At 43.2% G+C, this 57,671-nt stretch carries 40 protein-coding genes, 1 tRNA gene and 2 pseudogenes; 16 read left to right on the top strand and 27 right to left on the bottom strand.

Going from position 1 to position 57,671, the window contains the following annotated elements:
* Nucleotides 1-304: 304 nt before the first annotated feature.
* On the top strand, nucleotides 305-754 hold the full coding sequence (locus KUV50_RS14570; protein ID WP_222580903.1) for a DoxX family protein: 450 nt from the start codon (nucleotides 305-307) through the stop codon (nucleotides 752-754).
* A gap of 410 nt (nucleotides 755-1,164) precedes the next feature.
* Here KUV50_RS14570 and KUV50_RS14565 read toward each other — a convergent pair whose 3' ends face one another.
* The 4 genes from KUV50_RS14565 to rpsA all read right to left on the bottom strand — a co-directional run bounded on the left by KUV50_RS14565 (nucleotide 1,165) and on the right by rpsA (nucleotide 6,138).
* Nucleotides 1,165-2,547, bottom strand: a complete 1,383-nt coding sequence (locus KUV50_RS14565; protein ID WP_261395263.1) for an NAD(P)(+) transhydrogenase (Re/Si-specific) subunit beta — start codon at nucleotides 2,545-2,547, stop codon at nucleotides 1,165-1,167.
* 3 nt (nucleotides 2,548-2,550) lie between these two features.
* Entirely contained in the window at nucleotides 2,551-2,862 is a 312-nt protein-coding gene (locus KUV50_RS14560; protein ID WP_222580902.1) for an NAD(P) transhydrogenase subunit alpha, read from the bottom strand.
* A gap of 5 nt (nucleotides 2,863-2,867) precedes the next feature.
* Nucleotides 2,868-3,926, bottom strand: coding sequence for an NAD(P) transhydrogenase subunit alpha (locus KUV50_RS14555; protein ID WP_222580901.1), 1,059 nt, complete (start codon nucleotides 3,924-3,926; stop codon nucleotides 2,868-2,870).
* 229 nt (nucleotides 3,927-4,155) lie between these two features.
* Nucleotides 4,156-6,138, bottom strand: a complete 1,983-nt coding sequence (gene rpsA / locus KUV50_RS14550) for a 30S ribosomal protein S1 (RefSeq protein WP_222580900.1) — start codon at nucleotides 6,136-6,138, stop codon at nucleotides 4,156-4,158.
* A 221-nt stretch (nucleotides 6,139-6,359) separates the two neighbouring features.
* On the opposite strand from rpsA, the gene KUV50_RS14545 reads away from it, so the two are divergent.
* Nucleotides 6,360-7,475, top strand: a complete 1,116-nt coding sequence (locus KUV50_RS14545) for a hemolysin family protein (RefSeq protein ID WP_222580899.1) — start codon at nucleotides 6,360-6,362, stop codon at nucleotides 7,473-7,475.
* A gap of 467 nt (nucleotides 7,476-7,942) precedes the next feature.
* Here the strand turns inward: KUV50_RS14545 and rpoN are convergent, their stop codons facing one another.
* Together rpoN and KUV50_RS14535 are read right to left on the bottom strand one after the other, a co-directional pair.
* Nucleotides 7,943-9,421 (bottom strand): RNA polymerase factor sigma-54, encoded by a 1,479-nt coding sequence (rpoN, locus tag KUV50_RS14540; protein WP_222580898.1) that lies wholly within the window; start codon nucleotides 9,419-9,421, stop codon nucleotides 7,943-7,945.
* A 328-nt stretch (nucleotides 9,422-9,749) separates the two neighbouring features.
* Nucleotides 9,750-10,205 carry a hypothetical protein gene (locus KUV50_RS14535; protein WP_222580897.1) on the bottom strand — a complete coding sequence of 152 codons (456 nt, stop codon included), beginning with the start codon at nucleotides 10,203-10,205 and terminating at the stop codon, nucleotides 9,750-9,752.
* A gap of 259 nt (nucleotides 10,206-10,464) precedes the next feature.
* On the opposite strand from KUV50_RS14535, the gene KUV50_RS14530 reads away from it, so the two are divergent.
* The 4 genes from KUV50_RS14530 (at nucleotide 10,465) to KUV50_RS14515 (ending at nucleotide 18,319) form a co-directional block, all read left to right on the top strand.
* Nucleotides 10,465-12,795, top strand: a complete 2,331-nt coding sequence (locus KUV50_RS14530; RefSeq protein WP_222580896.1) for a TonB-dependent receptor — start codon at nucleotides 10,465-10,467, stop codon at nucleotides 12,793-12,795.
* A gap of 3 nt (nucleotides 12,796-12,798) precedes the next feature.
* The gene (locus KUV50_RS14525; RefSeq protein WP_222580895.1) at nucleotides 12,799-13,653 is read left to right on the top strand and encodes a DUF4249 family protein; all 855 of its coding nucleotides are present in this window, start codon (nucleotides 12,799-12,801) and stop codon (nucleotides 13,651-13,653) included.
* A 422-nt stretch (nucleotides 13,654-14,075) separates the two neighbouring features.
* The gene (gene galE, locus KUV50_RS14520) at nucleotides 14,076-15,110 is read left to right on the top strand and encodes a UDP-glucose 4-epimerase GalE (RefSeq protein ID WP_222580894.1); all 1,035 of its coding nucleotides are present in this window, start codon (nucleotides 14,076-14,078) and stop codon (nucleotides 15,108-15,110) included.
* A 155-nt stretch (nucleotides 15,111-15,265) separates the two neighbouring features.
* Nucleotides 15,266-18,319 (top strand): M1 family metallopeptidase, encoded by a 3,054-nt coding sequence (locus KUV50_RS14515; protein WP_222580893.1) that lies wholly within the window; start codon nucleotides 15,266-15,268, stop codon nucleotides 18,317-18,319.
* Between the two features lie 311 nt (nucleotides 18,320-18,630).
* On the opposite strand, the gene KUV50_RS14510 is transcribed toward KUV50_RS14515, so the two are convergent.
* The 3 genes from KUV50_RS14510 to KUV50_RS19460 all read right to left on the bottom strand — a co-directional run bounded on the left by KUV50_RS14510 (nucleotide 18,631) and on the right by KUV50_RS19460 (nucleotide 24,854).
* Entirely contained in the window at nucleotides 18,631-19,257 is a 627-nt protein-coding gene (locus KUV50_RS14510; RefSeq protein WP_222580892.1) for a YceI family protein, read from the bottom strand.
* A 381-nt stretch (nucleotides 19,258-19,638) separates the two neighbouring features.
* Nucleotides 19,639-20,715, bottom strand: a complete 1,077-nt coding sequence (locus tag KUV50_RS14505) for a T9SS type A sorting domain-containing protein (protein WP_222580891.1) — start codon at nucleotides 20,713-20,715, stop codon at nucleotides 19,639-19,641.
* A 641-nt stretch (nucleotides 20,716-21,356) separates the two neighbouring features.
* Nucleotides 21,357-24,854 (bottom strand): T9SS type A sorting domain-containing protein, encoded by a 3,498-nt coding sequence (locus tag KUV50_RS19460; RefSeq protein ID WP_261395255.1) that lies wholly within the window; start codon nucleotides 24,852-24,854, stop codon nucleotides 21,357-21,359.
* Between the two features lie 649 nt (nucleotides 24,855-25,503).
* Here KUV50_RS19460 and KUV50_RS14495 point away from each other — a divergent pair.
* Nucleotides 25,504-25,644, top strand: a complete 141-nt coding sequence (locus tag KUV50_RS14495; RefSeq protein ID WP_222580890.1) for a hypothetical protein — start codon at nucleotides 25,504-25,506, stop codon at nucleotides 25,642-25,644.
* Nucleotides 25,645-25,870: 226 nt separating this feature from the next.
* Nucleotides 25,871-27,040, top strand: a complete 1,170-nt coding sequence (locus KUV50_RS14490) for an alpha/beta hydrolase family protein (protein ID WP_222580889.1) — start codon at nucleotides 25,871-25,873, stop codon at nucleotides 27,038-27,040.
* Between the two features lie 135 nt (nucleotides 27,041-27,175).
* On the opposite strand, the gene KUV50_RS14485 is transcribed toward KUV50_RS14490, so the two are convergent.
* From KUV50_RS14485 to KUV50_RS14455, 7 genes and pseudogenes are all read right to left on the bottom strand, one after another.
* Nucleotides 27,176-28,321: an ATP-binding protein gene (locus tag KUV50_RS14485; RefSeq protein ID WP_222580888.1), complete on the bottom strand. Its 1,146-nt coding sequence runs from the start codon at nucleotides 28,319-28,321 to the stop codon at nucleotides 27,176-27,178.
* A gap of 106 nt (nucleotides 28,322-28,427) precedes the next feature.
* Nucleotides 28,428-28,568, bottom strand: coding sequence for a hypothetical protein (locus tag KUV50_RS14480; protein ID WP_222580887.1), 141 nt, complete (start codon nucleotides 28,566-28,568; stop codon nucleotides 28,428-28,430).
* A gap of 65 nt (nucleotides 28,569-28,633) precedes the next feature.
* Nucleotides 28,634-29,650, bottom strand: coding sequence for a Gfo/Idh/MocA family protein (locus KUV50_RS14475; RefSeq protein ID WP_222580886.1), 1,017 nt, complete (start codon nucleotides 29,648-29,650; stop codon nucleotides 28,634-28,636).
* A 236-nt stretch (nucleotides 29,651-29,886) separates the two neighbouring features.
* Nucleotides 29,887-30,660: a glucose 1-dehydrogenase gene (locus KUV50_RS14470; RefSeq protein ID WP_222580885.1), complete on the bottom strand. Its 774-nt coding sequence runs from the start codon at nucleotides 30,658-30,660 to the stop codon at nucleotides 29,887-29,889.
* 187 nt (nucleotides 30,661-30,847) lie between these two features.
* Nucleotides 30,848-31,075, bottom strand: a pseudogene (locus KUV50_RS14465) (amidohydrolase family protein); the annotation flags it as partial.
* Nucleotides 31,072-31,260, bottom strand: a complete 189-nt coding sequence (locus KUV50_RS14460; RefSeq protein ID WP_222580884.1) for a hypothetical protein — start codon at nucleotides 31,258-31,260, stop codon at nucleotides 31,072-31,074. The gene KUV50_RS14460 and the pseudogene KUV50_RS14465, both read right to left, overlap by 4 nt.
* Nucleotides 31,261-31,345: 85 nt before the next feature.
* Nucleotides 31,346-33,295 (bottom strand): UvrD-helicase domain-containing protein, encoded by a 1,950-nt coding sequence (locus KUV50_RS14455; RefSeq protein WP_222580883.1) that lies wholly within the window; start codon nucleotides 33,293-33,295, stop codon nucleotides 31,346-31,348.
* A gap of 351 nt (nucleotides 33,296-33,646) precedes the next feature.
* On the opposite strand from KUV50_RS14455, the gene hflK reads away from it, so the two are divergent.
* Nucleotides 33,647-34,654: an FtsH protease activity modulator HflK gene (gene hflK / locus KUV50_RS14450; protein WP_222580882.1), complete on the top strand. Its 1,008-nt coding sequence runs from the start codon at nucleotides 33,647-33,649 to the stop codon at nucleotides 34,652-34,654.
* 2 nt (nucleotides 34,655-34,656) lie between these two features.
* On the top strand, nucleotides 34,657-35,601 hold the full coding sequence (gene hflC, locus KUV50_RS14445; RefSeq protein ID WP_222580881.1) for a protease modulator HflC: 945 nt from the start codon (nucleotides 34,657-34,659) through the stop codon (nucleotides 35,599-35,601).
* 349 nt (nucleotides 35,602-35,950) lie between these two features.
* Here the strand turns inward: hflC and KUV50_RS14440 are convergent, their stop codons facing one another.
* The 6 genes from KUV50_RS14440 to KUV50_RS14415 all read right to left on the bottom strand — a co-directional run bounded on the left by KUV50_RS14440 (nucleotide 35,951) and on the right by KUV50_RS14415 (nucleotide 44,350).
* Nucleotides 35,951-36,865: an NADP-dependent oxidoreductase gene (locus tag KUV50_RS14440; RefSeq protein ID WP_222580880.1), complete on the bottom strand. Its 915-nt coding sequence runs from the start codon at nucleotides 36,863-36,865 to the stop codon at nucleotides 35,951-35,953.
* Between the two features lie 546 nt (nucleotides 36,866-37,411).
* Complete coding sequence (locus KUV50_RS14435) at nucleotides 37,412-38,704, bottom strand: acetylxylan esterase (protein WP_222580879.1); 1,293 nt, start codon at nucleotides 38,702-38,704, stop codon at nucleotides 37,412-37,414.
* 589 nt (nucleotides 38,705-39,293) lie between these two features.
* Complete coding sequence (gene leuA, locus KUV50_RS14430; protein ID WP_222580878.1) at nucleotides 39,294-40,982, bottom strand: 2-isopropylmalate synthase; 1,689 nt, start codon at nucleotides 40,980-40,982, stop codon at nucleotides 39,294-39,296.
* 365 nt (nucleotides 40,983-41,347) lie between these two features.
* Nucleotides 41,348-42,301 carry an alpha/beta hydrolase gene (locus tag KUV50_RS14425; protein ID WP_222580877.1) on the bottom strand — a complete coding sequence of 318 codons (954 nt, stop codon included), beginning with the start codon at nucleotides 42,299-42,301 and terminating at the stop codon, nucleotides 41,348-41,350.
* 167 nt (nucleotides 42,302-42,468) lie between these two features.
* Entirely contained in the window at nucleotides 42,469-43,515 is a 1,047-nt protein-coding gene (locus tag KUV50_RS14420; protein ID WP_222580876.1) for a nucleoid-associated protein, read from the bottom strand.
* A gap of 760 nt (nucleotides 43,516-44,275) precedes the next feature.
* A tRNA-Pro gene (locus KUV50_RS14415) sits at nucleotides 44,276-44,350 on the bottom strand.
* A 487-nt stretch (nucleotides 44,351-44,837) separates the two neighbouring features.
* Here KUV50_RS14415 and KUV50_RS14410 point away from each other — a divergent pair.
* A pseudogene (locus KUV50_RS14410) lies at nucleotides 44,838-46,389 on the top strand (carbon-nitrogen hydrolase family protein).
* 8 nt (nucleotides 46,390-46,397) lie between these two features.
* On the opposite strand, the gene KUV50_RS14405 reads toward KUV50_RS14410, so the two are convergent.
* Complete coding sequence (locus KUV50_RS14405) at nucleotides 46,398-46,838, bottom strand: YtoQ family protein (RefSeq protein ID WP_222580875.1); 441 nt, start codon at nucleotides 46,836-46,838, stop codon at nucleotides 46,398-46,400.
* Between the two features lie 767 nt (nucleotides 46,839-47,605).
* Here KUV50_RS14405 and KUV50_RS14400 point away from each other — a divergent pair.
* Both KUV50_RS14400 and KUV50_RS14395 read left to right on the top strand, forming a co-directional pair.
* Nucleotides 47,606-48,262 carry a TetR/AcrR family transcriptional regulator gene (locus KUV50_RS14400; protein WP_222580874.1) on the top strand — a complete coding sequence of 219 codons (657 nt, stop codon included), beginning with the start codon at nucleotides 47,606-47,608 and terminating at the stop codon, nucleotides 48,260-48,262.
* Between the two features lie 52 nt (nucleotides 48,263-48,314).
* The gene (locus KUV50_RS14395; protein ID WP_222580873.1) at nucleotides 48,315-49,631 is read left to right on the top strand and encodes an ABC1 kinase family protein; all 1,317 of its coding nucleotides are present in this window, start codon (nucleotides 48,315-48,317) and stop codon (nucleotides 49,629-49,631) included.
* Nucleotides 49,632-49,930: 299 nt separating this feature from the next.
* Here the strand turns inward: KUV50_RS14395 and KUV50_RS14390 are convergent, their stop codons facing one another.
* Nucleotides 49,931-51,439 carry an exo-beta-N-acetylmuramidase NamZ domain-containing protein gene (locus KUV50_RS14390; RefSeq protein WP_222580872.1) on the bottom strand — a complete coding sequence of 503 codons (1,509 nt, stop codon included), beginning with the start codon at nucleotides 51,437-51,439 and terminating at the stop codon, nucleotides 49,931-49,933.
* A gap of 144 nt (nucleotides 51,440-51,583) precedes the next feature.
* Between KUV50_RS14390 and KUV50_RS14385 the strand changes: the two genes are divergently transcribed.
* Nucleotides 51,584-53,107, top strand: a complete 1,524-nt coding sequence (locus tag KUV50_RS14385) for a hypothetical protein (protein WP_222580871.1) — start codon at nucleotides 51,584-51,586, stop codon at nucleotides 53,105-53,107.
* A gap of 211 nt (nucleotides 53,108-53,318) precedes the next feature.
* Complete coding sequence (locus KUV50_RS14380) at nucleotides 53,319-53,663, top strand: hypothetical protein (protein ID WP_222580870.1); 345 nt, start codon at nucleotides 53,319-53,321, stop codon at nucleotides 53,661-53,663.
* Nucleotides 53,664-53,728: 65 nt separating this feature from the next.
* On the opposite strand, the gene KUV50_RS14375 is transcribed toward KUV50_RS14380, so the two are convergent.
* Nucleotides 53,729-54,271, bottom strand: a complete 543-nt coding sequence (locus tag KUV50_RS14375) for a DUF3575 domain-containing protein (protein WP_222580869.1) — start codon at nucleotides 54,269-54,271, stop codon at nucleotides 53,729-53,731.
* Between the two features lie 506 nt (nucleotides 54,272-54,777).
* Here KUV50_RS14375 and KUV50_RS14370 point away from each other — a divergent pair.
* Nucleotides 54,778-55,668: a sterol desaturase family protein gene (locus tag KUV50_RS14370; RefSeq protein WP_222580868.1), complete on the top strand. Its 891-nt coding sequence runs from the start codon at nucleotides 54,778-54,780 to the stop codon at nucleotides 55,666-55,668.
* Between the two features lie 754 nt (nucleotides 55,669-56,422).
* Here the strand turns inward: KUV50_RS14370 and sucD are convergent.
* Together sucD and KUV50_RS14360 are read right to left on the bottom strand one after the other, a co-directional pair.
* Nucleotides 56,423-57,292: a succinate--CoA ligase subunit alpha gene (gene sucD / locus KUV50_RS14365; RefSeq protein WP_222580867.1), complete on the bottom strand. Its 870-nt coding sequence runs from the start codon at nucleotides 57,290-57,292 to the stop codon at nucleotides 56,423-56,425.
* Between the two features lie 7 nt (nucleotides 57,293-57,299).
* On the bottom strand, nucleotides 57,300-57,611 hold the full coding sequence (locus KUV50_RS14360) for an FtsB family cell division protein (RefSeq protein WP_222580866.1): 312 nt from the start codon (nucleotides 57,609-57,611) through the stop codon (nucleotides 57,300-57,302).
* Between the last annotated feature and the right edge of the window lie 60 nt (nucleotides 57,612-57,671).

Here is a 57,671-nt window from a genome sequence, read left to right as displayed (position 1 = left end):
TCTCTACACCACGTCAATCTATTATATTACATAAAATACTATTCATCAATAGCTTTCAATGTAAAATTTGGACATATTACTTAGCCCGATTTTGGGTGACGTTTGAATTTTTAGGGCTAAACCATTCCTTATTCCTCGATCGACTTTGACCAGGCTCAGCATCACTGTGATAATATCTTGCGCATTGGGTATCGATGCAAGAACATTGTTGACGCAAAAATAGGAAATTTAAATAATTTTTAGTAAACTCAGGGTTTCAGTCACCGGTGTAATCATTTATTAATCCATCTATATCCAAAGAACTATGAAAAACTTGATTTTTGCACGTCGATCACTTTTAAGTCCGTCTACTGTGGTTTTGTTACTTCGTCTTGTCCTCGGTCTCGTCTTCTTTATGCATGGTGCGCAAAAAGTACTGGGCTGGTACGGTGGGGGTGGATTGGATGGTACGGTTAACTTTATGGGCTCTATGGGCGTCCCTCCGATTCTGGCATACGTCTCTTCATTTTGGGAGTTTTTAGGGGGTATAGGTTTAATACTGGGATTTCTGACACGAATTTGGTCAGCTGGACTGGCCATCAATATGCTGGTCGCTATTATCCTCGTCCATTCCGGTTTTTTTGTTTCCGAAGGTGGAATTGAATTTGCATTGACTTTGATGGTTATTGCAATAGCGGTCTTTCTTATGGGCCCGGGAAGATACAGCGTAGATCATGCAATCGGGACCAATGCACGTCCATCAGACCACTATTAAACAGATGCGGTAAAGTTTCATCTATCTAAAGTCAAACCCATAAGAAGTCAACTCCATGGAGAAAAGCGAACATCGGAACCGAACTAAACCGTAATATCTTGTGATTCAAAGTTGAGCTTGCCTGACCTCAATCCGCTCCAATGATTAAACAACGACAGACCAAGGTTCTACATAATATAACACTAGTGCTCCAAGACACAACTACCGTACACTATTGACGGATTCTTTTTTCACATATTTTCATCATCAAAAGCCGTATGGAGCTAAGGCTATACTCAGTTTTGCTTCTTCAATCTATAAAAAAACAACCTCGTCAATACCGTACTACATTTGTTAATCGAAGCACTAGTACTCTTCGCGTATTACTAGGCCTCCTAATACCTAGTTACGTCCAGGTATTCTACTACCACCTAGGCATTTTCTTTGAGTTCTTCTGTGATTTCCTGCAAAGATGCTTTAGCGTCTCCGAAATACAGCTGGGTCTTATCATGGAAAAACAGCGGGTTCTCGATACCACTGTACCCGGTTCCACGACCACGTTTCATCACGATAATGTGTTTCGCATCCGTGGCATTTAGAATCGGCATTCCATAAATAGGACTGGACGGATCATCGTTGGCAGAAGGGTTGACCACATCGTTGGCACCGATAATCAGAACGACATCCGTGTCTTTGAGCGCTGCATTAGCATCATCCAAATCCAATAATTTTTCATACGGTACATCTGCTTCTGCTAATAATACATTCATGTGCCCTGGCATACGACCAGCCACAGGGTGTATAGCGTACTTTACTTCCACATCCATACTATTCAGCAAATCGTCCAGTTCTTTAACCGTTTTTTGTGCCTGAGACACCGCCAGACCGTAACCAGGAATGACAATCACATTCTTAGAGTACTGCAGTAATATTGCCGCATCGGGTTTGGTGATCTCTTTCATCACCTGGTCCGTACCGCCCCCTGCTCCGGATCCGGCCTTAAATTTACCGGCCAGGATCACATTCCACAAGGAACGATTCATCGCCTGACACATCAATAGGGTCAATATGGTACCGGACGCACCAACCAGGATTCCCCCAATCAACATGGTTTTATTATCATAAATCGCACCAGCGGCTGCGGCACTCAACCCTGTTAATGAATTGAGTAAAGAAATCACCACCGGCATATCAGCCCCGCCAATGGGAAATACGAAGAATACGCCGTAAAATAAAGCCAGTACAACTAAGCCAAGCAACAACGGAATATTGACACTTCCTTGCACGACCATGATCGCACCGATCACGACCATGCCGACCAGGATAAGCAGATTCCAGAAATTGTGCATGGGAACCACCCACTGTTTTCGAAGGGTTCCTTCCAGTTTCAAATACGCCAGGACACTGCCCGTAAAAGAGATGCCCCCGATAATAAGCGCAAGAATACTTACTGCGATCGAACCACCAGGTGTTTCGGCGGAAACTTTCATCAGCTCCACGATACCCAAAGTTGTGGCACTGGCTCCTCCCAAGCCGTTGAACATGGCGACCAGTTGCGGCATGGCGGTCATTTTCACCTTTTGTGCCAGTGGCCAACCAATCATGGTACCCAGCAACATCGCAGCTGCAATCCAGATGTAGTTGTTGTCCACTTCGCCCAGTGGCTGAATCAAAGCACCGACAATACCAATCAACATTCCGGCGAGTGAAATCAGATTTCCCTGCTTGGCGGATTTGGGCTGTCGCAACATGCGGATGCCTATTGCAAAACAAAATACCGCCACCATATATAGAATAGAAACAATTCCTGTCATGATCTATTTCTTTTCTTTTTTAAACATTTTCAACATTCTGTCTGTCACCGCATATCCTCCTACGACGTTAATCATCCCAAGCACGATGGACAAGGAACCCAGTCCCAGTGCTAAATAATCTGCAGAATCTGCAGAGCGCACCAAAATAACACCACCCAATGTCACCACACCACTGATCGCGTTGGTCCCTGACATCAAAGGGGTGTGCAATACAGTAGGCACACGGGATATCAACTCAAACCCCAAAAATATTGCCAATAACAGGACATATATTTCTATGATATGGTTGGACACAAATAGATTAAAAGCTTCCATAATTCTTATCCGTTTATTTTAGCATTTGAAATAATCTCGTCGTCGAGATCCAGTTGTATTTCCTTTTCTTTTACGATCAGCTCCATAAAGTTAAATGCATTGTTGGCATAAAGTTCACTGGCTGTCTGCGGCATGGAATCAGCCAGATAGGAATCGCCGATAATGGAAATACCTTCTATAGCTACTAATTTGTTATTCTCCGTGTAAATGGTATTTCCGCCTGTCGAAGCGGCCAGGTCAACTATCACAGCTCCCGGAGGCATATTAGAAATCACTTCTTCCGTAATAATTTTTGGCGCTGGTTTGCCACGCAACTGAGCTGTGGTGATAATAACATCCGCGCCTGAAGCACGCTCTGCCAATTTTTCCTGTTGCCTTTTCTTATAATCTTCGGATTGTTCAACCGCATACCCACCACTGTCACTTCGGTCAGTAGCTCCCTCCACTTCAACAAATTTACCACCCAGGCTTTCTACTTCTTCCTTAACCGCTGACCGCGTATCAAATGCTTCCACGACACCCCCCAATCGCCGGGCAGTAGCGATGGCCTGCAATCCGGCTACGCCTGCTCCGATCACTAGAACTCTCGCAGGGCGGATACTCCCTGCAGCGGTAATCATCATAGGAAAGTAACGAGGCAACAGGTCAGCTGCCTGTAGAACAGCTTTATAGCCAGCGATGGATGCCATCGATGACAATACGTCCATGGACTGGGCACGACTGATTCGTGGAATCATGTCCAGACTAAGTCCTGTAATTCCCATCGCGTCCAGTTTTCCGGTAATATCCGGTTGATTAAATGGCTGAAACTCACTGATCCAGTAACGGGCATTGACCGATTCCAGTTCACTATATCCCACACTGAGTAGAATATCCGCAGTCTTCAGTATTTCTTCGCGCGATACGTAGGGTGCACTATTCTGAATCAACGATTCCTCCCAATTCACGGATGATTCGGGTTTTTCTATCACCACCTCAGCGCCTAAATCACTCAGTTTTTTGATTACTTTCTGACTAATGGGCAAGATAGTACGGGCCGGCGTTCTAAGTATTCCTAATTTCATACTTGTTAATGGATATTAAAATCAGATGCAATTATACTATATAATATTTAATCTATTTAACGATTCGAATGATTATCTCCGCAAAGATCAAAAAAACATCACGACCTTCATTCCTCATAAAGTAAAATATTCCTTTTAAATAAAAAAAACCCCGGAGCCATTTGAATCCGGGGTAAGTCATATTTTACAACAGCTATCCTTAGCTGTTCCGAAAATTTAATATAGGATCTTACTCTTCTTCCGAAGCAGCTGAAGCTCCTTCCCCAGAGAGTTGATCACGCAATTGCGCCAAAGAACTGAGGTCTCCTAATGTAGTACGCTCAATTTTTCCTTGTTGTTGTTTCAGTGATCGCTTTGTTTCAGCCTGCTGTTTTTTACGTTCACTTTTCACTTTCTCTACAGACTCACGCTGGATATCCTCCAGGTAGCGCAAGTGAGAAACCAAAATACGTTTGTCGTCCCGGTTAAACTCGAGTACTTTAAATGTCATGGTCTCATCCACTTGTCCCATACTTCCGTCTTCCTTGCGGATGTGCTTAATCGGTGCAAAAGCTTCCAGGCCATAAGGCATCTGTACAATGGCACCGCGATCATGGATCCGGATCAAGGTCGCATCGTGATAAGATCCCACTGGGAATACCTTCTCAAATGTATCCCATGGATTCTCTTCGATCTGCTTGTGTCCCAAAGTCAACTTACGGTCTTCTTTATCAATCTCAAGGATGACAACATCCAGATCATCCCCTACGGATGTAAATTCAGACGGATGAGAATATCGTTTTGTCCAGCTCAGGTCGGATATATGAACCATTCCTCCGATGCCTTCACCCAACTCGACAAATACCCCATACGGGGTCAAATTCTGTACCACACCGGTCTGATGAGATCCAATGGGGAATTTTTGATCGATCTCATTCCACGGATCAGCTGACAACTGTTTGAGACTGAGTGACATCTTCCGGTCTTCCCGGTCGATGGTTACTACGATGGCTTCGTGTTCTTGCCCCAAATCGAAGAATTCTCTTGCGTTGACCGGCTGATTACTCCAGCTCACCTCTGAGACGTGAATCAATCCTTCTACTCCAGGAACGATCTCAAGGAATGCTCCGTAATCTTCAATATTAACGATGGTTCCTTTGACCTTGCTTCCCTCTTTGATCTCTTCATCCAGAACATCCCATGGATGTGGCTGCAACTGCTTCAAGCCAAGCGAAATTCGTTTCTTATTCTCATCAAAATCAAGTACAACGACATTAATTTTCTGATTCAATTCCAGAACTTCACTTGGATGACCGATCCGTCCCCATGAAATATCCGTGATATACAACAAGCCATCGATACCACCAAGATCCATAAAGGCACCAAAATCGGTCAGATTTTTCACTACACCTTCCAGTACCTGTCCTTTTTCAAGGCTCGCAATAATCTGGTCACGCTGTTCGGCCAGATCACTTTCGATTAAGGCTTTGTGTGAAACAACGGCGTTTTTAATAGCTTCATTGATTTTCACAACTTTGAACTCCATCGTTTTCCCGACGTATGAATCGTAATCAATGATTGGTTTGATATCAATCTGTGAACCGGGCAGGAAGGTCTCCAAACCGTTCACATCCGCTATCAGTCCCCCTTTGGTCTTGCTGACAATGGTTCCTTTGACGATGGTATCATTGTGATAACTATCTGTTAATGCTTCCCACGTCTTGAGCAAGCGGGCTTTTCGGCGGGAAAGGACAAGCTGTCCGTTTTCATCTTCTTTTCTTTCTACATATACATCTACCGGATCGCCCACTTTGAGTTCATCCACTTCCCGAAATTCCGAAAGTGAAATAACTCCGTTGGACTTGTAGTTGATATCCAAAATGACGTCTCCGTCACGAATCGTAACGACTTTACCTTGCACCACTTCAAACTCACTGATGTCACTAAAGGTAGAATCATAATCAGACAACATTTCATCATACACTTCCGGTTTGTAAGCGTGCGTCTGTGTTTTTTGAATACTCCAGTCAAAATCATCATGAGCAACTTCCTCCGCCGGTTCACTCTGAGCTGTCTGTTCTGAGGATTCTGTTTGTTTATCTTTTTCTTCCTCAGAAGTAGATTCCTGAGATTGGGTGGTATTTTCAGGATCTTTGGCCTGCGTCTTTTCCACAGCTTTATCAGCCGTTTCCTGCGTGGCTTCTTCCTGAGTATTTTTGTTCTCTTCAGTCATTGAAGATTGGTTTTGTATTCCGGCAGATTTTACCGAAAGTTGTTAAAGAAATTAAATTTTGGAGCGCAAAGGTATGAATATAAACTCAATAATGCAAAAATAATCCACTCTCTGGAGAAATCAATATTTTCTTTTATCTGAAAACCACCGCTTAAAAGATAAAAGCAATATATTTGCAATCCAATTTGTTGGAAAAACATCGCACACAACCATATCAATCAATGGGTTTATTGATTTTCTATTTCGCTTTCTCGATCCTTCTTTCTTTTTTATGTAGCTTATGGGAGGCGACATTACTCAGCGTCAGTCCTTCTTTTGTCGAAATAAAAGCACAGGAAAAGTCCTGGGTAGGCCTTAAGTTGCAGGAGTTTAAGAAAAACATCGACAAGCCCCTTTCAGCCATACTGACCCTTAATACCTTTTCACATACAGTGGGCGCCATTGGCGTGGGATCCCAGTCTGCAAAGATATGGGGCGACAATTACATCAATATTCTGGGCATCAATACCAATGCAGAGGGGATCGTAGCCGCTATCATGACATTAGCAATTTTGATTATTTCAGAGATTATACCCAAAACAATCGGTGCCGGGTACTGGAAAAAACTCTCCGGGTTTACCGTTCGTTCACTACATATTCTTATTTATGCGCTCTACCCGCTGGTTTGGTTGAGTCAGTACATCACTTCCCTCATCAAAAAGGATAAAAGCGAAAGCGTACTTAGCCGGACCGATATCTCAGCCATCGCTGATATGGGTGCCAAAGAAGGGGTCATCGAACAGAATGAACACAAGATTATTAAGAATCTTCTGAAATTTCGGAAGATCCATGCAGAAGACATCATGACCCCCCGTACCGTCGTAAAGGCTGCAGATGAGACGATGACCATCCAGGAGTTCCATGATCAAAATCCCGATCTCCGGTTTTCTCGTATTCCGGTATTTTCAGAAAATGTCGATCAGGTGTCAGGATTTATTCTGAAAGACCAGGTTCTATCACAAATTATAAATGAAAAGGGAGACCAGCTCCTGAGCTCCATCGCTCGTCCATTGCCAAATGTTTCAGAAGAGGTACCCGTACCGGATCTTTTTGAAAATATGATGAACAACCAACAGCAAATTGTCATGGTCCATGATGATTATGGCGGGATGGCTGGGATAGTGACCATGGAAGACATTATGGAAACACTCCTTGGTCTGGAAATTGTAGACGAAATGGACGATACAGAAGACATGCAAATTCTGGCTCGTAAAAAGTGGAAAGAGCGGGCACGACGTCTGGGACTGATCGAGAACAATGACGACCCAGGCAAACCTACTGGCAGTTCCCCAAATTAGGGTTAAAGTGTTCTTCGCAGCTCCAGTGAAGACCGATAAAAAGATTGCGGGGGTGAGAAATTATTAATGTTAAGTTTTAATCTTTTTAAATCAGTCGTTCCCGAGTCCGATCAAAGTGGTGAGCAAACCAAAAAAACAGCCTGAGTACTTATGCAACCCCGAACCGCCGGGCAATATTTGAAGAGAATATCTTTTTATCCATGATTTTTCATTGGGAGTAAGATTACCCAAGTCCATTCACCACCGAACCAAAGACTAAGGTCTACGGTCTATGGTCTACAAACTACGGCCTATGGCATAAATTCATGAATTTAGCTTTATTCAGATCTTAGGTTTGACCGAATAAAATCGGAGTTAAACAAGAAGACCATCAAACTAAGGACTATGAACGATGTTCTACATACTACGGTCGACGTACTACGATCTAAGATCTACGGACTAAGACCTAAGGCCTAATGGGCCTACCACTACAACTCCTTGCGAAGTCGAGCGACCGGAATACTCAGTTGATCCCGGTATTTTGCAATCGTTCGCCGGGCGATCTTATACCCTTTTTCTATTAATGCCTTGCGAAGTTTTTCATCACTCAGGGGTTTTCGCTTATTTTCTGCATCGATAATATCGGAAAGAATTTTCTTTACTTCCAGCGTAGACACCTCCTCTCCTTCACTGTTTTGAATGGATTCCGAAAAGAAATCCCTCAATTTTTTGGTTCCGTATTCGGTTTGCACATATTTACTGTTCGCCACCCGGCTTATGGTAGAAACATCGAGACCGGTCATTTCAGCAATATCTTTTAGGATCATAGGTTTCAGCGTTCTTTGATCATTGGACAGAAAAAAATCATACTGAAACTGAAGGATGGCGTACATGGTCCGGTACATCGTATCCCGGCGTTTGGAAATAGCATCGATAAACCACTTTGCTGAATCAAGCTTTTGTTTGATAAACAACGCCGCCTCCCGATCCTTGGATTTGATACTTCCTTGTTTTTTCCGGGTCTTATATGACTTTAACATGGCTCTGTACTGATCACTAATGCGCAAATCCGGCGCATTTCTGGAATTTAAGGACAGTTCAAGTTCACCATTATTATTTTCGATGATAAAGTCCGGAATGATGTACATGGAATCTCTTTTCCGTTCAGGTGCATAACCACTTGCCGGCTTCGGGTTCAGCTTGAGTATTTCATCAAACGCATCTTTTAGTTCTTCTTCTGAAATATCCAGGCTGGTCAGTAATTTACTGAAATGCTTTTTAGAAAATTTATCAAAATGCTTGGAAACGATTACATATGCCAGATCAAGATCGGGGTTATCTTTCTCCCGTCGTAATTTTTGACTTAATTGCAACTCCAGGCATTCCTGCAAATTCCGAGCACCCGTACCCGGTGGATCAAATTGCTGGATTCGTTTCAACACCCGCAATACATTGTCCTCAGAGGTAATCATGTTTTGTGTAAACATAAGATCATCCACCACCGCTGACGGATCACGACGCAGATAACCATCACCATCAATGCTGCCCAGTATCTGCAATGCTATGGTATAATCTTCAGGAGATTCAAATGACAACATTCCCAGCTGTCTTTCCAGATGATCATGATAACTATTTACCACCTCGATAGGCTTCTTAAATTCATCTTCATCATCCCCGGAACGAGAATAATTGCGATAAATGGTCGGGTCATCTTCTGCGAACTCCTTGAGGTATTCATCGACTTCAAAATCTCCTTCACTCTCTTCTGATTTTTGATCGTAATCCTGATCTTCAAATTCTTTTTCTTCTATGGTAGTCACTCCTTCTTCGAGTGCAGGGTTGCTTTCCAGCTCTTCCTTGATCCGCTGCTCCAATGCCAATGTCGGTATCTGCAACAATTTCATAAGCTGAATCTGCTGAGGAGACAGCTTCTGCGACATTTTTTGGGTGAGGCTCTGTTTTAACATGGGTCTTGTAATTTACTAGTGCAATATTATCAAAAATATCATCATATTACTAATAATTGTAATGTTTATATTTTCAATTTATTCCACCTTCGTCTTGTACATTACATTATAAAGTACTTAATTTGTAAAAAATTGTTCAGACGACTATGGAAGAATTAAGAAATCAAGGCAGCAAGGGAAGATTCGTGATGTGGGTCATCATCGTTTTTATTCTGTTGATCATATTAATGGTTTCAGTCTATCAGATGAACTTCGAGCTCCTTCCCAAATAGATCCTGTCTTGATCGCACCGTAATAGAACGATGGAGATATCAGAAAAGCACGTCGATCACTTCCGTCGAAACCGAAATTCCAATTCACCGCCCCCATCGGACGCATGAAAATGGAACTTTTTATGTGTTAACCTGGATATGTATCCGTAGAACCCAAAAGCATCTTGGTGTACCGGATCATAAAAATTCATTTGAATATAAAAGTTGTATTCCTGGTCTCCCTCGTGGTCATACCCTCTTTCAGCCACAATTTCCCAGTTTCCCTCAAATTCAAAGTTTAAATCATCATCGTAATAATACGCCCGCTGATCGGGTAAAAATTCAAACTCGTCATATTTGTAGTCGCCCGTGATTTTCTTTTTGAACAAAGCACCGTACCGATCATAAATCACTTTATCTATCTTCCATACACCAATCAACTTATCAGCCTTGCGATCCAGCCGATCCTCAATGGTGCATGCATTTATTACAACACCTGTGCATACCAACAACGTCCAATACATCCATTTCATAGCTTTAATATTTGCATTAAAAATACCAAATATTTGGCATATAGAGGGGAATACCACGTCTTTTAGCTTTTGATTAGCAGGTCCGTTAATTTTATATTTTACAGTTCGGATTTTGTAACAAATCAAGGGTACCCGTCGTCTTCTCATGTAGCAATATCGCACACCTGGTATGGCAACGGTTCAGTGCTAAGATCAAGCTTTGATCCAACAATTCTTTTGACACAGCGTTATTTCAGTGCACCAGCGAGACCTCCACCTCATGACCAGACTTATTTTCATCCTGTTGATATTTCTCACTACGACCGTTTTTCTGCACGGACAAAGTGAAAATAAACTGACAGGATCCGTCAGAGACTCGTTGTCCAACGAGCCGATGGAAGCGGTTTCAGTGTATGTGAAGGAGACTGGAACCGGCACATACACCAGGTCCAATGGTCAGTTTTCTATCGATCTGAAAAAAAAGTTCCCACTGACCCTACGCTTTTCCTATGTTGGCTATACAAATAAAACGATCACTCTTCACCATAATGACTCCCTCGGTACAGTACATGTGCTACTATCTCCGAAAAATGAAAAGTTGTCTGAGATCGTGGTCCGATCAAATTCTTTACAGGAAAAATTCAACAGCGCCTACACCAGCACTGAATCGTTGGAAGCTCGCGATGCAGAGGTCCTACCTGCCCTGTTCGGTGAAATAGATATTATCAAGACACTTCAGTTAAAACCAGGGATTTCTTCTGGTACCGAAGGGAGCTCAAACTTATTCGTCCGGGGTGGCAGTGGAGATCAAAACCTGGTATTGTTTGACGGAGTAAATATATACAACCCAAGTCACTTATTCGGTTTCTTTAGTACCTTCAACAATGATGCCCTGAGTTCGGTAGATGTGTTCAAAGGTGGGTTTCCGGCGGCTTATGGCGGCCGATTATCCTCTGTCATCGATGTACAGTCAAAAACACCCGATTCAGGAAAACTAAACGGATCCGGAGGTATAGGACTCATCAGTTCGAGACTCACCCTGGAGGGTCCGGTCATCAAGGATAAAGTCAGCTTTCTGGTATCAGGACGACGAACCTATGCCGATCTTTTTACCGAGATGGTCAATCAATTTAGAGACGGGAAACCAGATATCACACCGATTCCCCGATACCGGTTTTATGATCTCAACGCAAAGCTATCTTTTCAAATTTCCGACAGAGATGAAATAACGCTGAGCGGTTATCAGGGCGCAGATATATTTGGTTTTACCAATGACCTTTTTAAATTTGATTTTGAGTGGGGTAACCGAGCGGTATCCTTACAGTGGACGCACGGATTTTCTGATCGGATTTATATGAATGCTGCACTATTTGGGACCAATTATAAATACAGCATCCTCAATCAAGCCGGAGAGTTCGATTTTAATCTCGGCTCGGACATCAGCGATCGGGGCATACGATGGAACCTGTTTATCGACCATCTTGCGGGCCATTATTTACACGCTGGTGCACAGTGGATTAACCACAAATTTAATGTAGGTCGCTTTAAAGCCGGCAGTACGACGGACAATATAGCATTTTCCGCAGGAAGCAGCCCCAAAGGAAATGAGTTCGCCGCATTCGTCAGTGACCAATTTGCGCTCCTGGACCACATCAAATTGAATCTGGGATTTCGATATTCAGGGTTCACAGGTACGGATAATTTCTACCACAACCTGGAGCCACGATTTGGCATCAATGTTTCGCTCAATGAGCGTATTAATCTAAAGTCATCCTATGCCAGAATGAATCAGTACGTACATCTGATCGCCAACAATGGTATTTCGTTACCAACCGATATCTGGTATCCCACCACTGAACAAATAAAGCCCCAAAAGTCCGATCAATTTGTGATCGGATTAAATTACCTGCTGAGTTCGTCGTACCTGCTCACCCATGAATACTATTACAAAACTTTTCAAAATCAGATCGAACTAAAAAATCATGCTCAAATATTTGCCAATGCAAATCTGGAACAGGAATTCACATTTGGTGACGGATATGCCTACGGGACAGAGGTCGGAATCGAAAAACAAGTTGGCGATTGGAGGGGTTGGCTGGGCTATACTTTGGCCTGGGTACGCCGAGGAAATTTCGCGGACATAGAAGGAGGTGATTATTTTTCTCCGCAGTTTGACCGTCGGCATGATTTTAGTGCTGTATCAACTTATAAACTCAATAATAAATGGACGATATCAGGGACCTTCGTGTATGGTTCCGGCGATAAAGCCTGGCTTCCAGGGGGGCGATTCTCCCTACAGGACATTGATTCGTACAATAGTTTTCCCATGGTCCCCCTGTACGGAAAACGCAACACCATCACCATTCCCGGGTACCATCGTCTGGATGTGTCAGTGATCAGATCCTGGGAAAGCAGCTGGGGAAAACATAACCTCAATATCAGTTTTTACAACCTGTATAATCGCCGAAACCCCTATTTTCTTTATCTGGATTCTGAACTAAAAAGTCTGCTGGAAGGTACGAATGATCTTGAGGTGCCCATAAAGGTGACGGCCAGGCAGGTTTCTTTATTTCCGCTGATACCCAGCCTAAGCTGGAATTTTAAATTTTAACTGATGAAATTTATCCAAAGCATATTTCTGTCGTTCTGTCTGCTTCAACTTATAGGAAGTTGTAATCTTGACAAAGAGATTCAAATTGACATACCTGAATTTGAGAACGGGTATGTGATCGAATCATATTTGTCTCCGGGCCAAAAATTGGGCGTATTAGTCACAAAAAGCTATGGCTTTTTTGAAGTGTTTGATTCCAATCAACTAAGTCAGGATCAATTAATCGATATTTTTGTGCAAGATGCTGACGGGTACGTAGAGATCAATGATCAAAGACATCCATTGATTAACGAGATACAAATCGTTCCGGGAACAACTACAGTATACAATTACGTAGTTCATGACAAACTAAATCTCAAAGAAAAAGATCGGATCAAGTTGTTCCTCAGTTTCCCATCAGGGGACCAGGTCTGGTCTGAGACGAGCATTCCCGAGAAACGCCTCATAGACAGTTTGCGTCTCGAGAAAAATCAGGACATGAAGATGCGTGAAGTATCCTTTATCCATACTGACTCCTCAAAGACCGAATACTTCAGACGTCAACTCCTGCGAATTCGGGACAACAGGATCAAAATCATTCAGGATTTCATGGTTGACAATTCAACACTTCGCAGCGGGAAACTCGCCTTTGGTTCTGGCTACGAATTTAAGATGGGGGACACACTCATCAGTCGGGTGAGCCACATCCGGGAGGAATATTTTGATTTTTATCAAAGTGTTACCGGCAGTATCAATGCCAATTCGAATCCATTTGGCCAACCTGGATCCATCGCAGGAAATATCAGAGGTTCGGATCGGGTTATTGGTATTTTTACAGGAATCAACCAAAGCGAGATCTTCACTAAGATCGCGGAGTGAGGTAACGAATAGAACGCTTCTCATTCCTGCCTACCCACTTTGGAACAGGTAATTTGGGTGTTGATTACTGGTATCATTAAAAATCTCTGGAGGCCTCCACCGGAGGGTGAGTGGGTATCCAGGGCTGTCCAACATTCTTAATATTTTAAACCATCTTTACTGGTAACCGTACGCTGACTCGTGCAGGTGACTATATCACTTTTTACCCTTAGTCGACCTGGGCGGCATGCGCACATTTTCAATAAGTCAATGGACCGTCTTTGGGTTGCATTTCATTCCGTCTTTATTCAGTCATTCTTTACAACTGCACCTGGCTAACTTCCATTAAAAAATTATACAACGCCTGGTAGGTAAATCAAATGCCCTGAATTTTGCAGGATAAGTCTTATATTGTCCCCTTTGAATTACAAAGAATAAAAAAAATGAATCAACTCAAAAGCAAGAAAATAGTAGTTACGGGTGGATGCGGATACATTGGAAGTCATACTATCATCGATCTGATCAATGAGGGGTTCGAGGTCTTTTCCATTGATAATTACAGCAACTCTTCTGCGGACACTATAAATCAAATTGAAGCAGTAACCGGCAAACAAATCATCAATTATGAAGTAGATTTGCGCGATAAAACCGCGCTATTTGAGGTTTTAAAGAAGGAAAGTCCGGTGGATGGATTGATTCATTTTGCAGCGCTCAAAGCGGTCGGAGAATCTGTAGATCAACCTCTTGAATACTACGACAACAATATCAATGGTCTGCTCAATGTCCTCGAGGCACAGACCGTTTTTAAGATCCCGTATCATATATTTTCATCGTCGTGCTCCATCTATGGTAACGCTGAAGACCTGCCTGTCACAGAATCGACACCGATCAAAGAGGCCGAATCCCCTTACGCCCGGACCAAACAAATGAGTGAAGATATTATCCGAGATTTTACTGTCGCCCATCCCGGGTATGAATTTATCCTGCTGCGCTACTTCAATCCCGCGGGGGCACACGAATCTGGCCTTATCGGCGAATCTCCGATCAATCCACCCGCCAATCTGGTTCCTGTCATTACAGAGACGGCCTATGGATTGCGGGATAAAATGACCGTTTTCGGGGATGATTATGATACTCGGGATGGAAGTTGTGTACGAGACTACATCCACGTCATGGATCTCGCCCGGGCACATACGCTTTGTCTTAAATATTTGTTGGAGCAATCCTCAGAAAACCAAGTCGAAGTATTTAACGTAGGTACAGGAAACGGCGTGACCGTTCTGGAAGCCATTAAAGCTTTTGAGGAAAGTACCGGTAAGCAGCTCAATTACACCATTGGCGAACGAAGAGCTGGTGACGTAATCGCCGTATATGCAGACAATAAAAAGGCACAACAATATCTGGGGTGGAAACCATCACGTTCTATTGGAGATATCATGCAAACGGCCTGGGAATGGGAAAAAAAGCGTAGAAAATAAACAATTTTTTCTCCACCGAATTAAAATTAATGTGAGATTTCGGGTCTATCTCCCCTAAAAATTGATCACAATATGGCCGGTAAACGGATTAGGGCATTCCTGGATCGGTCGAAAAGCAGTCCGTATCACTATTTTAATGTAAATTAACACCTTCTATGGAAAACCAGAATGCATTCATCACTGCAAAGACGTTTTTTACCATCCTTCTCTTGACGCTTAGCCTGCTACCCGGACGATCTCAAGAATGGCAACAGCAAGTGGACTATGTGATCGATGTATCGCTCGACACAGCAAAAAAAACCCTTTCCGGGGAGTTAACGATGACCTATCACAATAATTCACCGGAGGCATTAAGTGAAATAAAACTTCATCTTTGGAACAATGCCTATAAGGATAAAGGAAGTTTTTTTGACCGTCAGAATCTGGCCTCCAATGACAGTAAATTTTACTGGGCAGATGAAGAAAAAATGGGCGGATATCAGGAAATCGCATTCACACAAAATGGAGATGAATTGGCATGGACCCACCCTAAGAACAACATCGAATATGTGTCCGTTGTTCTCCCAACTCCCCTGTCGTCTGGCAGTTCGACCAACATTGATATTTCATTTACTTCCAAAATTCCATATATTTTTTCCCGTGGAGGCTGGGCACCTCATTTTTTTGCGCTCACCCAATGGTTCCCCAAGGCAGCCGTATACGACCAGGAAGGCTGGCATCTTTTTCCATATCTCGAAATGGGCGAGTATTTTTCTGAATTTGGTGATTACAAGGTATCTATCGAGGTTCCCAAAAGTTACAAAATCGGTGCTACAGGTGTCAAGACTGATTCATCAGTCGTCGATACCAGTCATGTGCGGCACACATTCATAGCCGAGAACGTGCTTGACTTTGCCTGGTTTGCCGGCGATGACATGATCTCGGTGCACAAATCCATCACGCTGGATAACGGGCATCCGGTAGATCTTCACTATTACGCTCCCAAGAATTACATCCTCAACGATGTAAAAGTAGCCGACTCCCTGGTTCCCCAGATTGAAGGAGTCGTTAACAACAACCTCTCGCCGATTGAAATGCTGGAACGCTCGCTTCGGTTCTATTCGCAGGAGGTGGCGCCCTACCCCTACCCCCAGGTCAGTGTCGTCGTGGGTCCACTGAACACAGGATCAGGCATGGAATATCCGATGATTACTTTAATAGGTCCTACCCCAAACCCAATGAGCCTGGATCGCGTCATTGCTCATGAAGTAGGTCACAACTGGTTTCAGGGTATATTGGGTTTCAATGAACGAAAATCTCCTTACCTCGATGAAGGGATCAATAGTTTTTACGAAAACAAATACATGGATCAGCATTATGGGATCGAGTCACGCAATTTCCAGTTTATGTATGCTCGAACTGACCTGGACTTCAATCAATTGCTTTACCTGGGGTCATATCAACGCGGTGATCTGGTCCCAGTCAACACCCACACCCACGACATGGACTTGATGCAGTATTATTTCAATGGATATATGATTCCCCCCACGCTGTTCCAAAAGCTGGAAGAAGTAACTGGTCCCGCACAGTTTAAGCAAAACATCATCGACTTTTATCAAAATCATCGGTTTTCTCACCCGACCATTGACGACTTAAGGCGTGTTTTTGTAAAAAATGATCCTGAACAAAGGGATTTTAGTTGGTTTTTTGACGATATATTAACCACTATGAAGCCGTATGATGTAGCGATCACGGAGGTAAAACCAGACGGTGACATGTACCGGGTTACTGTCGAGAACCGCGGATCAATTCCTGCGCCGGTCACTCTCAAGGCCTACGATGGTGCTAAAGTGATGGCTACACGCACCACAAAAGATTTTAAAGGAACCACTACGGTGTCTTTTCCTATGGATGATTATGATTATTTTGCCGTGGATCATCGCCTTGTCATCGATCAAACTCCACACAACAACAAATACGAATTCATCCCGGTTCGGAAACAAAAGTTTCTTAACCCTGTAGCAGGTCTGAACAATCCCGGTATTAACAAAATATGGTTTGATCCCTATATTAGTTACAACTACATCGACGGTGCCACCTTTGGCCTCGGTTTGCACAACATCACCTTACCAGGAAATAATTTTGAATTTTACGTACAACCCGGATTTGGTGTGGGGTCCAATGAAATCGTCGGATTGGCTGGCATGGATTATTTTCTGCCGAAAAACAACTCTGCGATGCGCTATATAAACTTTGGGTGGTCAGCCAAACGGTATTCCTACCAGGCCAATGAGGAAGCAGGATACCATTTGAATTACTTCAGAATAAACCCGCACTTCAAAATCGCATTCCAGACTTCAGACAAATTCAATCCCTGGTACAAGACCTTAAAGATTTCTGCACCCATTGTCAATCAACAAACCCCAGCTTTCAATGATATGGGTGAATTTGATCAAAAAGAGAATTTTTGGCGGGTATACCCCCGGGCTCACTTTCAGCTCCGCAAATACTCTCCCGTCAACAATGTAGAAGTAAATCTTAAAGCTGAATTTCTTTCCTATGATGGTTTTCAGAACAGCGCTGAACAATACCTAAAAACATCGGTGGAGCTCAAAACCGACTACGCTTATGCTCCGGAACAGCGAGTCTATGCCCGGTTTTATTTGGGAGGATTTCCCGTGAACAGCGCTCGAAATATAGGTTCTGTTGCCAATTATCTGGTCCCGGGAACATTGGGCATATCGAGCCAAAGTTACCACGATTACGCATTTGACGGCTACTTTTTCGATCGTTCGGAGCAATCCAGCGGAATCTTAAAGCGTCAGATACGAATGGAAGATGGAGGGTTTAAAAACTACCTGGGATCCAGCTATGCTATGGTCACCGGAAATTCCAACTCATTTCTTGGCGCCATCAACCTCAGCCTGGATTTACCCGTTATAGGGAAAAAATTCCCGTTGAAACCATATGTTGATTTGGGAATTTATGATGATGCAACCCCCTCCGGAACCGGTTCAACTTTTCTCTACAGTGGTGGTATTCAACTCGGCCGCGATAAATGGCCAGTCGCCATTTACCTACCCTTGTTCGGTTCTGAGGAAATTATGAATATTCACAAGGAGCAAGGAAATCTGTGGAAGCGTTTGAGTTTCCGAATGTCACTAGAGAATTTTGGGGTATCTGAAAAACTACGCGATACACCTTTAAGCCAGATTGGGATATTTCAATAAGGGAGGTTAAGAAAAACAAGCCGTGGCAGAATTTCCGTGCCATCAGGTATGGTACATGGGTAGAATAACAAGCCGTGGCAAAATTTCCGTGCCGTAAGGTATGGTACATGGGTAGAATAACATGAGTGGAAAGGTGAATCCAGGGCAGATGGTAATGGGTAAGCCCGCTACCCCATCTGCCGGCACCCCATATTTTTTTTCCCACCATTCCCAACCGGTGCAGGTAAAAATGACCCATCATTAATAAGAAAAGCCTTCCGAATGGAAGGCTTTTTTTATCATGCAATTGCAAGAATTTTTTTCAAATATCCTTAATTGGCTGTTTCGGCGTTCCCTACAAGTTTTACCTTAATATCAAACTCATCGTAGATGGTTTTATCACCCAGGTTATCAAAAAACGAACCTGAACCATATCTGACATTATACTCGCTCCGGTCGATTTGGATATCAGCAGTGGCGGTCATCACACCATTCTTATGATCAACCTGTGCTTCAAACTTAATGGGCTTTGTAATTTTTTTTATGGTTAACTGTCCCTCCACTTTGTACAAACCGGTGGTTCCATAAGGAATGGCTTTATCGATCTCAAAAGTTGCTTTCGGATGAGAAGCCACACCAAAGAAATCATCCGATTTTAAATGGTTCTCAAGTTTCGTACGATATTCTCCTTCCAAATCGTGTACCTCGATAGATGGCATATCCATTACAAACCGGCCAGACTTTAATTGTCCCCCATCAAAAATTAACTCTCCAGACTCGATCGCCACACTTCCATGGTGCTGTCCGGTTACCTTATAACCATCCCAACGCAACGTACTCTTCGTCGGATCAATGATCACTTTTGTAGCTTCATCAAAATTGGTTGGCTGCACAGGATCAGGCTGGGAATTGAAAAACATCCCCGAAAGTGCAATAAAAAGTGCTGCAATCTTCAACATAACTAAAATAGGTTTTAATTTAATAAAAAAGCCTAACGAGCTTTGCTTCCAATAGTTTTTGCGTGATTCCTGTTTTAACACTTCGTTCCAAATCTTAAGAAAATGATCTTTCTGCCTGTCCCCTATTCAATTGTATTTGATAATGCCATATAAGACTTTGTAAATACTCAAAGATTGTCAAGAAAAAAAATGGAGGCATAACTGGATTTACCGAGTATTTCTGACGAAGGGAATCGAAGTATATTTCGGAATATATGCGGCAATTATGAATTCAAATGGTACTAGGTACATCAACCATAAAAAAGCCTTCAGATCCGGAAGATTCTGAAGGCTGTGTTAGCGGTGTTTAGCACTGTACGTAATTTACACGTTTTTCACCATTTATTCCATCAATATGATTTGTTTGGCTCCAATAAAGTCATTGTTTGATCGCATCTGAAGATGATAGATTCCAGGGCTTAACTTCTCCACCGGAATAGCTTGTCCCTGATAATAAACCCCATGGCGAACCGATCTTCCCAAGCCGTCGAAAAGAGTATAGTTCATTTCTTCATCGGATTGGATACTAACATAGATCCTGTTTTTTGCCGGATTCGGATAAACCGACCAATCTCCATGACGCGCGTGCGATCGGGAAACCATCTGAGACAGAGAATCGACACCAACCGTATCAGAACTTATCCATATTTTCTGCTCCTTGGAGCTTTCATTACCGGATGGGTCCCCGGCAGACCATGTCCGGACAAAACAAGTGGTATCACCACTCACCGTGTCCACAACTGCCGTGGTTTCGACATTCCACCAGTCCACATATTGACAAAAATCAATAATTTGCACTTTTTCATCAACCGGCGGAAGATCAGCCGGTGAAGCTACGGTCGTATCGGCTGGAAAACATTGGTACACGGGGGCACCATTATCATATAATCCCACATAGAATGTTAATTTATACTTCCGGTAGCAATACACATCCTCCACAATGTATTCATACTTCCAAAGTTGATACATCCCTTCCGGCGCATCGTCAGGCAAGTCCATTATATAGCAAAAGGTTTTAATTTTTGTGCAGGACCTTCTATACTTCGGATAGAAACCATTTAACCGATCCCGTACTGCTATGATGGGACCTTCGCATATTTTGCATAGTTCTCTGCGACATTGTCTGTATTTCAAATATTCATAATACTCCAAATCAGTCGGGCTGATACCCCATGGCACCTGGCAACTATTCATATGGACGGTATCGCCATCTTCCAGGCCACTCTTCAAAGTCAAATACTTTGCATCCCACCACCCATTATTAATATCACATTCATCTTGTGCATTCAACATAACACTTCCGCTCAAGAAAAGGAGGAAGGTTCCAATAATGGACAAAGTAAAACGAATTGGATAAAACTTGGGGTACTGTGTGGCAATCCGGGCCAAACGGTAAAAATAAGTTAAGGGCGTCTTCATGATAATATAATTTAAGTGTTGAAAATCAAAATTATACTGCAAATCAATCCAGTTGTATTCAATAGGTGAACAGATTGATTTCCACATTAATTTAATTACCCTTTCGATCCGACATTTGAGCAATGAGGTTAAACATCGCATTTAACTCCATAATCAGACAGGAATCCTTTTGGGTTTTAATCTTATCATGCACTTTAAATATAGTACAATTTTTCTAACTTAACAAACCATTGACAGATATTACAGAGAAATAAATTAAAATAGGGGAAATATCCCCTAATAAATGTCTGCATGTGGTCCTACCTGCAGCAACTAATTTACACAAGTACAACACTCCCGGTACAACCCTACTCATCTTCAAGACGGTCAAACAGGATAATTTTATGAGCACTAAAAATTAATCCGACTTGTCCACCACGGCCATCATTATTCCACTTATATATGTTGTCTATCCGTGCTTTATATGCAAAATATCCTAGACGCTATTCACAGGAACTCTGACAAATACTGGTTCTGGTCATCCCCTACTCTGTTGCATATGCTATACACCATTCGTAAAAGTCAGGCGTGGGACCCATGCTGTTCCTCTTCATTCAACTCCATGCGTCCCACACCTGCTAATACTAATCTGAATTCTGAAATCAATAATATGAAATCACTAAAACCCTTTTCGTACCCAGCAACTGATTCTGCTCACGCAACTGGAGATGGTATAAACCCGTATTCAAACCATGAACATCGATGGTTTTCCCTTGTTGATACTGACCTGATTTCACAGCACGTCCCAGTGCGTCATATATACGGTAATCCAATACCTCATCACTCTGAATATTGAGTTTCAGATATTCCCTGGCCGGATTGGGATACAGGTCCCAGGTTTTTTCCATGGGTTCATTCGTGCGAATCATTTCTGATTCAGCTGCTGGTCGTTCTGTTGCCATGGAATGAATGACCGCATTTCCCAAACACGATTCCGTAAGGACCCAACCTTGATCCACAGATTCCCCGGCTGCGACCGTCAGGGTATCCGACCACAACTGCTTATTAAATTTCAAAGTATCAATCAGACAAATGGCTGTATCAATCTTCACCTGATACTGACCAGGGTGTTCCGGTAAAAAGTAATACGTTCCCTGTGCGCCCTGCCAGTCACCCGTAGTCCAAGAACTGACGTGGGTTCGTGTTCCTGCTTCCACATCGAGACGGTACAGGCTCACGGGCAATCCATTGGTCCCGGCTTCACCGTCGAACTTAGCGTTTAGGACGTGATCCTCATCTGCGATGCGACCGGTAATCATACTATACTGCTTACGATCTCCCGATCCCAACCAGATCATCTGATCCTGGAAGCTTTCATGCCCGGATGGATCCCGCGCCATCCAGCGGCGGGTAAACCCAAGTGTATCTCCGCTGGATATATCCAAAACCGGCATCGTCATCACTTTATCCCACACCACATATTGACACACGTCAATGATCTTCACTTTCGGATCAACAGGTGGAACATCTGCAGCAGTGGCTACCGTGGTATCCCTGGGGAAGCATTGATACACCGGTGGGGCCAGGTCGTACATGGCTAGATAGTAGTTGAACGTATAGGTATGCGCACAGGCATCCTCTACCACGTATTCATACCGCCAAACTTCATACATCCCCCACGGCGCATTTTCCGGGACTTCCGCTCTGTACGAATGAACCTGTAATGTTCCGTGCTTGATAATCTCATCATAATTCAGGTCATAGCGCGATATTTGCCACGGAACCTGACAATCTACGATATGGATGGTATCCCCGTTGGCCACACCATGAATATTTTTAAAGTCCGGTTCGTAAAACTTCACGGTTACAAAGGCATTCATGCTCCCAATGTTTCCGCTCTGATCCCGAGCCTTTAAAACCACCTCATGGGTACCGGTATTTCCACAGTCATAATCAGTCTCCCCTTCCAACCACATGGCTACGATGGAACAATTATCCGTGCTGCCATTATTAATCGTGCTTACCGTGACATTTCCTTCGCCGTTTTCATCCAGGACCACCGTGACATTGCGTGTCCGAACGATGGGAATGATATTGTCTTCGACGGTTACAGTGGCATCGCACGTAGCTGAATTCCCGTTCACATCCGTAACGGTCAACGTGACCGTATTCGAACCCAGGTCACCACACGTAAAATCGGTCTTGTTGACGACAAAAGATGCAATCCCACAGGCATCGTTCGACCCGCCATCTACATCGGTGGGAACTATGGAAGCTTCACCTTGTTCATCCAGCTGGATAGTGATATCTTGACAAATGGCCACCGGCGGAACATTATCCTCTACAGTCACAACAGATGTGCACGTACTCACATTATCATTATTGTCTGTCACGGTCAAAGTAACGGTGACCGGATTATCTACATCAGCACAGGTGAACGAAGTCGGACTGACGCTCATGGTTTTTATTCCACAGGCATCCGAAGATCCATTATCCACATCGGCAGGAGTAATCGAAGCATTGCCTGTCGCATCAAGTTGAACTGTAATATCCTGACATAGAGCTAGCGGAGAGACGGTGTCCAATACGGTCACCGTAGCCTGACACTGATCGGTATTACCACTCGGGTCTTCGACAGTCAGAGTCACTGATACTGGTGAACCGACATCCGCACAAGTGAATGAAGATACATCAATCGATCTGGAATCAATCGAGCAATTATCCGTGGACCCGCCGTCCACTTCATCAGCTGTAATAGAAGCTTGACCATTGGCGTCCAGATAAACGGTGATATCCTGACAAACGGCTTGTGGGCTAATGGTATCTACCACGGTCACCGTAGCCTGGCAATCATCTGTTGCCCCATTATTATCCGTCACCGTCAAGGTTACTTGATTGGCACCAAGATCCGCACAGGTGAAATTCGATTTACTTACAGCTATATTGGTGATCGTTCCATCCGGATCAGAACTTCCATCATCGATATCATCGGCAGCTAGGCTTGCATTTCCGTTGGCATCCAGATAGATGGTAGCTGCTTTACACTGGGCCACTGGTGGTTGATTCAAGGTCACCTGATAAGAGATCGATCCATGATCCGGAGATCCATCAGTACCTCCATTGGTTTTTGAAGAACCGGGCTGCGCTATCGGATTGACATAACTGCCGCCACCACCTCCACGACCAGTGGAGCCACCGGCGCCACCACCGGAATAGCCGCCGCCACCACCAGCGGCTCCAGACCCGGCGCCACCTCCACCATATCCAGCACCTCCATTACTCCAGGAAAATGATGTGCAACCTTCCGACCAGCCTCCATAACCCATTGAGTTACCACCTGCACCACCTTCTCCATTAATGGAAGATCCATTGAAACTGACACATGTGATTCCACCACCTGCCGAATTTGCTCCACCACCGGCACCGGCAACCGCTAAAAGACCTCCATCTCCACCACCGGAGCCTCCACTGCCCCCACTTCCCACTCCGACGTCTCCATTCCCACTCCCACCACTGGTACTGGCTCGACCGCCTTGTCCAGATTCACTATCTACTGCTAAGTATGCAAACATCCCCTGGTACGCACCACCACCCCCACCGGCTACGGCCAGCAAAGTCCATCCGGCGGGCCCGGGAGGATTATATAGCACGGCAGATCCGCCACCACCACCACCATAAGAAAGTCCAACTCCTAGTGCACCGCCGGAATTTCCGCTTGAACCTGCACCTCCAACGACAAAACGTACTGTTGAACCCAGCGGAATCTCCCCGGGACCATTGCCTACCGGAAAAGTAGCAATCGTATTAGCTCCTGCTCCGCCACTCGACTTATGCGAAACATTTATAGTATTGAATGGCGGCAATGGATTAATGTAAGAATCGTGCACCCGCGCATAGCCCCCATCTCCGCCTGTCAAATCAAAAGAAATGGCCACTATTTGACTGTTGTTGGGTATGGTGAGGTCTTGAACTCCTCCACTAAAGTTTATGTTATTTACACTCCCATCATCAATGATCTGCGAATAGGCCGGTACTCCGACGAGTATTGTGGTCAAAATCGCCAAAGCCATGGCTGATATTTGATGAAGCCACCTGTCATTTTTGGGAGGATCTGCAAAATATATCTTTGCTTTGACTATTGCGGGTACAACGTATTTCATAATTTTTATAAATTAAAATGGTTAATTAATCGATTAAATATCAAGATCAGACATACCTCTGGCCTCAATAGTTATATTCCATTGGATAAAACAACAGAAAAAATCTATTTTCAACTTGGATAAATGCAATCTGACCTACAGATGCATTATGAATCATAATAAATTACAGGAACCATTTTAAAGGAGTGCTTCCTTTGGGATCCTGGTTTAGCTTTGTTTCATTGATAAATATACTAGATTATTCTTTATTTTCCCTAATATTAGAAGAAAAAACTACCACATTAGGGGATTTTCCCCCACTTCATCACCCAATTTCCCAATTATCACCCAATCTTCTATGTTATTTATGCATGAATATAGAAACATTACCATCGAACATAAATCGCATTTATTGAATAATCAGACCACTTACTTCTATAAATAAAAGCCAAAAAAAATGCAAATTAGATAGGGTGGTAATACGCCTACCTTGTGCATCCGCAAGCGAGCCCTGAATGAAAATTTAATTCGGACATGTAATCTCAGTTTGCTATAGTAGAAAAAAATGTTGTGCAGAATTATACATCAGAGCGTACGCCTGGGATTAGACGGCGTTTATACACCGATCCATAAATAATTTGCGTATTTTTGCCGCACAATGAATCAATCGATGGCACAGAAAGAATCAAAGGAGAAACGCTCAACAATGAAATGGATCAAGGGCATGGGCGTGGGCGCATTTCTGTTTTTCTTCATCAAGGGACTGGTGTGGCTGGCTGTGTTTTTCGGACTTTTTAAGTTTTGCACCTAACCAGTATATCGTCGTTATATCGTTTCCCTGACCGTAAACGAGGCCTTTTGATTCTGTCCTGACCGTCTTCAATAACTTGGATGTCTTTCCAACTGTACATTATCATTCATATTTTAAAAAATTTTCCTTATAATTTCAGTAAATTAGTCTGAAATTCATCGGACACCATCGCTCCGGAGTGGAGCGGTGTTTGGGCAACCGTTATTTTGATTTTAAAAATATCCCAATGAGAAACTCAACAACCTTCCTTTTTGCCGTGGTGGCTATTATTTCCGCATTCACACCAACCATTTTTGCTCAGACGGATCACCTCTGTCAAGGTCATTACTGGACGGAAGATGAAGGCAACCAAAAAATGAAAGAATTCGCAGCTCAATGGTCCGATAAAGTCTCATGGGAAAGTCGTGCCGATGTCATCAAAAAGGGAATCATCAATGGACTACGTCTTGAAGAAATGCCCCAGGAGCACTTCCCGTTCCAACCCATCATTCATTCGCCCAAACAGATGGATGGCTACACGGTGGAGAACATCGCTATCGTAAGTTTTCCAGGTTTTTATATCACCGGCAATTTATACAAACCTACCAATTATGAAGGTCGTATTCCGGCCATACTCAGCCCACACGGTCACTGGGAAGACCGACGTTTCTCCGATGAAGTCCAGACCCGGGCAGCTGTGCTGGCTCGGATGGGGGCTATGGTCTTCACCTATGACATGATCGGTTACGGAGAATCCACCCAGACCGAGCACCGGTTTGATTACACCTTGCTGTTGCAAACCTGGAATAGTAAACGGGTACTGGATTATCTGACCTCGCGGAATGATGTGGATCCTGAACGTATCGGAATCACCGGGGCGTCCGGTGGTGGCACTCAGACTTTTATCCTGACCGCCATCGATGATCGGATTGCAGCTTCGGCGCCTGTAGTCATGGTATCGGCCCATTTTTTCGGAGGCTGTGTGGGTGAAAGCGGCATGCCGATACACAAAAGCACTCACCATCAAACCAACAATGTAGAAATAGCCGCTTTATGTGCCCCCCGTCCGATGATGGTCATATCCAATGGGAACGATTGGACACGGAATAATCCCCGGGTAGAAGTTCCCTATCTTCAGCGGGTTTATGCCCTGTATGATGCCGAACACAAAATGGAATCGATTCATCTCCCTACGGAAAGGCATGACTACGGGTATAACAAACGGGCTCCGATGTATCTTTTCTTTGCCCATCACCTCGGACTTTCTGCGGGCAATGTCCCTTTTAATGATGGCGTGGATGAATCGTTTGTGGAGATATTGCCACGCGAACAACTCACTGTATTCAATGCGGATCATCCAAGACCGGATGATGCATTGATAGGTGTGGAAGCAGTGATGGGGTACTTAGGATATTAGGGTGCTTCGCTTTTAGGGATTAGGACGCCCCGAGGCCTCGGGGCTTTAGGGATTGATTAATTTCAGATATTAAATTTCAGATTTATGAATTAGCTATGAGCTATAAACTAAAAACTAAGCACTACAAACTAATCTCTACCCTCTCCAGCTCCTAACCCTATACTTCGTCCGTTCCTGATTTTCCGAACCTCCATAAATCAAGGTGGGTTTGGAAATATTTCCTTTCACCAGCTTTTCAAAATAGTCGAGACCCTGGAAATGCTTTGGCAGAATCGTTTGGGTAGATTTTATTTCAAAAATATTAAACTTTGGTCCTTGTTTATACAGCAGATCAACTTCATGGCCTTCCGAATCCCGCCAAAAGTAATAATCTCGTAGAAGATAATCGTGGTGGTTCCTTTTCATAAGATCGGAAACCACTAGGTTCTCGAAAAGGCTTCCGATTAATTTTCGATCTTCCAGGTCATTCACCTCACGTAAACCCAGCAAATGTGCAACAAGACCCACATCGTAAAAATAAAGCTTTGGGGCTTTCCGGATTCGCTTTCCAAAATTTTCAAAATAGGGCTGTAATAAAAACACAATGTAGCTACTCTCCAAAATACTTAGCCAGGATTTGGCTGTGGGCTGTGAAATACCGCTTTCATTGGCCAGATGACTCAAGTTTAGCAATTGTCCATTACGTGTAGCACATAAACCTATAAAATTACGGAATCGTCGCAGATCCTGGATATTGGTTAGCGCTGTTACATCCCGGTCGATATAGGTCTGTATATAGCTATTGTAAAATCCCGCCGGATCCAGATCCCGGTCATACACAGCCGGGTAAAAACCTTTTATTAAAAGAGACTTCCAATCCTCCGGTAACAAATCAGCCGAATTTAATTCACTGGAATCAAAAGGCAACAACTTAAATAATGCCGTTCTCCCAGCCAAACTCTGAGTTATCCCCTCAAGCAAATGAAAATTTTGTGAGCCTGATAAAATGTACTGCCCCATCTGCCGGCTTTCATCCACAATGGTTTGTAAATAAGAAAAAAGAGATGGCACTTGCTGAACTTCATCCAGAATAACATGATGGTCAAATTCTTTCAGGAAAGCCACAGGGTCGTTCTCAGCGTATGCTCTTATATTGGGATTCTCCAACGAAAGGTATTTGTAGTCAGGAAAAATATTCTTCAACAAGGTTGTTTTTCCTGATTGCCTCGGTCCGGTTATGGTTAAAATGGGGTACATCGATGTATAACCCCGTAGAACTCCTGTCAGCTTTCGATAAATCATAACAGCTTATGAAATTAAACACTAAATATATGACTAATTTTGAATCTGCAGGATGTTTATTTTGAAAATGCAAGGAATTTATTTTGAATTTTCATGAATGAAATCTTCAAAATACATGAATTCCAGGGATATGACCAAGTACTTTTATCAAGGCTTCTGTGCTATACTCTAATAAAGTGATCTGAAAAGCATCCATCGTAACTCTCTCACCACCAAAAACCAAACGGTTGAAAAACTCAAACTTCATCCGGTCTATTTTCTGCACCATAGCCCATAGACGATACTCTCTAAACCTTAACCTTATCCTCAACCTTAAAACTCCACCTGGCGTCCTTCCTCCGACGACTTATAGATTGCTTTGATCAATGCCAGCGCCTTCAATCCCTCTTGGCCAGTGACCACCGGATCGCGGTCTTCGCGGATGGCAGCTATAAAATCTTCGATCTGATATTTATGATAGGCATAATCGATGGCCATGGGATCCGACGCACCGGAATCTTGTTTTTCAGTATCTTCCTGCTTCTGAATATCATCTTCTCCTTTGATGTTCCAATCATGAATACGCCCCCCTTCCAGGATCACACTCCCTTCTGAACCAAACACTTCCAATCGTTCCGAATAGCCGGGATACGCTGCAGTACTCCCCTCAATAGTTCCCAGAGCTCCGTTTTCAAACTCAATCATCGCAACCCCCAGATCTTCCCCTTCAATCTGATGCACCGTGGTCTTTACTTTGGCTGTTACCGACTTGACCGGCCCCATAAGGTGTTGCAACAAATCGATGGTGTGGATCCCTTGGTTGATCAAGGCAGCTCCTCCATCGCCTTTCATCGTTCCCCGCCACGGGCTGCTGCTGTAATACTCTTCCGGACGGTACCACTTGATGTAGGCGTTCCCAAGCAGGAGTTTTCCCAGTTTTTGATTGTCCACCGCATCTTTTAATTGTCGATAGTCTGGTTTAAATCGACTCTGGAAAATACAGGCCAGTTTAACCTCATTTTCATCACATACCCGGATCATTTCTTCGGCCCGTTCCATGGTCACTTCCAGTGGTTTTTCAGACAATACATGCACTCCTCTTTTCGCTGCGGCCACACAAGGCTCCAGATGATTTCCACTGGCCGTGCAAATGATGATGGCATCGATGCTTTCCTTGTCAAACATGGTATCTATATCTGAATACGCACGTACTCCATATTTTTCAGCGGCCATTGCCGCACGTTTTTCACTCGAACTACACACGGCTACGACCTCTGCTTCCGGTATATCTTTGATCGCGGTAAGGTGCATCCCCGCGATCGACCCGGTTCCTATAATTGCAAAATTCATTGTTTCGTGGTTTGTTGAAGTTGCCATAGACTATTTAGATGTTTGTGTAAAGTTAAAATATTACGGTTACGTACACTAAGATACAGGAATAGCCGGTAAATAAAAACCACGGTGAAAAACGAACCGCAGCAATTATCCGAAAACAGTCTCGATATTCGGTATATCAGGACTTTGTCATAGAAGATGTTCAAACGATACCACCTTCATTTTACAAATAATCATACATCATTTTATCATTATTCCAGGGTTTGCACTCCTCCCCCATTCACAAAAATGGTTTGACCGCTGACCCATTCCGAGATGGGGGCTGCAAAATAAAGCATGGCACCTGCAATATCGTCAGCCCTACCCAGTCGTTTGATGGGTGTATTGGCCAACATTTGCTTTTCTATTTCAGGCGTCAGCACGCTTTCCAAGGCTGCCGTTCTGGTCGCACCGGGGCCTACCGCATTAATACGTACTTCCGGTCCAAAGTCATGAGCCAGATTGGCTGCCATATGATTCACCGCCGCTTTGGATCCGCCGTACCCACTCATATTGGGGCTTTTATTGACGCTGGACATCGAAGTGGTAAAAACAATAGAACCATAACCGGCTTTTTTCATGTGCGGTACACACAGCTGACACAATCTCCAACCGCTGAATACATTCAATTCAAAATCGCGTCGTATGTCATCCACGGATATCTTAAAAGGATTTTCACGGCCTCCGCCCCCACCACCGGCATTGTTTATCAGGATGTGAATCCCGCCCAGTTCTTGGATCGTTGTATCTACGAGATTGACCAGCTCTTCATCTTTCAGCACATTGCAAGAAACGGCGATGGCTTTCACGCCCAACTTCTTGATTTCTGAAGCCGTCTTTTCAGCATCCTCGAGGTTGAAGTCTCCGATTGATATATTAGCACCATGCTTAGCCAGGATTACAGCCGTCGCCTTGCCTATTCCATTGGCTCCGCCGGTGACGATGGCCGTTTTTCCAGTGAGATCAAATAATTCTGATTTGTTCATAATAATTAATTTGTAAATAGTATTAATCTACTTCTCCTGCTTTCACCACCTGATTGCCAATATTTCCACCCGTATACAGCAGAATTTGTGTTGGATTAACGGGTCGGCTGATATTCCAAACAGGAGACTTTCAATAATCGCTAGTCGTTTGCCACAAGACTCCCCATCATAAAACCATCTTAATCCTTTACTTCTTTTCAAATATCGTCCTACCTTCTTTAATGGTTTCTGCTACCTCGATATCTTTTATGGTCATTGCATCAACTGACAATGGGTTTTTTTCGAAAATTACAAAGTCGGCTAATTTCCCCTCTTCTATACTGCCTTTTGAATCTTCTTCAAAAAATTCATAAGCTGCATTAATCGTTATCGCTTGCAAAGCTTGGTAAGGTGTTGCCTTTTCGCTTTCTCCTATGGTATTTTGCCATCCTGCTCGACCACAGCTTCCACGTATTGAGGATTGTCCGACTGCATAATAATAATCTCACCGTTGTAGAATAATTGCGCAGGAGCTTCAGACATAGCTGGCGCATTTTGTTGCTTTTGCTTACAGCTCATGACAAAAAGCAAACTAAGTAGAGCGAAAAGTGTATATTTCATGATAGTGCTTTATTTATTTAAACCTGTATTCGCACCTACGCAATACTCGTGAGCCTTCGAACTATTATAGTCTCCCCTTCCACCATCAAAACCGGGTTTCCAAATCCAGCTTTATCACACGCAAGCGGATGGCTCCTGTGGTTCGTCCGAAGTGACTGGCCAAAGCATGTATGTCCTCCCCGTCATAATATCGCTTCGTTAACTCGTTATCCAGTTTTTTGGTCCAGGGCCTGTTCGCTCCCCGACGCGATGCATATTTTCCTTTTTCGGCATAGCCTGGTCCATCGTTCTCACTTTTTTCCCCCTTCCTATAAGCAAAGGTCGACTGACGGGTTCTTTTTTTGAAATCAGCCTGCTGCCTGGTGTTATTTGGACGTGAGAGAGCTTCTTCCGGTTCATCTTTCAAGATCTTAATCGCAGTCGAAGGTGGAAAATCAACAGGCACATAATCCTCAGGGATAAACAATTCACTTTTTGTTCGGGTGATCGCCACATACAGGAGATTAATTTCCTCATTGAGTCGGGCGTATTTCAAATTTGCACGATCGTTGGTATTTTCCGTGAACACCGAATTCGGAGTACTGACTTGTCCTGATCCTGGTCCACCGGTGTTTTTCTGAGTAGATCCATTACCCCGGGGCGCTGTTTCTCTGGCTATAGCGGCAATTTGCTTCTCCAGTTTTTCTTCAGAAACAAAGTCACCGACGATATGGACCGAATCATATTCCATCCCTTTACACCGGTGCACGGTCGAAAACACCATATCTGCCTTTTCTTTCTGATTATCATCAACGTGTCTTTCTTTTATTTCATTCAGCAGGCGCGGAATCTGATCTCCATATTCTTTTACGATATCGACCATCATCGCCAGTTGAGCATCCTCCGTTTTTTCAATGTAGTCCTCGAGTTCATCCAGGTTAGCCATCTTTTTTATAAGCTTATCCCGGATCAGTTTTCGTTTGAATTTATAGAGATTTAGCACATCGTACAGAGAGGCGCCTTCATCCGCATAGGTGTAGGAGTGAATATTTCCTTCAAAATAGATCTTTCGACCGTTTTTCTTGTCTTTTACGAACTCAATGGCTTTGAGCAGCAGCCCCAGATTTGTGCGGGCTATAATCGCTTTTGTTTTGACTTTACCAGATACCCCCTTCCCTTTTATTTTCAAAGTCGGGTTTTGGCCGATCTGCTTCTTCCATTCCAACACGGATCCGGCCAGATTAGCGATATCCTGACTAAACCTAAAACTGGTCGACAAATAGAAGTTTTTAAAATCGGTCTTTTCCAGTGAATTCACTGCAAAACGCCAACTGTAAATCTGTTGATGCGTGTCTCCGACAATCACTTTTGTCGCATTTTGCTTCACAAAAACATCAAGCATAGCCCCCGAAGCGTCTTGTCCTTCGTCAAAAAGAATGTAATCATACGGCAACTGCGGTCTTGAAAGTTGAAATTTCTTAAGATAAAAATCATGTGTGATTTCTATTTCGCCCCGATCCATCTTTGCGAGAAGTCGGCGGGTTTCTCGTTCAATGTATTTATAGAAAGTTTTCACAAACGTTCTCGCCCGGGCATCGGAAACAATTTCGAGGTAGTTCAGGTCCTTCACCCGCCGCTCCCGACTGTTGCAGAAATAAGAAATAAACTTGAGTATATGGTTAGCGATGACATATTCCGTGTGCTTTTCCCGATTGCCTTTTAAACCAAGTAAATCTGCTATTTCATGAATTTTATACCCATAGGGGCGTACTTTGTAATTGTATTTAAACACGATGTATTTATAGGCCAACGAATGCGCCGTTTCCACCTTCACGTTATTCAGTCCTTTAGCACCAAATTTCCTAATCGCTTCGAGTTTAACTGATTTATTAAAAGCCAGATAAAGAATCCGGCTTGAACGGGGGCGAGCCCGGGCATACTCTATGATGGTGGTCGTTTTTCCCGAACCGGCGATGGCATTGATCTTGATGTTGCCCGTTGAGTTGATGATGGCTTGTTGTTCCTGCGTTAACTCCATTTCCAGTCTAATGTACAATCATTGAACTTTCCAAGGTACGGATTATCTGACAGATTCCCCATTGGCGGCAAACTATTTTACTTTCGTTCCTGATCCGAATCCCAATTCTTTGTTCGCTGTAAAAATCGACCACAAACAGAACCAATAAACCGTCTATTTCAATCAGCACGCACCATTCAGGTCGTTTATAATGGTTCGAAAACGGACGATCAGCCACATACTTGTACGCTAAGTCCGCCTATAAAAGGGAGACAATATTTATTCTCTTGAAATTGTACAGGGAGTCCAGTCTGTTTTTTGTAAATTTGTAGTTGGCAGGTGGCTGCCCACGGAAACATTTTTTACTAACGGATTGCTAATCACTTACAAATGTATAATAATGAAAACCAGGAATTTAACATCCCTCGTCCTGATTCAAATAAAATCAAAGCCGTAATTAAAACCGCAAGACCTTTTATTATCGGGATGATATTGGTCATCATTGCATTCAGTTCTTTTTTTCAGGTCGAACCGGAGGAACTGGGAGTGATCACGCGATTTGGGAAATACACCAGAACGGTAGATCCGGGTCTTAATTTTAAAATGCCCTTTGCGGAAACCGTATATAAGGTTCCCGTAGAACGGCAACAAAAGTTGGAATTTGGTTTCCGAACCACCAGCAGTGGTTCGAGGAATTCCGAATTCACAAAATCCAATACGCAGGATGAGTCCTTGATGCTCACCGGCGACCTCAATCTGGCAGATGTAGAATGGGTGGTTCAATATCGAATTGACAGTGCATACAACTTTCTGTTTAAGGTGCGGAATCCCGTTCGTTCCTTGCGGGATATCTCTGAGGCGGCCATGCGACAAGTCGTCGGTGATCGCACCGTCAATGAAGTGCTGACCGTGGGTCGAACCGAAGTAGCCAACAGTGCGCAGGTCATGATTCAACGTTTGAGCAATGAATACTCACTCGGTGTGAAGATCGATCAGGTCGTGCTGCAGGATGTAAATCCACCAGATCCGGTCAAGGCCGCATTTAATGCAGTCAATCAGGCCCAGCAGGAACGCGAAACCCTGATCAATGAAGCCAAATCCGAATACAACAAAGTAATCCCGAAAGCCAAGGGCCAGGCGCAGGAAACCATCCAAAAAGCGGAAGGTTATGCGGCAGAGCGGGTCAATAATGCCCAAGGGGAAGTCGCCCGATTTAATGATCTGTATACGGAATACGTCAAAGCACCTGACGTAACCCGGCGTAGAATTTACCTTGAAACCATGAAGGAGGTCTTACCCAAACTTGGCAATAAGATCATCACCGATTCGAAAGGAAACAATGTACTTCCCCTGTTGCAAATGCAGATGGAGAAACAAAACACTCAAAAAGAAAATTAATCATGTCAAAAAATAAATTTTTCATACCGGGGATCATCATCGCTGTGTTAGTTGTTCTCCTCATATCGAGCATATACATCGTTAATGAAAAAGAACAGGTCGTCATCACCCAATTTGGCCGACCAATTGGTAATGCGGTGACCACACCGGGTATCAATTTTAAAATTCCTTTTATTCAAGAAGTGAATGTTTTTGAGAAACGATATCTCGAGTGGGACGGGGATCCCAATCAAATCCCCACAAAAGATAAGAAGTTTATTTTCATTGACACCTATGCGCGCTGGCACATCACAGACCCGCTTCAATTTTATAAAAGATTGACCAATGAACGAGGTGCTCAGTCCAGATTGGATGATATATTGGATGGGGAAACCAGAGATTATATCGCCAACCACAATCTGGAAGAGACGGTGCGAAACAGCAATCGGGTACCGACCGTGACGGACACCATTACCGAGCCTTCCACCGATACATTAGTGGATATATCGGTGGGTCGCGAAAGAATAGAAAAAATGATTTTAAAGACCGCCAATGAGCGTGCATCAGACTTGGGAATCGTGATCAAAGACTTTAAGATCAAAAGACTCAATTATGTCGAAGAAGTGCGTGATCAGGTCTTCAAAAGAATGAATAGTGAACGGTTTCGGATAGCGGATAAATTCAGATCGGAAGGACAGGGAGAAGCCTCACGAATAAACGGGGAAAAGGTACGGGACCTAAAGTCGATACAATCGACCGCTTTCGAACAGGCCGAAAAGATAAAGGGTAAAGCCGATGCAGCAGCCGCAGCCATCTATGCGAGCGCCTATAACCAATCCAACATGTCCAAGGACTTGTATTCTTTTCTAAAATCAATGGAAACCTTTGAAACTACCTTTGATCAACAAACCTCCATCATTCTATCAACAGACAGCGACTTGTTCAAGTTTTTGAAGTCCATGGATTAAATACAGTTCGTAGGATCTTCAGCTCGTACTTAGCATATTTTGCAGCTGGGAAGCAAGAGTTCCAGCTCTTGGGTAAAAGTGTTTGTGAAGAAGAAAGGGCTTGACGGGCTTTATTTCGTAACTTCAATGGTCGAGAGTCAGGCTTCAGATCTGTTCGTACTTGCTTTGCACGGGATATTTTGTCAAAGATGGGAGTTGTCTCAGTCATGCCAAGGTACGCACAGCGGTAGGTTATCCGAGGCTGCACCGCAGTGCTTCACAGCGCGGTGGACTTACCGATGGAGATGCTCCGGTTTTCCGAAGCTAATTCGCACTGGAAACTATCAAACTTCGAGATCTGTCAAATTAATTAGGGGACCAATACAATCTTCCCTAGTACTGACCCTTCTTTACTCATTCGCAATCCTTTTTCAGCTTCCGAAAGAGGAAGTACCTTCCCCACCTTTGTCTTAATTTTTCCGGCCTCCACCAATTCTGTAATTTCATTCATTTGCTCCGGATTGGGTTGAGATGCCATGATCAGTGCTTTCACCTGGTATTTTTCCATGAGTTCATCGGAAGGCTGCTGGACCAGGGATACCAAAATCCCTCCTTTTTTCAAGACCTTGTAGGAACGCTCATGGGTATCTCCGCCAATGGGATCCAATACCACATCGACGTCTTTTTCTACATCTTCAAAAGCGGTAGAGGTATAATCAACGAATTCATCGACACCCAGGCTTTCCACAAAATCCTGATTGTGCCCGGAAGCGGTTCCTATAACATAAGCGCCCTTTGCTTTGGCTATCTGAACGGCCATGGAGCCCACACTCCCGGAAGCTCCGTGAACAAGCAGTTTCTGCCCGCTTTTCAATTGAGCTTTATCAAAAACAGCCTGCCAGGAAGTCAAAGCCCCCATGGGAATGGAAGCCGCTTCCTCAAAATCGAAGTTTTCCGGTTTTCTGACCAATTCGTTTTCCTTCACAATGACATATTCAGCATAACAGCCCACAAGAATTTTTCCATAAACGGCATCACCGCTTTTAAATTTTTCAATTTTGCTGCCAGTTTTCTCCACCCTACCCGCAAAATCTGCCCCCAAAATCAAAGGCATTTCCATTCCAAATTTACGTCCCCGGCCGCCCCGGATTTTCCAATCGATGGGATTCACAGCTGCTGCATGCACCTTCACCAACACTTCATCGGCTTTGGGTTCAGGTCGTTCGACTTCAGTATAAGTCATCTCTGCATCGTATGCATATTCATGAATGAGTATCGCTTTCATTGTTGTCGTTTTTTTAAAAAAAAGTGTGTAAATATCATATTCCGTTATTTCAAAAGAATTTAAAGACAGACTATTTTCATACATGATTTTCAATCAGAGGGGAATAAAATAAAAAATGGAATGCATCATCTTGTCAGCTCAAGAAATTTCGATATTTTTTACAAATTTCACAAATCTTGTGATTTCATGTGGAAATGATTTTATAAGGCTTAGCAGCATTTCCATGGAAAAAAAGTCCCCAACGAGTTGGGGACGGCAGTTCATAGCCTGGGTGGTTAGACCCTGGATAATTGGAAAGTTATTTACTGAGTCCCATAGGGACGACTGATAAACCTGTCGTCCGCCAAAGGCGGACTCAGTGATATCATCATCCAGACCCTGTGTTTTACAACCCAGGCTAAGATCTTTTGCCCCAATGGGACATTTAACAGTACCCTACTTACATGCTAAAGTTCAAATGCACATTCCGAATTTTTTCAAAAAGGGATTTTTTACCGGAAATTTACGCAATACCGTGTCCGTACCGTTAATTAATAATGTCTGTCTTCAGTTTTTAAGTTTCTCAAATAGCCATTTGTTTTTCAATTGATGTTGCTCAGGGAATGCCCAATGGTGTGTCTCCGGAAATACATGGAGTTCTTTTTCAGCAGGAAGTACATTGTAAGCCGCATACATCGAGGTCGGTGGACAGACATTGTCATTGTACCCCCAGCTGTAGAATCCGGGCACTTTCACAAACCGAGCAAAATTGACCACGTCAAAGTACTTCGAAGTTTCGATTTTCTCTGGTTTATTCGTAAACTCATCTGTGAATAGTTGTGGCCAACCACCCGCACGATGATGCAGAAAACCGGTTAGGTCCGAAAGGGCCGGATAAAAGGCGGCCAAGTAGCTGATTCGGTCATCCAATCCGGCCGTAACAATCGAAAGCGCTCCGCCCTGGCTTCCACCCGTTACGCCAATATTTTCTCCGTCAAAGTTATCAAGCCCTTCAATAAAATCCACAGCTCTTACGCACCCCAGATAGACCCGTTTGTAAAACGCATGGTCTTTGTCGTCCAGATTGATGGTCATATAATTCTTCAAAGGCCCTTGCATCAGATTATCGTAAACGCTTTTATCCAGGTTGACCGGTATGCCATGAATACCTATCGTAAAGGATATAAATCCTTGCTCCGCATCTGACACTACGCCGTAATAGGGGCGGATGCCCGCTCCGGGAACATGCAATATGGCCGGGTACTTCCCCTCCTTTTTCGGGGTACACAGGATGCCATATATTTTACCATCAATATTGTCCAATCGGACATGGTAGACGTTGACATTGGCTGTGCTTCGTTCAGGCATCAGGGTCAGAACTGGATTCACAGGCACTTTTGCTAAATCTTCTTTGCCCTTGCTCCAAAATGATTCAAAGTCCGCTGGCAAAGTGGTCGTGGGTTCAATTTTTTCAGGGGAAAATCCGGCGGTAGCATAGGCAGCGTACTTTTTACCATCCACTTCCACGCTTGCCGTGAAGCGAAGAAATCCGGGTCGATCAAATTTTTCGGTCTTAATTTTAACTGATTCCTGTTTTAGGATAAAACTCCCTTCATCCAATAGCTCCATGGTTCGATACCCCGGATCGGGTTGTACGGTATACTTGACTTCAATCCCCTGAAGCGGGACATTGTTTTTTAATGCTGTAATGGTAAATTCTGCCTGGTCGCCCACCTCGTAGGTCCAGTCGTCGTGGTCGGGAGATACGATCACTTGAACCAGTTGTTTACGCGGCTGTGCATCTACATGAGTAACAAAAGGGAGTACCAATAATAGGAATAGATAAAATTTCGGTTTCATATTATGTTTTAATTGTTAATTGGCCGGGTAGTCCTGTAAAATGTGGAATATTGACTTCCGCCACTTGAATGAATGTAGCTTTTTCCGGGCTCCAAAGTACTACAAACCTATGTAGATACCAACTAAAAGTCGGTAGGCATCATTCATTGTTACACTGAAGACCTTTGCGCTGTCAACTTGTCTAGGCTGAGTCGCGGGCTCCGCTTGAGCAGGTCTCTAACGGATTTCATTGAATTTGGCTTTCCGTGATTTCCGTAATCTTTGTTACCTATCCATTGTATTCGATTTCTGATACAAAAACATATGTAATATGTGTAAACTTATCCCTATTTCTCGGTAAAGTCGTGCAAGGACTCATTTTTTTAATTCTCTATATTTTCTTAGGGTTTTATGATCTCGCTTCGGGCGGGCTGCTATGGAAAAATGCGTGGGTGCGGGAGCAGCATAGCGGGTAAGCCTTCATTTTTCCTTGACTTTTGCTCCACTTTGCGTCAAGGCAAAGTGGAAAATAAAGCATAAGATTTTATTAATACTCACCACTATCCTGTCTTTCTTATACGCCCTTTCACCGCAAGAAAAGTACTATCCATCAACCGGTTTTACCCTTTGCAACCTGCGCTCGGTTATAGGCAGAAATCAGCGCATTGACCCCCGATCGGCGAATGCTCGTATGCACCCCACATCCCCAAAACCGCATCGCCGGATCAGAATTTAAAGAGATCTGAACATACGAAACAGAGAGGGATGCGGAACTATGACCGATGGAATGCGACCGAAACTGCTCTACATTGAAGTCCTTCCAGCCTTGTTGCTTCAAAGCATACACCACCGAATTAATGGGCCCGTTTCCCCTCGCTTCGAGTTCCATTTTTTCACCTTTGTAAGTGAGAGATATTTCACCCAAAACTTTGGTTTCGGTCATTTTCGTAATTTCAAATTTCTTGAGATCGATGACGTCTTTGCGGTTTACAAATTCCTTTTGGAACTCATCCATGATTTCTTTGAACGTCAACTCCCGGCCATATTGATCTGCCAGACCATTGATATACAGCCCGACCTCAGGATGCATCTTTTTCGGCAAGTCATAATCAAATTCCCGCTTCAGGATATAGGCCACGCCACCCTTGCCGCTTTGACTATTGATTCTGATAATGGCTTCATAACTCCGGCCAATATCCACAGGATCAATCGTCAGATATGGAACCGCCCACTGCGTATCCTCGTCTTCTCTCAGATCCATCCCTTTTTTGATGGCATCCTGATGACTACCACTGAATGCGGTAAACACCAGTTCTCCGGCATAAGGATGTCGTTCATGAACCTTCATGCCGGTATTTTCTTCATAAATCTTTCGTACCGCATCAATATCAGAGAAGTCCAAGCCGGTCTCAATCCCATGGCTGTTCATATTGAGCGCCAACGTAGCGAGATCCAGGTTGCCCGTGCGTTCTCCATTTCCAAACAAAGTACCTTCCACGCGATCAGCGCCGGCCAATAAGCCCAGCTCTGTTGCCGCAATGCCGGTTCCCCGGTCATTGTGGGTGTGTAAGCTTACTAGAATGGATTCGCGGTTTTTGATCGTCCGGCAAAACCATTCGATCTGATCTGCATAGGTATTGGGCATATTCCATTCGACGGTCGATGGAAGATTGAGTATCATTTTGTGCTCCGGGGTGGGCTGCCACACATCCATGACAGCTTCGCAAACCTCGACGGCATAATCTTCTTCCGTATCAGAAAAACTCTCTGGTGAATACTGCAGCGTAATGTTCGTATCGGGTACTTCGTCTAAAAGTGATTTTATCAAAGTGGCTCCATTCACCGCTATGGCTTTAATTTCATCTTTAGTGGCGTTGCCAAATGTGATCCTGCGTTGAAGCTTTGATGTGGAATTGTACAGATGAACTATGGCGTGCTTCACACCATCCAGCGCTTCAAAGGTGCGACGAATCAGAGGTTCACGAGCCTGCACAAGCACCTGAACGGTGACATCGTCAGGAATGAGATCTTCCTCCACCAATTTTCTTAAAAAGTTGAATTCAGTATTCGATGCGGAGGGAAACCCCACTTCAATCTCTTTAAATCCGATGGCTACCAACTTCTTAAACAGCCTGACCTTTTGATCTATATTCATGGGTACCGGAAGGGCCTGATTCCCATCTCTTAAATCCACGCTGCACCAGATCGGCGCATGTTCCAGTTTTCGATCGGGCCATTTCCGATCCTTTAAGGATACGGGTTGAAATGGTGAATACTTATTAATATCAGATGCTTTCATACTTTATTTGTGTCTTTATGCCATGAAGAAATGAGCTCACACCAAAAAGTCTCTTTTGACCACCGCACCACCCACGCTAATCCCCACACCAAGTGGCTACTAGGGTAATCAGCCCCTAGGCGTTTACGTAGCAAAATTAGGGCATAAGCCTATACCTCCATCTTTACCATGAGCGAATGCCCAATAGCATTCCATGTAAATATGCATTGATTTTTTGAAGAAAAAAAACTTACTACCCGAGATGTAACCAGTGGATCGAGGAAACGGAATATTGTGCTCTTTCCGGGCAAATTTCTATTCGTACCGCCCATCCACCCCACCTACCTTACAAAGTGAGCCGAAGTAACGAACATAGTCGCAATGGCTTACTCATTGTTTACTACTTTTTGCAACCAAATTTCTGCTAAAGCAGGCCAAGTCTCAGCTGCAATATTTCCAGTCCGCATACCATACCCATGACCTCCTTCTGGTAATAAATGCAATTCAACTGGTATTTTATTATCCCTTAATGCAGTCGCCATGACTAAGGAGCTGTTTCCGTGACTGTCATCAGCAGTTCCAAAGATAAACATAGGAGGTGTATTACGGTCGACCAATAATTCAGGCCTAAGGCTTCGATTGATTCCTTTATCTAGATATGCAGCATAGACTAGTAGAGCAAAATCAGGACGGCACGATATGGAATCAATACTATCCATCTTTGGATAAGATTCTATATTATACCTTGTGCTTGCAAGAGCGCTTAAATCTCCCCCAGCCGAGAAACCAAGAACACCTAACTTGCTCGTATTCAGACGCCATTCAGGTGCCATGCTACGAATTACTTTGATTGCCCTTTGAATATCATACAAAGCTTCCTTTGGTTTATTTGGTACGCGATATTGCAATACAAAAGCAGTAAAACCAAGTGTGTTGAGCCATTCCGCTATTTCATAACCCTCCTTATCCATCGCGAGTATTCTATAACCTCCGCCTGGACAAACAATAACTCCGGCACCATTATTAAGAGAAGCTTTTGGTTTAAAGACCATTACAGCTGGGTTCGTAACGTCGGTTAACCGAACAACATGGCCACTTGTATTTGCAGTTTGTTTAGGTTCATGTTTTGGCTTATTTTCACCAGGTACTTTATCCGGCCACAAATAAATCGTATCTACCGTTTGGGCATAATTCAATGTCGTAAAATAAAAAATTGAAATCAGAGTGATCAATAATTTCATCCACAAGTCCCGCATTGAGAAACAGTTGAATAGTAATCGCCTATCCTCAAATTCTAATATCTTTTTACGGAGCTGATTGCCTTTCTTTATCCAATTCATTTTCTAAACCGTCTTTGATGAAACAATAAGTTGTACTTCCCCTTTCATAGGAGCTCCACCCTAAACTATTCACCACAACCCATAAATCGGCATTTTAGAACGATATATACTTCATTATCATGAATAATACAGGCTATATTCCAATCACACCTTGTTATTTGCGAGCCCTATTGCTCATGGGTGTAATATACTTTATAATATTTCCTTCCATCAGGGTCTATTCCGTGTTCTATTTGATTTCTGTCCCCATGAATATAAATGTGGAAGTTTTTGTCCAATTTCAGAACACTCTTAAAACCTTTTGACTGTTTCTTTACAGCGTGCGATGAAATTTCAAAATTATCCTGATGAGGTATGTCATTGGTTTCTCTATACTGATCATCAAAATTCCGGAATGACTCTATCAATTCATTATCACTGAATACATCGTTTTCAAACTCTTCTTTATCGAACGAATCATGTGACTTAAAGTATTCCACCGACTTATTGAGCAAATCAATTTTGTCTGCTTTCTGTATTTCAAACTCTTCCGAAACCTGCGTGGTCAGGTACTGTTTGGTGATGTTCAGAAAATCTTTGGTCGAATGGTAATCGTCGTTGCATGGTTTTAGGTGAAGGAACGTATCTTTCCAATACTGCGCTTCATTTGATTTGTTGGATTTATCAATAATACAGACTTTATATCCTTCCGCTTTGTCCTCGTTAAAGATCAAACACCCCTTGTCCAGTTTATCGATATTGATACCATCCTCATACGTCAGGTGAAATTCATCTGTTTCATCTTCAAATTTTAAAAATGAATGTTGGTTCTCCGATTTGAAAATACCAATCGCTTCAGCAGGACTTCCGTCCAGTTCGATATTCGAGAACTTCGCCACAAACAAATCACCTGGTTTTATATGCGGGTGACTGGAGACCTCGAACAACTGCTTGGCTATGCTTACGGAGGTATCGTGAAGTGATGTTGAATCTTCAAAGATGGTACTTGCAAAACTGAATATAGGATTCAGCCTAAAGTCTTCATTGGAAAAGGTCAAATTATAAAATTCCGGGGTCTTAAAAGGCTTAATAAAAAAGCGGGCAAGCAGCTCCCGGAGCTTTAGATCGGAGATGTCAAGCAGCTTTTTTGAACATCGTAGGTCTTCTCCATTGGTCTTGTTCCCCACTCTGTGCACCGCCACGCTCTCAATAGTACAATGTGTGTAGTCTATCATATTCTGTCAATCGTTGTACCCATATACCGTTTACTTAGCAAAAGCAATAAAATTTTCAAAGGCGTTGTTGGTCAAGCTATTAAATGCGTAACTCATTCTTACAAAATCAAGGTTCCTGACAATTAATGGGTATTGGATAATGGTTTGTTAGGAACTGGAAAATACAGTGAATTTTTGTGGGGCCAAACTAATACATATTCTTCGGATATCGTATGAATGATTGCGTAAATATATTACGTCCACACCCTGAAAAGTAATTCATTTTTGAGGCAAAGTATGTGAGAATCAATCAGACCGAAAAGGTAAATATAACCTGAATCCCAATGTAGGATTTCGTTCTGTAATTTATCGGGATGAAAGGAACAGCTCCCTATAGAGTTAATAGATGTAAGGTTCCAAATTAGGCTGATCCTGAAAATGGGAAGAAACTTGAAAAAGGCCTGTCCGCCCCCAAGTTGCAAGTGATTTTTGTGTTTCAGAGCACGCCCAATCAGAGTTTGGATCGCCTGGAAACACAAAAGCCCTGGCAATCTGCCAAGGCTTTTTTTATTTGTCGGGGTGGCAGGATGAGCTCCAATTATCTTTTAAATATAATATACTGGTAAAATACGCTGATCCTGTAGGTGGGGGAGGAAAATGAAAAAAGCCTCCACGTTCCTTCGTCACGTTAAGATTTTGTGTTTCCATACGCTCTCAAACAGAGTTTGGATCGCCTGGAAACACAAAAGCCCTGGCAATCTGCCAAGGCTTTTTTTATTTGTCGGGGTGGCAGGATTCGAACCTGCGGCCCCCGCGTCCCAAACGCGGTGCGCTAACCGGACTGCGCCACACCCCGAACATATTTTTCGAAAGCGATTGCAAATATAGTATATGATTCGATATCAAAAAATTATTTGCCAATAATTATACATTTTTTTATGCTTGAACCACAGAATCCGTCTACCACCGCCCAGCACACCCATACGTAGTGGATCCCCAGCTCAGACATCCAGTGCGGATGCGATGAAAACCTTCTTTTCCTGAGTGATTTATGGGATTCCTTCTTTCCCGGATCAGCTTGGCTATCCTGCCCCAATAATAACTGCCGGTTGTCAATAAGGTTATTGCTCCCAACAATTGCGATTTTGAAGGAGTAAAACATAAAAAAAAGACCGTGTAGAACGTTTAGTTGTATCCTTCATTTAATAATATTGAAAGTGAACGACGCGATTTAAACAATAAAATTAGAGCTTTGCATGATCGGATGATAGCAAAATAAAGCGCCATCCACATTTTCCCGGAAAGCTTGCCGTAGCCATTGCAAAATACAATAAACACATCACATGACTAACCTGCCCATCACTGAACACGCCTCCATAGAAATCCGCAATCTGAAAATCTCAGATTTTAAAGAACTGACACAGTCCATGAAGGAAGCTTACCCCCAATGGACCGACGTGAGTTGGACGGAGGAACAGATCCGTACACTGATCAAAAAATTTCCGGAAGGTCAATTTGTCGTTGTCGTGGACGGAAAAGTAGTCGGAAGTGCATTGTCGCTCATCGTTGATTATGAAAAATTTGGCGATGAGCATACCTATATGGAAATCACAGCCAATGATACATTTTCGACCCACGATCCGGAGGGAAGTGTGCTTTATGGAATCGATGTGTTTATGCACCAGGAATACCGGGGTATGCGGATGGGACGTCGACTTTATGATGCACGAAAAGAGCTGTGCGAAAATCTCAACCTTCGGGCGATCATTTTTGGCGGGCGGATTCCAGGGTATTTTGAGCACGCCGAATCCATGAATGTTAAAGAGTACATCCAAAAAGGTCAGAAATAAAGAAATCCATGATCCGGTGCTCAATTTTCAGTTGTCCAATGACTTCCACGTCAAAAAGATCATCAAAGATTATATGCCTGGAGATACCCAATCCATGGAATATGCGATCCTGTTGCAGTGGGATAACATTTACTATCAAAAGCCAAATAAAAAGGAAGCCGGAAGCCAGCACACAGACCATGGTGTTGTTCGTATCGGACTCGTCCAATGGCAAATGCGATCTTACACCACCTTGGAAGAAGTATTTGAACAGATCGAGTATTTTGTGGATGCCGTGGCAGACTACCAATCAGACTTTGTGTTGTTTCCCGAATATTTTATCGCCCCATTGATGGCCAATTTCAATGATCTGACCGTGGCCGGCGCCATTCGAAAACTGGCACAATACACCGATCAGGTCAAAAATAAATTTAGCCAACTGGCCATCAATTACAACATCAATATCATCACAGGAAGTATGCCCCAGATGCGAAATGACCAGCTGTACAATGTAGGCTTCCTTTGCCATCGTGACGGAAAAACAGATCAGTATGAAAAATTACATATCACACCCGATGAAGTCCAGTCCTGGGGGCTTAAAGGGGGCAATCATTTACAGACCTACGATACAGACTGTGGAAAGGTCGGCATCCTGATTTGTTACGATGTGGAGTTCCCGGAATTAGCCCGCACCCTTGCCGAAGAAGGCATGCAGATGCTTTTTGTACCCTTTCTCACAGACACCCAAAATGGGTATTCTCGCGTTCGGCATTGTGCACAGGCTCGGGCCATTGAGAATGAATGTTATGTGGCCATCGCTGGTAGCGTTGGCAACCTGCCCAAAGTACACAACATGGATATTCAGTACGCTCAGGCTACCGTATTTACCCCCTGTGACTTCTCTTTTCCGGCAAATGGCATCAAAGCAGAAGCTACACCCAATACTGAAATGATCCTGATCGCCGACCTGGATCTGGATCTTCTGAAACAACTGCATAATTACGGAAGCGTCAGAAATCTAAAAGATCGACGCAAGGATTTATATACCCTCCAGTTCAATAAATAACAGAAGTTTTAACCCATGACGTATTGCAAAAGCTCTACGACTTGATCCGGAGTCGTTGCCCAGGCATGTGCAGCGGCATCCACTTCTTTAAGCGGATGAATAATGTCTTCATCGTGCAGGGTAATGTAAGGGGTTCCCAAAGCTGCACAATAACCGGCATCAAACGCTGCATTCCACTGTTTGTATTTATCGCCAAAACGAATGACCGCAATATCGCAATCTTCGATCAACGTCCTGGTTCGGATCGCATTGACTTTGGCCGACTTGTGATCTCGCCAAAACCCCTCCGATTCCGGTTCCAGAATATCGCCCGCTGCATCACTCGCCGGATGATCTGTGACCGGTGATGAAAATGTCACATTCAACCCCTGTTTTTCACATCCTGATTTGATCTGATCCCGCCAGTCCGTATGGATTTCACCGGACAAATACACTTTTAATTTTTGCATCAATTTCTGTTTTTATGAAGAAAAGTAGTTCTATCTAACTATGCAACAGAATCTCCACCAAAAAGATCACCCCTTTTCGGGTCTTTGGCAGATCATCTATTGTAGCGAGTATTCCATTTATAAATCATAATAATTAATCCAGGCGCTTCCAGATCGTTTCACGCTTGTCTGTCGGCAATTAAGGACACATATTATAGCCAAGTCTCACGAATCGCCTGGCTCAATCTGCGATTCGTGAGCCCGTAGGGATCTGGAAGCGCATTTATTTAAACATATAGAATTCTGATTCACAACACTAATGTACAGAAATCATAAATAATGTATAGCTAGTATCTAACGCTTCCATCCCCAGGTGGTACGTGTTTAGTCCCCCATATAAACCTTGGAGAATGGAGCACCAGTTCCATTTTTTGTTTTTGTGTGGGAGCAAGAATGTGCGTAAGTCATCATTTTTCCTAGGGTTTTGCTCAACTTTGGGCTATGCCAAAGTTGAAAAGAATATGAAGGGATAGTGCGACCTCTCCGAGGTCGGAGATAATTTGATTATGCTAGTTGCTAATATACTATGACCCACTCCGGGGTCATTTTCCTTCATGCTTAGCATCAAGGTAAGGTGGAAAATAAGAAATAAGAATTTATGAAACACTTCAATAGTGCAAACCGAACCAGAGAATCAATCTCCTATTCCTCTGCAACCGTGCGATTATTTTCGATCCAAATGCGAGAACAATGGAGTACTTCCTGTGTTTCATAATGAAATAAAAATCATGGCAAAGCAGAAAAAAGAGATTTCAAAAGACCGCATCATTGAGTTGTATACAGAGCACCTTCTGGAACATGGCCAGGAACCACCTTCTGTCTATGCATTTGCAAAGGAAAATAAATTCACGGAAGCTGAATTTTATAACTTCTTTGGTTCATTTCCAAGCGTGGAAGCCGCTTTTTATGAGCATATTTTCCATCATTCTTACACACTGATCCAACAATCAGATGATTGGGAAGAAGCAGACGCTCGTGAAAAGTTATTAACTTTCTACTACACTTTTTTTGAAAATTTGACCGCAAACCGAAGCTTTGTGTTGGTCAGTATCGGAAAGGCACCGTCGATGAAAAGTCTTAAGAAACTTCGTTCGTTGCGAAAGGCCTTTAAAGCAATGATTCATGATCTCGATATTGACACACTCGATCTTAACCATGGCCAGTTAAATTCGCTCCAACAAAAGGCATTGGAAGAATCTGCGTGGATACAGCTGATCACGACACTGAAGTTCTGGTTGGAAGACAGTTCACCCGGATTTGAGAAAACAGATGTCTTCATCGAAAAAGCAGTGAATACCAGTTTTGAATTAATGAATGTAAGGCCCATTCGCAGACTCCTGGATTTCGGTAAATTCATTCTGCATGAACGATCATTCACCTCCTAAGCCAACGTACTGACCGTTCTTTGATTTTTATAAGCACTATAATATTTTCTCCGTGAAGACCATTAACCATATTCCCAAATCCAAAATTGCCCGAGCTTCTCAACTAGCCAAAACCGGAGCGAAAGTTGGCGTGAACTATCTGAAGTATTATGGGGACAAATTGACAAAAGGAGAACAAAAAGCCCGTGAAACCTTAAATGAAAGCAATGCCGAAGACATTTATGAAGGATTTAGCAACCTGAAAGGCAGCACACTCAAAGTAGCTCAGATGCTCAGTATGGAGCAGGGCATTCTCCCAGAGCAGTTTGTTGAAAAATTTTCTCTGTCTCAATTCTCCGTCCCGCCCCTTTCTACCCCTTTAGTTCGAAAGACCTTCCGAAAATACTTTGGTAAAAATCCCGAAGACATTTACGATGTGTTTAGCCCTGTTTCTGTTCATGCCGCCAGTATCGGACAAGTCCACTATGCGGAGAAGGACCACAAAAAACTTGCGGTAAAAATCCAATATCCCGGGGTAGCCGACAGTATCGTATCGGATTTGACGATGGTCAAACCACTCGCCATGCAACTGTTCAATCTTCGTGGAAAGGATTCCGGGAAGTATTTTCAAGAGGTCGAGGATAAGTTACTGGAAGAGACCAACTATTTACTTGAAATAAAACAAAGCAAGGCGGTGCGGGAAAGCTGTGCCCATCTTCCACATTTACGGTTTCCTGATTATTATGAAGATCTGTCGTGTGAGCGAATCATCACCATGGACTGGATGGAAGGCAAGCATCTTTCTGAATTTTTGGAACAAAATCCTGAACCGACACAGGCTGTACGGGACAAAATCGGTCAGACGCTATGGGATTTCTATATGTACCAGATCCATTCATTGCGAAAAGTTCACGCCGACCCACATCCTGGCAACTTTCTGGTATCAGATACGGAGGAACTTATAGCGCTTGACTTCGGATGCATGAAGGAGATCCCTGAAGACTTCTACCAACCTTATTTTGACCTAGTCAAAGGGGATACCCTGCATGATAAAATCATTTTTGAGGAAAAACTCTGGCAGTTGGATATCTTACGGGAAGATGATTCACCCACTGAGATTGAGTTTTTTAAATCTATCTTTCACACCATGATCACGCTGTTTTCCAAGCCATTCTGCCAAAAATACTTTGATTTTTCGGATGAAGCGTTTTTTAATCAACTCTACCAGTTTGGCGAAAAGATGTCCAAAGACAAAGCATTGAGAAAAATGAACGCCAACCGGGGCTCCAAACACTTCATATATATGCACCGAACGTTTTTCGGTTTGTATAATTTACTGTTTCAACTCAAGGCACGTGAAGTAGATATTCATCGGTACCCCCTTTATTAGTGAGGTAGTGGAAAAGCCTTTGTCCATACTCAGGTGTTATGAAAGCTCTCGATATTTTACTGAACTTTTATGATGAATGTAGAGTTATGAAAAGGTATTTGGAATAATGTAAATGTTTTGTGTGATAGTAATTATTTTGTGTCTGTCGTCCCCAAAGGGGGCTTAAATTACTAGTACAACTCAATCCAGGGTCTCACGACCCTGGCTATGATCTAACGTCCGCGATGCGGACTAAGGTTAAGCCATATTTCAAGGGTTGCTCTGTACAAGATAATCATTTTCATTCATCCCTAACGCCGCTAGTCAAAGTCCTCATAAAGCAAATACTTCTTCCGCATCTTCTTATATGCATCCAATTCATCCTGCCAACTGGCTTCGATCTGATCATAGCTCCAACCCTCTTTTATTTTTTTTCGAAGTGTGTCATTGCCAGCCAGTTTATCAAAAAATTCTGGTCTCGAGAAAAAACTTTCCTTGAATGGAGCCTTTTGGTAGAAATCGATAAAATGCCGAAGATTAAACGTCCATTTTTCGGCATCGACATCCCTCAGATCAACGCCATAACACTTCTTACCTTGTTGTTCCACATGAGCAGACATGCCTTCCCGCGATCCGGGCACAAAGGTAAAGTCACCAAAAACCGGATTGGCATACCCAATCGCCTGAAATGGAAAATCGGTTCCGCGCGCCACACTAATGTCTGTTCCTTCGAACAAACAGAGCGAAGGATACAGCCGAATGGACAAATAATTGGGCAGGCTCGGTGACGGGATGACCGGAGGTTCATAGAATGTGGCATGGGTATATCCTTCCACAGGAATGACGGTTACATCGCATTGGGCTCCACCGTCCAGCCAGCCCTCTCCATTGATCATATGTGCCAACTCGCCCACGGTCAGGCCATGCACCATGGCTATTTTGTGGTAACTGACATTGGATTTGAATTTATCGCTTTTCCGCACCGGCCCATTCACCTGATCTCCGTTGGGATTGGGTCGATCCAGCACCAGCAGCGGCCGGTCCACGTCGACGCACAGTTGCATCAATCGATGAAGCGATGTGATGTATGTATAGAACCGGGCTCCGACATCCTGAAGATCGTAAATCATGATATCCGCCGAAGCCACGATAGAATCTGCTTTCGCATTTTTCCCATACAATGAATGGAGGGTGATCCCCGTTTTGACATCCACGTCTTTGCTCACTTTCTCTCCCCGTTCGATCTTACCTCGAAAACCATGCTCGGGCGCAAAAGCAAACCGGACATCAATATCATTTTCGAGCAACACATCAACCAAATGATGATACCGGTCTCCGACCACAGAGGTCTGATTACCAAGAATACCTACTTTTTTTCCGCGAAGGAGGGGGAGGTATTTCTCGAGTTGGTCTGCGCCGGTTTTTACCAATTGCCCCTTGTCCCCTACATTATGAGATGGATAGAGGATGCTGTTCCGGTTGGGATCTCTGTATAGTACATATCGAGCCAGGGTCTCTTCAGACTCCAGGGAAGAAACCAGTTTATAATCAAATTGATGGAAATAATTTAATACTTCAACCAAAGAATGAAACCGAACCTCCTGTCCATTGGAATCCTTCACTTGAGATCGTTTAAAAATCCAGGGATTGTTTAATTGACCGTAATCGACCATAACCCGTACCTGTCCGCCAAACAACTGGTTCGACAGGACTACCTCCAGATAGGCGCCTTCTATCTCAGCAATGGGTTTGCCGTCGATGGTCTGGGAATGAGCAGTGGAAAATCCAATAAATACCCAACTTATCAAAAAAAGAAAATACAACTTCATAAATGATCCGTTTTAGCACATTGAAAGTAGAAAATTATTTTATCTTTCATCACAAGATATGAACTTCATAATCATATCAGCCAATTTATACCACTCTAAAATGTACTACCTTTTCCATGGGCAAACACTGTGGAATGAAATAGAATGAAAATAACCCGTCGAAAAATAGTTGTTCTGACCGGAATCCTGATCATCATAGGAGGGGGCTTGTGGGGCGCCAACCTATGGGTGGGAAGTAAAATCAGATCATTGCTGGATCAGCAGGTCCGGGAGGGCTACCTCCATTATGAATCAGTTGATGTAAACATATTCTCAAATCGAGTTGATATCAAAAACCCTCGATGGAGGGATGACCAGTCCAAAGACATCCAAATGGATCGGCTTCTCATTTCAGATGTTTCATTGGTTTCTTATATCCTTCGAAAAGAACTTGAAATCGGACACGTTCATATAAATAATCCAACGACGATCCTTTACCAAAACCGAATCGATACGGTCAGCCAAAAACAGAACTCTCAAAAACCTGCTCCAATCAAGAGCATATTGATCAAAAATGCAGATCTCACCAATGGAACTTTTCAGTACTTCAAACAAGACCAATCAAAGTTTTCAATTTCGTGCCAGCTCCCCAGGTTTGAAATGGAAAATATACGCATAGATTCTGCGACCATGAAAAACTCCATCCCTTTTTCATATGGAAATTACAACTTGATCGCCGACTCCGTATTTTACAGAATGAATGAATTGTACCATTTAAAAGTCTCGCATATGACGGCGAAAAACGACTATATCCAGCTCGATAGTCTGACAATTAACTCCCCACACAATAAGTATCAATTTCAGGCATATATTCCCCACGAAAAAGCCTGGGTAAATCTCAGTATACCCCGGACAGAAATAACGAACACAGATTGGTTACTGAATCAAGACAGTATTGGTTTCTCGGCCTCTCATGTCAAAGTCTCCGATGCAGATCTTTATTTGTACAAAGACAATCGATTAGCGGACAATCCGTACTTCAAGCCATTGTATAGCCGATTGATACGAAATTTACCCATACAGCTGAAGGTAGATAGTGTGGAGGTGGCCAATGCTGCCATCACCTTCCAGTTGCAAACCAAAAAGGATCCACCACCTGGAAATGTATACTTCAGGGAGATCAATGCCAACATCACTCACCTGTCAAATGTAGACATGAACCATTCACAGTTTCCTAAAACCGTGATTTCGGCACAAAGCCGATTTATGGACAATTCGAAAATTCATTTGGATTGGTCCTTCGACATAAGTAATCCACAAGATGATTTTCTTGTTTCCGGTACCCTGTCCCGAATCGAAGCTGAGGGGATCAATTATTTTATCAAACCAGCATTGAACATCTCAGCCGATGGAGCCATTGATCGATTAGCATTCAATTTTGCGGGCAATAATGCGATCGCCACTGGTGATATGTACATTAATTACGATGCCCTTCGAATCAATCTGCTGAAAAAGGACGGCACCAAAAGGAGTCGATGGATCTCTGGTATACTCAATTTTATACTACGTAATAAACTAAACGGCCCGGTAGAGAAAAAAGGGCTCAAGATCGAACGCGTCCAAACCAAATCCTTTTGGAACTTTCTGTGGGAGATGGTCAAAGAAGGAACCCTAAAAACGATCGTTTGATGAGATAATACAGTGTTTTACTCAATTTTTTATCTCCTTCGGTTGCCTGTTAACTGTTTCCCAACAACATGGAGCCATGTCAATTCTATTAAATAACATATGAATAATGTCACTATTTGTACCAACCGCGCCGTATTATACCATTGAATTTGATTAAATTAACCGATGATAAAAGAAATTTTTATTATCCATCATTAAAATTTGACAACCTATGAATTACAAAAGAATTTTGCTTGCCGGATTTCCACTACTGTTTTTATTATTGAGTATGCAACCAGCTACAGCAAAGACTGATCCCAATCCAATCATTGAAATTGATGCATTGGAAACAGAAGCTGACTTTGAACAAGCTTATGAGACGCTCAAAGAGCATGTAAAAGAATTAAGAACCGCCAAACGAAGTGCTGAGACCAAAGCAGAAAAAGATCAGGTCAAAAAAGAAATTAAAGAAACCAAAAAAGAAATTAAAGCAGTAAAAGCCAAAGCATTAAGTGGAGGTATTTATATTGGTGGTGGTGCACTAATTGTAATTTTATTACTTATCATACTGCTTTAAATCGATAAACATTTAATATCCTTCTATGGGTTAAACCTCCTGAAAATCCATTTCAGGAGGTTTTTTTATTGTGTCCCGAACCGGTAGCCAATAGCTAGTTTACCCGTTCCATCAATATTAAATCCAGGCCAGTCACCTGCATCGAACGAAGCGTCATTTGACGAATAATTATTCAAAAAAGCACGTCCTAATCCCAGTCCAAGTTCAAAAATAATATGGCCTTTGGAGACCCACTTGTACCCCGCATAGAATCCGACCGCGAGCCGAATATTCTTCACTTTATCACCTGTAAAATTGATTGAATTATAACCGAATCGAGCGTAAGGACCGATATTAAATTTATCAATTCCCTGATCGGGCTTAAAATAGTATTTTCCCAAAGCGCGAAGGCCAAACCCATTGCTACTGAAGTCATCACCAAATACATTGTAGGGTGAAAAACTAAAGTTGGCAGTGCCTTCCAGTCCAAAATTATCGGAGATCGGTCGTTCCGCTGAAATACCAATATTACTAAAAAGTAATCCAATGGGATTGATGGTTACATCAGTTTGGGCAAAAAGCCCGGAAACGAAAAAAAGTAATGGGAAAGAGAAAAAGAAGTTTTTCATTTAAAATCGAATTTAAGATAGATTAATAGTTTTCGCGATTTCCAGTAGCCAAGATTATGATGAAGATGCCCTTTAGCATATAATAGCTTCATTTTCGTTTCAAGATAAAAATCGCAAGTCAATTGTTGAGGATTTTTGTGGCTTTAGACAAGACTTCATTTGCCGGTATTGAGGTTGCTTTTCCGGCGTCAAAGCCTTAATTCATGCTAAATTACATAAAAAGGATTTGTAAAGTTTATCTTGGACATTAAACTTGATTACGACAGGACTTTGGCTTTGGCAAAGTAGGTAACTAAAGTTACGTATGTGTCTCGCATCTCATATACCTGGGAGAATGGAGCCCCAGCTCCATTTTTTGTTTTTTGCGGGAGCAGGTGCTCCCACGTCCCAGACAATTCCCACATTCCAAGGGGCAAATAACGTAAAACACATACAAGGTTACCTATGGAATCTATAAACATAAGCACCTTTTGCTCGTTGTTATCTTAATTAATCAGATTTCATCGATGGACAAATACATTGACCTTATCCTTGGTTCTTTCACTGGCTACTGGAACTACCTCGTGTACGAAATCACGCATCCCGGATGGGAAAATTATTTCTACTGGCTGCTAACCTTGTCATTGATGGTCTTTGCACTCGAAATTATATTGCCATGGCGCAAAGACCAACCCATTTTCCGGAAGGGGTTCTGGATGGATGTATTTTATATCTTTTTCAACTTTTTTCTTTTCTCACTGATCGGATACAATGCCCTTTCTCACGTCGGGGTTGAACTTTTTAATGATTTCCTCGGACTCTTTGGGATTGAAAATATAGTGGCTTTTGAGGTTCAGCAATTCCCAGCCTGGGCGCAATTATTGATCATGTTTGTGATCGCGGATTTTATTCAGTGGAATGTGCATCGGATGCTCCACACGGTACCCTGGATGTGGGAATTCCATAAGGTGCATCACAGCGTGAAGGAGATGAGCTTTTCGGCCCACTTCCGCTTCCACTTCATGGAAACGATCATCTACAAAACAGTGCAATACATTCCTCTGGCGATGATCGGATTTGGAATCCAACAGTTTATTGTGGTTCATATGTTTGCCTTGTTTATCGGTCACCTGAATCACGCCAATCTCAGCTGGGGCTATGGCCCGTTGGGGTATATATTCAACAGTCCAAGGATGCACATCTGGCACCATGCACGAGAATTACCGGACGATCATCCGTACGGAATGAATTTTGGCCTATCTCTGAGTCTTTGGGATTATCTTTTTGGAACGGCATACATACCACACGATGGTCGGGATATTGAATTGGGATTTCACGGTGATGAGGATTTTCCGCAACGTTTTGGTGGACAAACAGTTTATCCGTTTCGCAAAGATAGTGGTAAGAAGTTGATGTAGAGTCTGTGCCTGTGCGATATGCCTTAAACCCGAAATTGATGGAAAATCTGAGCAGTGTGAAAGGCAGATCAAGTGCATTGAAATAAAAAAGATGATTGATGAAGTACCTACTCCGAATAATTTATGGCTTTTGATTTACCTACCTTGCGTTGATTATTGTATTAGTGGCAGTTAGACAGGTGCAGATCGGAGTGAATGTAGTCTAGGATCGACCATCGATTTTGCAACCTAAATCATACAATTTTGTGTAAAAAGCTTCCTTTTCCCCAAACGCAAGGAAGCCTTAAGCTTGAAAACAACCACTACAACCCTTGTATCGGCCCCAAATTCCATACGGGGCAAGCTGACTTTAGTCCCTCGAGATGAGATGAGTTTTTCTCATCTCATTTAAAAATGTATGAATCAAAAATCAAACGTCACCCAATATTGGACTGTGTAATATGCCCAATTTTGGAATTGAAGCAATTGATACACTATATATTATGTATCATAACAGATTGACGTGGTGAATAAGCGAGCTATAATCCGTAGCGGTAAGTACGCACTTGGGGTATAAAATTGACGACGAATAATTCCGTACCCCAGGTAGCGGTGCATGGAAAGACACCTTCTTTCTCACATGCATATACTATATATATTCTTTGATGAATACCAATGACCGGTCACAAAGTAGGGAAGTGTCCTGCTTCGGGCGCCGAAAATTGAGCGAAAGTGATCCCCTTCTCTTAAAAGCGAAGGTGGCATCTATTCCCTTCTACCCCATCACTTCTTTCATCGTACTACCGATCTCGGCAGGTGATTTCACGACGGTAATACCACATTCTTCGAGGATGGCCATTTTGGCTTCTGCAGTATCATCCTCACCACCGATGATCGCACCGGCATGTCCCATGGTCCGGCCTTTCGGCGCCGTCTGACCGGCGATAAACCCAACCATCGGTTTGGTGCCGTGTTCCTTGTACCATCGTGCGGCTTCGGCTTCCAAATTACCGCCAATTTCTCCGATCATCACAATGCCTTCGGTCTCGGGGTCATTCATAAAGAGTTCTACCGCCTGCTGAGTCGTTGTACCAATGATCGGATCTCCACCGATTCCGATGGCTGTGGTGATGCCGAGACCCGCCTTCACGATCTGGTCAGCGGCTTCGTAAGTCAACGTACCAGATTTGGATATCACACCGATGTTTCCTTTTTTGAAAACAAATCCAGGCATAATCCCAACTTTGGCTTCATCCGGAGTGATCACGCCGGGACAGTTTGGTCCAACCAACCGGCAATCAAAATCAGCAATGTAAGCCTTTGCTTTTGCCATGTCCTGTACGGGAATCCCCTCAGTGATGCAAATAATAGTTTTGATCCCTTCCGATGCAGATTCCATGATCGCATCCGAAGCAAAGGCCGGCGGTACAAAAATGATGGAGACATCCGCGTCTGTCGCAGCGACCGCTTCCTGAACGGTATTAAAAACGGGTCGGTCTAAATGAGTTTGTCCGCCTTTACCGGGTGTCACACCACCGACCACATTCGTACCATATTCGATCATTTGACCGGCATGGAAAGTACCCTCTGATCCGGTAAATCCCTGTACGATAACTCTTGAATCCTTATTAACTAATACTGACATATGCGATTTAATTCTTTTCGATGATGAAGACATCTTCATCGCTCTTTTTTAAAAAATATTTTTCCCGAGCAAATTTCTCAAGATTATTATTCAAATCCGCTCGTGCTTCTTTGACCACTTCGATCTCTTCAGTGTAGTATTCTTTATTTCGTTCCAACTCGTTGATTTCTCGGGTCAATTCAATCTGACGTGTCAATTTGTTCTGATCGAAAAAAATCATCCAGACAAGGAAGGCCATTGCGGCAACGACGTATTTGTTTAAAAAAACAGGTGGTATTGCAGATAAAAATCGGCCATAACTATTTGTGATCCATTTCATTTGCTTGTTGTTTGGGCATTCAACCGTTTGTGGTTTGTGGTTTGAGGCTTGAGACCTTTT

The sequence above is a fragment of the Membranihabitans marinus genome, assembly GCF_019802045.1.
Taxonomy (GTDB): domain Bacteria; phylum Bacteroidota; class Bacteroidia; order Chitinophagales; family Saprospiraceae; genus Membranihabitans; species Membranihabitans marinus_A.
The sequence above is the reverse complement of the archived record's forward strand: the minus strand, read 5'-3'. Positions and strand labels throughout refer to the sequence as shown.

Coding starts and splice junctions, on each gene's coding strand:
- KUV50_RS14490 (WP_222580889.1), top strand. CDS start 25,871: ATGAGAAACTCAACAACCTTCCTTTTTGCCGTGGTGGCTATTATTTCC.
- KUV50_RS14565 (WP_261395263.1), bottom strand. CDS start 2,547: ATGACAGGAATTGTTTCTATTCTATATATGGTGGCGGTATTTTGTTTT.
- KUV50_RS14475 (WP_222580886.1), bottom strand. CDS start 29,650: ATGAATTTTGCAATTATAGGAACCGGGTCGATCGCGGGGATGCACCTT.
- KUV50_RS14525 (WP_222580895.1), top strand. CDS start 12,799: ATGAAATTTATCCAAAGCATATTTCTGTCGTTCTGTCTGCTTCAACTT.
- KUV50_RS14385 (WP_222580871.1), top strand. CDS start 51,584: ATGAAAATAACCCGTCGAAAAATAGTTGTTCTGACCGGAATCCTGATC.
- KUV50_RS14480 (WP_222580887.1), bottom strand. CDS start 28,568: ATGAAGTTTGAGTTTTTCAACCGTTTGGTTTTTGGTGGTGAGAGAGTT.
- KUV50_RS14420 (WP_222580876.1), bottom strand. CDS start 43,515: ATGATAGACTACACACATTGTACTATTGAGAGCGTGGCGGTGCACAGA.
- sucD (WP_222580867.1), bottom strand. CDS start 57,292: ATGTCAGTATTAGTTAATAAGGATTCAAGAGTTATCGTACAGGGATTT.
- KUV50_RS14530 (WP_222580896.1), top strand. CDS start 10,465: ATGACCAGACTTATTTTCATCCTGTTGATATTTCTCACTACGACCGTT.
- KUV50_RS14435 (WP_222580879.1), bottom strand. CDS start 38,704: ATGAAACCGAAATTTTATCTATTCCTATTATTGGTACTCCCTTTTGTT.
- KUV50_RS14470 (WP_222580885.1), bottom strand. CDS start 30,660: ATGAACAAATCAGAATTATTTGATCTCACTGGAAAAACGGCCATCGTC.
- KUV50_RS14380 (WP_222580870.1), top strand. CDS start 53,319: ATGAATTACAAAAGAATTTTGCTTGCCGGATTTCCACTACTGTTTTTA.
- KUV50_RS14400 (WP_222580874.1), top strand. CDS start 47,606: ATGGCAAAGCAGAAAAAAGAGATTTCAAAAGACCGCATCATTGAGTTG.
- KUV50_RS14555 (WP_222580901.1), bottom strand. CDS start 3,926: ATGAAATTAGGAATACTTAGAACGCCGGCCCGTACTATCTTGCCCATT.
- KUV50_RS14460 (WP_222580884.1), bottom strand. CDS start 31,260: ATGAAATATACACTTTTCGCTCTACTTAGTTTGCTTTTTGTCATGAGC.
- KUV50_RS14390 (WP_222580872.1), bottom strand. CDS start 51,439: ATGAAGTTGTATTTTCTTTTTTTGATAAGTTGGGTATTTATTGGATTT.
- KUV50_RS14505 (WP_222580891.1), bottom strand. CDS start 20,715: ATGAAGACGCCCTTAACTTATTTTTACCGTTTGGCCCGGATTGCCACA.
- KUV50_RS14375 (WP_222580869.1), bottom strand. CDS start 54,271: ATGAAAAACTTCTTTTTCTCTTTCCCATTACTTTTTTTCGTTTCCGGG.
- KUV50_RS14515 (WP_222580893.1), top strand. CDS start 15,266: ATGGAAAACCAGAATGCATTCATCACTGCAAAGACGTTTTTTACCATC.
- hflC (WP_222580881.1), top strand. CDS start 34,657: ATGTCAAAAAATAAATTTTTCATACCGGGGATCATCATCGCTGTGTTA.
- KUV50_RS14360 (WP_222580866.1), bottom strand. CDS start 57,611: ATGAAATGGATCACAAATAGTTATGGCCGATTTTTATCTGCAATACCA.
- KUV50_RS14535 (WP_222580897.1), bottom strand. CDS start 10,205: ATGAAATGGATGTATTGGACGTTGTTGGTATGCACAGGTGTTGTAATA.
- KUV50_RS14485 (WP_222580888.1), bottom strand. CDS start 28,321: ATGATTTATCGAAAGCTGACAGGAGTTCTACGGGGTTATACATCGATG.
- KUV50_RS14545 (WP_222580899.1), top strand. CDS start 6,360: ATGGGTTTATTGATTTTCTATTTCGCTTTCTCGATCCTTCTTTCTTTT.
- KUV50_RS19460 (WP_261395255.1), bottom strand. CDS start 24,854: ATGAAATACGTTGTACCCGCAATAGTCAAAGCAAAGATATATTTTGCA.
- rpsA (WP_222580900.1), bottom strand. CDS start 6,138: ATGACTGAAGAGAACAAAAATACTCAGGAAGAAGCCACGCAGGAAACG.
- KUV50_RS14405 (WP_222580875.1), bottom strand. CDS start 46,838: ATGCAAAAATTAAAAGTGTATTTGTCCGGTGAAATCCATACGGACTGG.
- hflK (WP_222580882.1), top strand. CDS start 33,647: ATGTATAATAATGAAAACCAGGAATTTAACATCCCTCGTCCTGATTCA.
- KUV50_RS14570 (WP_222580903.1), top strand. CDS start 305: ATGAAAAACTTGATTTTTGCACGTCGATCACTTTTAAGTCCGTCTACT.
- KUV50_RS14510 (WP_222580892.1), bottom strand. CDS start 19,257: ATGTTGAAGATTGCAGCACTTTTTATTGCACTTTCGGGGATGTTTTTC.
- KUV50_RS14495 (WP_222580890.1), top strand. CDS start 25,504: ATGGCACAGAAAGAATCAAAGGAGAAACGCTCAACAATGAAATGGATC.
- galE (WP_222580894.1), top strand. CDS start 14,076: ATGAATCAACTCAAAAGCAAGAAAATAGTAGTTACGGGTGGATGCGGA.
- KUV50_RS14370 (WP_222580868.1), top strand. CDS start 54,778: ATGGACAAATACATTGACCTTATCCTTGGTTCTTTCACTGGCTACTGG.
- leuA (WP_222580878.1), bottom strand. CDS start 40,982: ATGAAAGCATCTGATATTAATAAGTATTCACCATTTCAACCCGTATCC.
- rpoN (WP_222580898.1), bottom strand. CDS start 9,421: ATGTTAAAACAGAGCCTCACCCAAAAAATGTCGCAGAAGCTGTCTCCT.
- KUV50_RS14425 (WP_222580877.1), bottom strand. CDS start 42,301: ATGAATTGGATAAAGAAAGGCAATCAGCTCCGTAAAAAGATATTAGAA.
- KUV50_RS14440 (WP_222580880.1), bottom strand. CDS start 36,865: ATGAAAGCGATACTCATTCATGAATATGCATACGATGCAGAGATGACT.
- KUV50_RS14560 (WP_222580902.1), bottom strand. CDS start 2,862: ATGGAAGCTTTTAATCTATTTGTGTCCAACCATATCATAGAAATATAT.